General features: G+C 40.6%; 48 protein-coding genes (2 of these 48 cut by a window edge). All 48 read left to right on the forward strand.

Features of this window, described 5'->3' with window-relative positions:
* On the forward strand, positions 1–732 hold the 3' portion of the coding sequence (locus RBB56_RS12335) for an ATP-grasp domain-containing protein (protein WP_306719256.1). Its footprint begins 252 nt before the window's first position; only the last 732 of its 984 coding nucleotides appear in the window; its start codon lies beyond the left edge, outside the window; it ends in the stop codon at positions 730–732.
* 12 nt (positions 733–744) lie between these two features.
* The gene (locus RBB56_RS12340) at positions 745–1,836 is read left to right on the forward strand and encodes a glycosyltransferase family 4 protein (RefSeq protein WP_306719257.1); all 1,092 of its coding nucleotides are present in this window, start codon (positions 745–747) and stop codon (positions 1,834–1,836) included.
* Positions 1,837–1,915: 79 nt separating this feature from the next.
* The gene (locus RBB56_RS12345; RefSeq protein ID WP_306719258.1) at positions 1,916–3,232 is read left to right on the forward strand and encodes a nucleotide sugar dehydrogenase; all 1,317 of its coding nucleotides are present in this window, start codon (positions 1,916–1,918) and stop codon (positions 3,230–3,232) included.
* A complete protein-coding gene (locus RBB56_RS12350) occupies positions 3,232–4,608 on the forward strand; it encodes a hypothetical protein (RefSeq protein WP_306719259.1) in 1,377 nt (458 codons plus the stop codon). Before RBB56_RS12345 ends, RBB56_RS12350 begins: the two co-directional genes overlap by 1 nt.
* Positions 4,609–4,705: 97 nt before the next feature.
* Positions 4,706–5,683 (forward strand): SDR family oxidoreductase, encoded by a 978-nt coding sequence (locus tag RBB56_RS12355; RefSeq protein WP_306719260.1) that lies wholly within the window; start codon positions 4,706–4,708, stop codon positions 5,681–5,683.
* A gap of 93 nt (positions 5,684–5,776) precedes the next feature.
* Positions 5,777–6,697 carry a methionyl-tRNA formyltransferase gene (locus RBB56_RS12360; RefSeq protein ID WP_306719261.1) on the forward strand — a complete coding sequence of 307 codons (921 nt, stop codon included), beginning with the start codon at positions 5,777–5,779 and terminating at the stop codon, positions 6,695–6,697.
* A complete protein-coding gene (locus RBB56_RS12365) occupies positions 6,694–7,434 on the forward strand; it encodes a DUF2334 domain-containing protein (RefSeq protein WP_306719262.1) in 741 nt (246 codons plus the stop codon). The genes RBB56_RS12360 and RBB56_RS12365 overlap by 4 nt, the downstream gene beginning before the upstream one ends.
* A 49-nt stretch (positions 7,435–7,483) precedes the next feature.
* Positions 7,484–8,623 (forward strand): glycosyltransferase family 1 protein, encoded by a 1,140-nt coding sequence (locus tag RBB56_RS12370; RefSeq protein ID WP_306719263.1) that lies wholly within the window; start codon positions 7,484–7,486, stop codon positions 8,621–8,623.
* Between the two features lie 83 nt (positions 8,624–8,706).
* Positions 8,707–9,870: a glycosyltransferase gene (locus tag RBB56_RS12375; protein ID WP_306719265.1), complete on the forward strand. Its 1,164-nt coding sequence runs from the start codon at positions 8,707–8,709 to the stop codon at positions 9,868–9,870.
* A 136-nt stretch (positions 9,871–10,006) separates the two neighbouring features.
* Complete coding sequence (locus tag RBB56_RS12380; RefSeq protein ID WP_306719266.1) at positions 10,007–11,125, forward strand: glycosyltransferase; 1,119 nt, start codon at positions 10,007–10,009, stop codon at positions 11,123–11,125.
* Between the two features lie 45 nt (positions 11,126–11,170).
* Positions 11,171–11,923, forward strand: a complete 753-nt coding sequence (locus RBB56_RS12385) for a hypothetical protein (protein ID WP_306719267.1) — start codon at positions 11,171–11,173, stop codon at positions 11,921–11,923.
* A gap of 135 nt (positions 11,924–12,058) precedes the next feature.
* Entirely contained in the window at positions 12,059–13,981 is a 1,923-nt protein-coding gene (asnB, locus tag RBB56_RS12390) for an asparagine synthase (glutamine-hydrolyzing) (RefSeq protein WP_306719268.1), read from the forward strand.
* Between the two features lie 19 nt (positions 13,982–14,000).
* Entirely contained in the window at positions 14,001–15,137 is a 1,137-nt protein-coding gene (locus RBB56_RS12395; protein WP_306719269.1) for a glycosyltransferase, read from the forward strand.
* A 2-nt stretch (positions 15,138–15,139) separates the two neighbouring features.
* Positions 15,140–16,216: an SGNH/GDSL hydrolase family protein gene (locus RBB56_RS12400; protein WP_306719270.1), complete on the forward strand. Its 1,077-nt coding sequence runs from the start codon at positions 15,140–15,142 to the stop codon at positions 16,214–16,216.
* Complete coding sequence (asnB, locus tag RBB56_RS12405) at positions 16,182–18,125, forward strand: asparagine synthase (glutamine-hydrolyzing) (RefSeq protein ID WP_306719271.1); 1,944 nt, start codon at positions 16,182–16,184, stop codon at positions 18,123–18,125. Before RBB56_RS12400 ends, asnB (RBB56_RS12405) begins: the two co-directional genes overlap by 35 nt.
* A gap of 687 nt (positions 18,126–18,812) precedes the next feature.
* On the forward strand, positions 18,813–19,736 hold the full coding sequence (locus tag RBB56_RS12410; RefSeq protein ID WP_306719272.1) for an alpha-1,2-fucosyltransferase: 924 nt from the start codon (positions 18,813–18,815) through the stop codon (positions 19,734–19,736).
* Positions 19,699–20,724, forward strand: coding sequence for a glycosyltransferase (locus RBB56_RS12415; protein WP_306719273.1), 1,026 nt, complete (start codon positions 19,699–19,701; stop codon positions 20,722–20,724). Before RBB56_RS12410 ends, RBB56_RS12415 begins: the two co-directional genes overlap by 38 nt.
* Positions 20,725–20,742: 18 nt before the next feature.
* On the forward strand, positions 20,743–22,485 hold the full coding sequence (locus RBB56_RS12420) for an ABC transporter ATP-binding protein (protein ID WP_306719274.1): 1,743 nt from the start codon (positions 20,743–20,745) through the stop codon (positions 22,483–22,485).
* 24 nt (positions 22,486–22,509) lie between these two features.
* Positions 22,510–23,226: a DUF5672 family protein gene (locus tag RBB56_RS12425; RefSeq protein WP_306719275.1), complete on the forward strand. Its 717-nt coding sequence runs from the start codon at positions 22,510–22,512 to the stop codon at positions 23,224–23,226.
* A gap of 15 nt (positions 23,227–23,241) precedes the next feature.
* Positions 23,242–24,117 carry a glycosyl transferase GT17 family protein gene (locus RBB56_RS12430; RefSeq protein WP_306719276.1) on the forward strand — a complete coding sequence of 292 codons (876 nt, stop codon included), beginning with the start codon at positions 23,242–23,244 and terminating at the stop codon, positions 24,115–24,117.
* Positions 24,118–24,301: 184 nt separating this feature from the next.
* Entirely contained in the window at positions 24,302–25,162 is an 861-nt protein-coding gene (locus RBB56_RS12435; protein ID WP_306719277.1) for a DUF3431 domain-containing protein, read from the forward strand.
* A gap of 65 nt (positions 25,163–25,227) precedes the next feature.
* Entirely contained in the window at positions 25,228–26,250 is a 1,023-nt protein-coding gene (locus tag RBB56_RS12440) for a glycosyl transferase (RefSeq protein ID WP_306719278.1), read from the forward strand.
* Position 26,251: 1 nt separating this feature from the next.
* A complete protein-coding gene (locus RBB56_RS12445) occupies positions 26,252–27,952 on the forward strand; it encodes a hypothetical protein (protein ID WP_306719279.1) in 1,701 nt (566 codons plus the stop codon).
* On the forward strand, positions 27,924–29,420 hold the full coding sequence (locus RBB56_RS12450) for a DUF6056 family protein (RefSeq protein ID WP_306719280.1): 1,497 nt from the start codon (positions 27,924–27,926) through the stop codon (positions 29,418–29,420). The genes RBB56_RS12445 and RBB56_RS12450 overlap by 29 nt, the downstream gene beginning before the upstream one ends.
* Before the next feature lie 36 nt (positions 29,421–29,456).
* On the forward strand, positions 29,457–30,731 hold the full coding sequence (locus tag RBB56_RS12455; protein ID WP_306719281.1) for a hypothetical protein: 1,275 nt from the start codon (positions 29,457–29,459) through the stop codon (positions 30,729–30,731).
* A gap of 22 nt (positions 30,732–30,753) precedes the next feature.
* A complete protein-coding gene (locus RBB56_RS12460; RefSeq protein ID WP_306719282.1) occupies positions 30,754–31,608 on the forward strand; it encodes a glycosyltransferase family 2 protein in 855 nt (284 codons plus the stop codon).
* Positions 31,584–32,732 (forward strand): hypothetical protein, encoded by a 1,149-nt coding sequence (locus tag RBB56_RS12465; protein WP_306719283.1) that lies wholly within the window; start codon positions 31,584–31,586, stop codon positions 32,730–32,732. Before RBB56_RS12460 ends, RBB56_RS12465 begins: the two co-directional genes overlap by 25 nt.
* Positions 32,733–32,746: 14 nt before the next feature.
* Positions 32,747–33,760 carry an acyltransferase gene (locus RBB56_RS12470; protein ID WP_306719284.1) on the forward strand — a complete coding sequence of 338 codons (1,014 nt, stop codon included), beginning with the start codon at positions 32,747–32,749 and terminating at the stop codon, positions 33,758–33,760.
* Positions 33,761–33,830: 70 nt separating this feature from the next.
* On the forward strand, positions 33,831–35,243 hold the full coding sequence (locus RBB56_RS12475) for a sugar transferase (protein ID WP_306719285.1): 1,413 nt from the start codon (positions 33,831–33,833) through the stop codon (positions 35,241–35,243).
* Entirely contained in the window at positions 35,243–36,433 is a 1,191-nt protein-coding gene (locus tag RBB56_RS12480; protein ID WP_306719286.1) for a glycosyltransferase family 4 protein, read from the forward strand. Before RBB56_RS12475 ends, RBB56_RS12480 begins: the two co-directional genes overlap by 1 nt.
* Complete coding sequence (locus RBB56_RS12485; protein WP_306719287.1) at positions 36,430–37,584, forward strand: glycosyltransferase family 4 protein; 1,155 nt, start codon at positions 36,430–36,432, stop codon at positions 37,582–37,584. The genes RBB56_RS12480 and RBB56_RS12485 overlap by 4 nt, the downstream gene beginning before the upstream one ends.
* A gap of 21 nt (positions 37,585–37,605) precedes the next feature.
* Entirely contained in the window at positions 37,606–38,643 is a 1,038-nt protein-coding gene (locus RBB56_RS12490; RefSeq protein ID WP_306719288.1) for a glycosyltransferase family 2 protein, read from the forward strand.
* Positions 38,644–38,654: 11 nt separating this feature from the next.
* Positions 38,655–40,202 carry a lipopolysaccharide biosynthesis protein gene (locus RBB56_RS12495; protein WP_306719289.1) on the forward strand — a complete coding sequence of 516 codons (1,548 nt, stop codon included), beginning with the start codon at positions 38,655–38,657 and terminating at the stop codon, positions 40,200–40,202.
* Positions 40,203–40,236: 34 nt separating this feature from the next.
* The gene (locus tag RBB56_RS12500; protein ID WP_306719290.1) at positions 40,237–41,322 is read left to right on the forward strand and encodes a glycoside hydrolase family 88 protein; all 1,086 of its coding nucleotides are present in this window, start codon (positions 40,237–40,239) and stop codon (positions 41,320–41,322) included.
* Positions 41,319–42,218 carry an alpha-1,2-fucosyltransferase gene (locus RBB56_RS12505; protein WP_306719291.1) on the forward strand — a complete coding sequence of 300 codons (900 nt, stop codon included), beginning with the start codon at positions 41,319–41,321 and terminating at the stop codon, positions 42,216–42,218. Before RBB56_RS12500 ends, RBB56_RS12505 begins: the two co-directional genes overlap by 4 nt.
* 35 nt (positions 42,219–42,253) lie before the next feature.
* The gene (locus RBB56_RS12510; protein ID WP_306719292.1) at positions 42,254–43,807 is read left to right on the forward strand and encodes a hypothetical protein; all 1,554 of its coding nucleotides are present in this window, start codon (positions 42,254–42,256) and stop codon (positions 43,805–43,807) included.
* A gap of 12 nt (positions 43,808–43,819) precedes the next feature.
* Positions 43,820–44,962 carry a glycosyltransferase family 4 protein gene (locus RBB56_RS12515; RefSeq protein WP_306719293.1) on the forward strand — a complete coding sequence of 381 codons (1,143 nt, stop codon included), beginning with the start codon at positions 43,820–43,822 and terminating at the stop codon, positions 44,960–44,962.
* A 1-nt stretch (position 44,963) separates the two neighbouring features.
* Positions 44,964–46,169 carry a glycosyltransferase family 4 protein gene (locus tag RBB56_RS12520; RefSeq protein ID WP_306719294.1) on the forward strand — a complete coding sequence of 402 codons (1,206 nt, stop codon included), beginning with the start codon at positions 44,964–44,966 and terminating at the stop codon, positions 46,167–46,169.
* A 92-nt stretch (positions 46,170–46,261) separates the two neighbouring features.
* Positions 46,262–47,269, forward strand: a complete 1,008-nt coding sequence (locus tag RBB56_RS12525; RefSeq protein ID WP_306719295.1) for a radical SAM protein — start codon at positions 46,262–46,264, stop codon at positions 47,267–47,269.
* Between the two features lie 31 nt (positions 47,270–47,300).
* Positions 47,301–48,407 (forward strand): glycosyltransferase family 4 protein, encoded by a 1,107-nt coding sequence (locus RBB56_RS12530; protein WP_306719296.1) that lies wholly within the window; start codon positions 47,301–47,303, stop codon positions 48,405–48,407.
* A gap of 19 nt (positions 48,408–48,426) precedes the next feature.
* Complete coding sequence (locus RBB56_RS12535) at positions 48,427–49,473, forward strand: glycosyltransferase (RefSeq protein WP_306719297.1); 1,047 nt, start codon at positions 48,427–48,429, stop codon at positions 49,471–49,473.
* Between the two features lie 53 nt (positions 49,474–49,526).
* Entirely contained in the window at positions 49,527–50,648 is a 1,122-nt protein-coding gene (locus RBB56_RS12540; protein WP_306719298.1) for a glycosyltransferase family 4 protein, read from the forward strand.
* Positions 50,649–50,695: 47 nt separating this feature from the next.
* Complete coding sequence (locus RBB56_RS12545) at positions 50,696–51,568, forward strand: GT-D fold domain-containing glycosyltransferase (protein ID WP_306719299.1); 873 nt, start codon at positions 50,696–50,698, stop codon at positions 51,566–51,568.
* Between the two features lie 44 nt (positions 51,569–51,612).
* Complete coding sequence (locus RBB56_RS12550; protein WP_306719300.1) at positions 51,613–52,632, forward strand: O-fucosyltransferase family protein; 1,020 nt, start codon at positions 51,613–51,615, stop codon at positions 52,630–52,632.
* A 98-nt stretch (positions 52,633–52,730) separates the two neighbouring features.
* The gene (locus RBB56_RS12555) at positions 52,731–54,488 is read left to right on the forward strand and encodes an ABC transporter ATP-binding protein (RefSeq protein ID WP_306719301.1); all 1,758 of its coding nucleotides are present in this window, start codon (positions 52,731–52,733) and stop codon (positions 54,486–54,488) included.
* A gap of 37 nt (positions 54,489–54,525) precedes the next feature.
* Positions 54,526–55,929, forward strand: coding sequence for a hypothetical protein (locus RBB56_RS12560; RefSeq protein ID WP_306719302.1), 1,404 nt, complete (start codon positions 54,526–54,528; stop codon positions 55,927–55,929).
* A gap of 87 nt (positions 55,930–56,016) precedes the next feature.
* Positions 56,017–57,327 carry a UDP-glucose dehydrogenase family protein gene (locus RBB56_RS12565; RefSeq protein ID WP_306719303.1) on the forward strand — a complete coding sequence of 437 codons (1,311 nt, stop codon included), beginning with the start codon at positions 56,017–56,019 and terminating at the stop codon, positions 57,325–57,327.
* A 26-nt stretch (positions 57,328–57,353) separates the two neighbouring features.
* Positions 57,354–57,671, forward strand: the 5' end (the start) of a protein-coding gene (locus RBB56_RS12570; RefSeq protein ID WP_306719304.1) for an O-antigen ligase family protein. It continues 1,530 nt past the right edge of the window; only the first 318 of its 1,848 coding nucleotides appear in the window; it begins with the start codon at positions 57,354–57,356; its stop codon lies off the right edge, out of view.

Genomic DNA, 57,671 nt, shown 5'->3' on the forward strand with positions numbered 1-57,671 from the left:
GCAAAGGAAAGAGAGAAGTTTATAGAGGTGGGAACAACCCCCATTATTTCTCCCTACGATTTGGTGGAAATCTGTTTTGATAAATATAAGATGTACGAACTGCTTTGTGAAATGCATATACCCACAGGAAGATGTTATATGGATAAGGACGCTTTTCACCAGGCGAGGGCAAAGGGAGAGATATCCTATCCGGTCTTCGTGAAGCCGGTAAAAGGCAGCGCCAGTCTTCATATTAACAAGGTGTACGGGGCAGAAGAGCTAGATGTTCTTTTCGATTTGTATGATGATTTGATGATACAGGAATTCATGGACGGTACAGAATATGGAGCCGACGTCTATATCGATATGCTGACTGGAAAGTGTACTTCGATTTTTGTAAAGGAAAAGATTAAGATGCGTGCCGGAGAAACGGATAAGGCGGTGTCGTATAAGGATGAGGAGCTCTTCACCCTTATAGAAAAGTTTGTGGAAAGATGTGGGTTCTGTGGTATGATAGATATGGATATTTTCCGAATTGGAGATGTGTATTATATCTCGGAGGTCAACCCCAGATTCGGCGGTGGTTATCCTCATGCACATGAATGCGGTGTGAATATGCCGGAGCAAGTTATCCGCAATTTAAGCGGAGAAAGCAATCCGTATGCGGTAGGGAATTATCGGCCTGGCATCTGCATGATGAAATATAATGAAGTGATGATAAAGAACTTAAATGATACAGAGATGGGAGCATAGATGGGAGCATAGATGGGGACGATATTGATTTTGGCTAATTCCTCAGGAGGATTGTATGATTTTCGCAATGAATTGCTCGTCCGATTATTAGAGCATCATAGAGTGGTCATCAGTCTTCCTGATCAGACAAAAGTGAAGGAACTGCGAGAAGAAGGCTGTGAAATTATAGAGACTCCTATCAATCGCAGAGGAGTGAATCCTAAAGAAGATCTCAAACTTCTTATAGCTTACCGAAAGCTTATGAAAAGTATAAAGCCTGATATGGTCATTACTTATACGATAAAACCGAACATATATGGCGGCTTTGCCTGCAGAATGACGAAGGTGCCTTACATTACGACCATAACAGGGCTTGGAGGTGCTTTTGACAAAAAGGGATTGTTTCTTAAAATGATTGTCCATATGTACCGGGCAGGCCTGAAAAAAGCGGAGTGCATCTTCTTTCAAAATGATGAAAACAGGCGTATTTTTGAAGGATATCGGATAGCCGGCAAGAAAGAACGTAGAGTGAACGGCTCAGGAGTGAATCTACAGAGACATTATTTCGAAGCATATCCCGGGGAGGGTAAGACAACCTTTCTTTTTGTCGGGAGAGTGATGAAAGAGCGAGGTATTTTAGAATATTTAGAAGCTGCTGTACGGCTTCATCAGGAGGATGTGGAATTCGCAATCTTAGGCTATTGCGATGAAGATTATCAGGAAATGCTGGATGAATATGCACAAAAGGGCATTATCAGCCAATGGGGCTTCCACACAGAGGTGCATCCTTATCTTGCGAAAGCAAATGTGATTGTAGTGGCTTCCTTCCACGAAGGAATGTCAAATGCTCTGATTGAAGCCGCTGCTACCGGACGTCCGGTTATCGCATCGGATATTAGCGGGTGTAAGGAAGCCTTTGAAGAAGGTGTGACCGGCTTCGGGTTTACGCCGGGGAATGCCGATGATTTGATTCGTGCCATGGAGAAGTTCCTTGCGCTTTCGAAAGAAGAGCAGGCACATATGGGGAAAGCAGCCCGGGAAAAAATGGAATGTGAGTTTGACAGAAAATCTGTCATTGATGCTTATATCAGCGAGATTAATGAACAATTACTATACCACTCATAATGGAGGATACAAGCTTGAAACAAAAAGCGGTTTCAAATATTGAATTAATGTCTGCTAAAGCAGACAAGGAGGTATAAGGATGGATATGTATGAAAAAATTGTAAGCGGGGAAGAGAAAGTTTCCCTGGTTGGTCTTGGCTATGTGGGAATGCCGATAGCCGTTGCTTTTGCCAGAAAGATAAAAGTGTTGGGATTCGACCTGAATAAAGAAAAAGTTGAGCTATATCAATCGGGAGTAGACCCTACCAATGAGGTAGGAGATGAGGTTATTAAGAATACGACCGTAGAATTTACTGCGGATGCGAGCAGATTAAAAGAAGCGAAGTTCCATATCGTAGCTGTTCCCACACCGGTGAATGACGACCACACGCCTGACCTTACTCCGGTAGAGGGAGCGAGCCGTCTTCTCGGACAGAATCTGACCAAAGGCTCTGTCGTCGTGTTTGAATCCACTGTTTACCCGGGAGTGACTGAGGAAATCTGTGTTCCTATTCTGGAAAAGGAATCCGGCTTAACATGTGGTGTAGATTTTAAAATTGGTTATTCTCCGGAGAGAATTAATCCGGGTGATAAGGTGCACCGCTTAGAGACAATTGTGAAAATTGTGTCCGGCATGGATGAAGAAACCTTGGATCTGGTAGCGAAAGTTTATGAGCTCGTAGTGGAAGCCGGCGTATACCGTGCAGAATCCATTAAAGTGGCAGAGGCGGCCAAAGTAATTGAAAATAGCCAGAGAGACATCAATATCGCATTTATGAATGAGTTGTCGATTATCTTCCATAAGATGGGAATCGATACGAAAGCTGTATTGGAAGCGGCAGGAACGAAATGGAACTTCCTTAAGTTCTCCCCCGGACTTGTGGGAGGACATTGTATCGGTGTAGACCCTTATTATCTGACTTATAAAGCGGAGCAGCTCGGATACCATTCCCAAATTATTCTTGCGGGACGCCGCATTAACGATGATATGGGAAGATACGTAGCGGAAAGTCTTGTGAAGAACTTGATTAAAGTTAATATTCCAGTAAAAGCAGCGAAGGTGGCGATTCTGGGATTTACGTTCAAGGAGGACTGCCCGGATACGAGAAATACAAAAGTAATCGATATTTATAAGGAATTGGGGGAATATGGAATTACACCTATTGTAGTGGACCCGGCAGCGGATGCGCTGGAGGCGAAAAGGCTATATGGTATTGACTTCCAATCGATGGAAAGTATCAAAGATATGGATGCAGTTATCGTTGCAGTGGCTCATTCCTGTTTCCTTGAACTACCAAAAGAAGAAATCGACAGATTCTTCCATCCGGGACATGAACAGAAAATATTGATGGATATTAAAGGCTTGTTCGATAAGAAAGATTATCAGGAAAACGAATACTTATATTGGAGACTATAATGATAAAAAAGATAAGATCCGGTGGGATTCTTATAGCACTTCTTGCGCTGTTTCTTTCTATGTTCGCGGTATTCGGCCCGGGAGTATATAATGATTCGGATCAGTACCTTAAGATGCATATACACAGGGAACCTTTGTATCCCTTGTTCTTGGCGCTGCTTCGGATGGTGTTTGGAGAAGGCTGGTTAACAGCTATGGGAATCTTGCAGAATGTGCTGGCGGCGGTGAGTATCTGGCTGTTTGCAGATTATTTGGCTAAGTGGTTTTCCCTTCGGTTTTTTGAAGAAATGGTAGTGGTCGTTCTTGGACTGATGCCTCATATGATTACGAAATATTACTCTGCTCTCCATTTGTTCATGACGAACTCCGTGATGAGCGAGGCTATTTGCCTTCCTGTTTTTACTTTGTTTTTGCTGGCATGTTTTCAGGTGCTGACGGAAGAGGAAAAGGGGAAAAAGAATCGGGCAGCCCTTGTGTCATTGCTCCTTGCCTTTTTACTGTCTCTAACGAGAAGTCAAATGATGCTCACCTTTTTACTATGGGGAATCGTAGTCTGTGCCAGATTATTAGCAGATGGAAAAAAAGAGAGTAAAAAGCGCCGGTTATTTTGTCTGATGGCGGTAGTTTTCATTGTGGCAGCATCTTTTTTTGCACGAACGATAGTAGTAAAAAGCTATAATTATTTATTTAATGGGCGCTTTATCAATAATACCTATGGGACTGTCAATACGCTGACTAATATTCTTTATGCAGCGGACAGGGAGGACGGAGAGAGAATCAGAGATGAGGAAGCACGATCATTTTTCTACCGGATGTATGATCTCACTGAAGAACGCCAGGCAAATTATAGATATGCGGGCAATTCCTGGCATGAGAAAGTAGAACATATTGAGATGTGGCATGATACAGTCAAATATGAAATGATAGAGGACGTATTTTATCAGACATATGACAAAGAGGTGACCAGTGACTATATTACACAGAATTTGATGGCGGATGAGACCGCCGGAAAAATAATTGCTGGAATATGGCCAGGCTGCTTCCGGCAGTGGTTCATTAATTATCTGCTAATAGCCAGTTATGGGTTAATTCGCAGCATTGGAGTTGTTCACCCGTTGCTGAATCCGGTAACACTGCTGCTATATTTGTCGGCAATTGTCATGGGTATATGGAATATAAGAAGAAGCTATAAGGCGAATGAGAGGATTAGTAAAAGCGCCTGGCTGATGGGACTATCCCTACTTGCAGTTTTGGCCAACGTATTTGCGGTATCCATTACGATTATGGCGCTATCCAGATATATGATATATGGATTTTCTATCTTCTATACCGCATATTTTCTATTGCTGCGGGAGGAAGTGAATATTTATAGGTAAAATGTAACTATCCAGTGGTCTGTGCATTTACTGCGCTGACCGTAAGAATATATGGGAATGCAAATAAAATACTTGATTTTCCAAAGGAGCAAACATCATGGGATATAAAGAACTGAAATTTGACAAGGACAGCGTATTTTTGGTAACGGGAGGTGCGGGATTTATTGGGTCTAATCTTTGCGAGGCGTTGCTTACGATGGGATATACAGTGAGATGTCTCGATAATCTGTCTACTGGAAAATATGCAAATATAGAGCCGTTCTTATCGGAAGAACGCTTCACTTTTATCGAAGGTGATATTCGTGATCTGGATACTTGCTTAGAAGCCACCAGGGGTGTGGATTACTGCCTGAATCAGGCTGCTTGGGGAAGTGTTCCGAGAAGTATTGAGATGCCTCTTTTGTATGAAGAAATTAACATTAGGGGAACACTGAATATGATGGAAGCTTCCAGACAAAACGGAGTAAAGAAATTCGTCTATGCTTCCAGCTCTTCTGTATATGGAGATCACCCACAGCTTCCGAAGAAGGAAGGAGCAGAAGGAAAGGTATTATCGCCCTATGCTTTGACTAAGAAGGTGGATGAGGAGTATGGAAGATTATATAAGGAGCTATACGGACTGGACACTTATGGATTGCGTTACTTTAATGTGTTCGGAAGAAGACAGGATCCTGATGGTGTGTATGCAGCAGTTATTCCCAAGTTCATCCGTATGTTATTAAACGGCGAGGTGCCTACGATTAACGGCGATGGCAAACAATCCAGAGACTTCACCTATATCGACAATGTAATTGAGGCGAACCTGAGAGCTTGTCTTGCATCGGAAGAAGCCGGCGGAAATGCTTTCAATATCGGAGCCGGCGGAAGAGAGTTCCTGATCGATGTGTATTATAATTTATGCAAGGCCCTCGGTAAAGATGTGGAACCTAATTTCGGGCCGGATCGTGCGGGGGATATTAGAGATTCCAATGCAGATATTTCCAAGGCAAGGGAACTTCTGGGATATGATCCGGAGTATGATTTTGCAAAGGGAATTCAGTTGGCAATCGATTGGTACAAGGAAAATTTGAAGTGAAAAATCTAATATAAAGTTAGGTGGGAGCCAAAGTTGAAAAAACTTTTTCAACTATTGATTTTGAATCCGCCAAAGCGGACATGGGGTATAAGTATGAAATATCGTGTTGTGGTGTTTGGGGTAAAGGATACCTCGGAGAATATTGTAGAATTTATCCATAATAATATTTGTTCGGTAGATTTGGTAATTACCATTCACCCTGATGTTTTAAATAAAAATCAGGTGTCGGGATTTAAGGGGTTGTCGGTGTTAACGGAAAAGTATGGAATTCCGGTATTTGAGGCAGACAGCTATTTCCTGACAGACGATAAGACGAAGACCTTTATGGAAGAGAATGAATTCGAGATTGCTATTTCTATGGGATGGCAGCGTCTGATACCGGCCTATGTATTGGAGCGGTTTGCATACGGTGTGTATGGATTCCACGGGAATTGTGGTTATCTGCCTTTTGGAAGGGGACGCTCTCCCCTCAATTGGTCGATTATTAATGGAGATAGCAGATTCAACCTGAATTTATTCCGTTATGACGAGAAGGCGGACAGCCCCAATATATTTGATACGGAGATGTTCTCCATAACGCTTCATGATGATATTCGAACAGCTCAATATAAGAATATGATTTGTTCCAAGAACCTCATTAAGAAGCTGTTAAAGGCTTATGAGGAGAAGCGCATCGTGATACGAACGGAATCGAAAGATTTTGACTCTTGGTACAATAAGAGAACGGCGGAGGATGGAAAGATTGACTTCCATGACCGGACGAGAAATATTTACAACCTTATTCGAGGAGTAGCAGCCCCTTTCCCGGGAGCATTTGCCCTATGCGGAGAGACAAAGGTTACCGTATGGGAAGCCCATCCCTTTGATGAAATGATTGACTTTTCATCTTATGCTCCGGGAGAAGTGGTGGATGTGTTCGACGGTAAATTAGTGGTACGTACGGTGGACGGTTCTCTTTTAATCGATAGATATGAGTGCGAGAGGGAACTCATAACAGGAGATATATTAATATGAAGATTGCAGTGCGGATGGACGATATTACGCCGGATATGGATTGGGAGAAGTTCAGACGGTTGAAAGAGCTCCTGGACACTTATGGAATCGAGCCATTGATTGGAGTTGTGCCGGATAGCCGGGATGAAAATTTAAGAAAGCATCCTGCGGATAAAGAGAAAGAGACATACTTCTGGGATCAGGTGAAGGAATGGCAGAAGAAAGGATGGATCATCGCTCTTCATGGATATCAGCATGTATATACCCAAAAGAAAGGCGGCTGTTTTCCCTTAAATCATTTCTCAGAATTCGCCGGTCTAAGCTTTCAGAGGCAGAGGGAAATGCTGGAGGCGGGGAACGCAATTTTGGAGGCACATGGAATAGAGACTGATATTTTTATGGCACCGGCTCATTCTTATGATAGGAATACGCTTCGCGCCCTTGAGGAACTCGGCTATACGAAGATAACAGACGGTTTTGGGACCGTGCCTTATCGAAAAGGCGGAATTATTTTTTATCCTATTTCTTTTCGGTTAGACAGCAGCCTTAAGCGGAAAAAGGGGACTACCACCATGGTCCTTCATACCAATACGATGAATGATTCAGATTTCGAACGATGCCGCAGGCTGTTTGAGACGGAAGAAATGATCTCTTACGGAGAATACTTGGAATTACCGGCTGTGCGAAGGGGATTGTTCGGAACTGTGGCCGAATATATATTGGCTCATATGAAGCGTTTACTTGTGAAGTTGTTGTGATGTGACTGTGAATGTACTGAACAGTTACGATAATAGAAGGTGGTGTAGTATGAAGCAACCGATTCGTGTTCTGCATGTGCTCGGGGGATTGAGTCTGGGTGGTGCGGAAAGCCGTATTATGGACTTATATCGTTGTATGAACCGGGATGAGATACAATTTGACTTTCTTGTACATGCAGACGATGTGGATGTGCGAAATCCGGAATTCTATGACGAAGAGATTAAAGGGCTTGGCGGAAGGATTTTTATTCTTCCTAAGTTTAAAGTATATAATATAATTGCTTACCGAAGGGCAGTAAAGGAATTTTTTAAAGAAAACCACGAGTTTGCCGTGGTACAGGGACATATGACGAGTACGGCTTCCATTTATCTTCCTGTTGCGAAGAAAAGCGGAATTGCCACCGTGGCAGCCCATGCGAGAAGTGCAGGAGTGGATAAAGGACTAAAAGGCTTTATTACCAGGCTCCTTAGACGTCCTTTGTTGCATCAGGCGGACTATTGTTTTGCCTGTTCCAGAGAAGCCGGACTATCAGTTTTTGGAAAAGGATGGGAGAAGTCCGGGAAAGCATTTGTTCTTCCCAATGCGATTCTTTCAGAGAAATATAGATTTGATGAAAGAAAAAGAGAAGAAATCAGAAGACAGCTTGGAGTCGAAGCGTGTTATGTACTCGGCCATGTAGGACGGTTCCATTATGCGAAGAATCATGAATTCCTTTTGCGTGTATTCTCGGAGGTACATGCTCAGATGAGGAAAAGTGGAAAACGGGTGGTGCTCATGTTGCTAGGAGATGGGGGCGGAATGGATCGGGCCAGAGAACAAGCGGCAGAGCTTGGATTGAATTCGGATATTCTTTTTATGGGAAATCAAGGGGATGTGGAACATTATTATCAAGGGATGGATTATTTTGTATTTCCTTCCCGCTTCGAAGGGCTTCCGGGCACTGTGGTGGAGGCTCAGGCAGCTGGATTACGGTGTATTATTTCAGATCGGATTACACAGGAGGTTGGATTCAGTGAGTTGGTACATTACGAAAGTATCGACCGGAGCGTGAAGCTATGGTCGGAATATATCCTTTCTCATGCTGAATATGAGAGAGTGGATATGCACAGGATGGTAAAGGAGGCCGGTTTTGATGTGAGAGAACAGGCCGTGGCAATGACATGCTTTTACCAGACAGGGAATATGTAATGGCTAATGGCACATAACTATTCAGTAGGTCTGCGCATTTACTGCGTTGGCCGTAAGAAGGCATGTAGCAGTCGGAGGTAATCATGAAGAAAAAGATCATGTTGATTGTCCCTATGCTCCACCAGGGCGGGTTTGAACGAGTATGTGTCGCGACGGCACGATTGTTAGATCCATTTTTTGACGTATACATAGTGATGTTTGATTCAAAGGATATTGCTTATAATATTAAAGGGTTAAATGTCATCGATTTACATATGGGTGTGAAGCAGGAGCTAGTGGGCAAGTTGTTCAATGTGTTAAGACGAAGCTTTGCGGTAAGAAGATTGAAGAAAAAGCTGGAAATTGATATTTCCTATAGCTTCGGTCCTACGGCAAATGTGGTCAATGTCTTTTCCAGAAGGAAAGAGCAGGTCTGGTCGGGTATTCGAAGTTATATGGATATGGAGAATAAACGTAAGGTGAGCCTCTTATGTCGTTTATCTGATAAAATATTATGCTGTTCCAAGATGATAGAGGATGAACTTAGAAGTGAGTACCGTTGCCGGAAAGCTATGACTCTTTATAATCCATTGGATGTAGAGGAAATCAGAAAGAAAGCATTGGCGGAGCAGCCCAGGCTCCCTTGGGAAGAGGATGACTATGTCATTGTATCCATGGGGAGAGAGGATGACGTAAAGGGTTATTGGCATTTGATTAAAAGCTTTTCCCTCGTCAAAAAAGAAATGTCCAAGGCTAGGCTTATGATTATCGGTGATGGTAACTTTGAGGAGTATCGGAATCTTGCGAAAAAGTTAGGAATCGCAGATGACGTATATTTCCCGGGAATGAAGAAGAATCCCTTTCCCTACCTGAATGTAGGACGTATTTATGTATTATCCTCTCATTATGAGGGATTCCCGAACGCCCTTTTAGAAGCTATGACTCTTGGCATTCCGGTTATTTCTACGGACTGTATGACAGGGCCGAGAGAAATCCTGAAAAAGAAGTATAAGGATAATATGAAATGTTCTCAAGAGAATGGGAAAAGAAGGCTGGAAGCGGATTATGGTATATTGATTGCTAATATGAATCCGGAAAAGAATCTGGAACCTGAGATTGAGGAAGAAGAAGTCCTGCTGGCGGAAGAAATAAAACGGATGATGACGGATAAGGGCTATTATAAGCGCTATAAGGAAGCGGCGCTTGCAAGAACGAAGGATTTCTCCAATAGTGCATATGTGGAGATATTAAAGCAGCAAATTGGGTAACATCCCGGAAGAAGGAAGTGGGTATGGTAACGCGGTAGCGGAAACATATCCACTTTTATTTGCGATTAGTATATGAATGTGATAAAATTGGAAAGTATTATATATTGGGAATGATTTACTATAAAAGAGGTAGGAAATGACAGCCAAGAGGAAAATAGCGTTTCATTTGAACTGTCTGGAGCAAGGTGGCGCTGAGCGTGTTGTATCCAATCTGGCCAATCAGTTTGCGAAGGAAGGATATGAGGTACTCATTGCAACGCAGTGGTACGGGGAGAATGAATTCCAAATAGAGAAAGAAGTAAAGCGGGTTCATGTGGGATTGACCGAAGAGGATGAGAAGAAGTCTCGAATCTGGCAGTTTGTGGCAAGGATTCTTCATCTTAGAGCATTTATGAAAGAGGAAAGGCCGGATGTTCTCATCGCCTTCGCGCAGAGAGCCAACTATAGGGCATTGATGGCTTCTTTTGGAACGAAGGTACCTGTTATGATATCCATTCGGACGGACCCGGTGGGACATTATGATGCTATTTCGGACAAGATACAGATTCCGCTTCTTTTTCCAAGGGCAGCAGGGTGTGTCTTTCAGACGGAAGGACAGAGGGAGTTTTTTGCCCCATTTTTACAGAAGAAGTCGAGGATTATCTTGAACCCGCTGCATGATAAATATATAGGTACGAAGAAACCTAAGCAGCGCACGAAGGATGTGGTGCAGTCAGGACGTCTGGTGGACTTTAAGAACCAGCCCATGCTGCTTAAGGCTTTCATAGAGGTTCATAAAAAGCATCCGGATTATACATTGAAAATATATGGCGGTGATTCTCAGGATGGCACAAAAGAAATTCTCGAAGAAATCATCGAAAAAAACCATGCGGAAGATTATATTCAATTAATGGGAGCCAGTGATTCTTTGGAAGAGAAATTGGCAGATGCAGCAGTGTACGCCTTTTCCTCCGATTGGGAGGGTCTTCCGAATGCCTTGTTGGAAGCGATGGCACTGGGACTGCCAATTGTTGCTACGGATTGCCCTTGTGGAGGTCCGCGTACCATTATGAAGGATGGGGTGAGCGGGCTGTTGATTCCTATTAAGGACCAGAAGGCTTTGGAAGAGGGAATTAATAAACTGATTGAGAATCCGGAATATGCGCAGCAATTGGGAGATGAGGCTAGAAAGATTGGAGAAATCGCTAATTCTAAGGCTATTTTTGAACAGTGGCGCGATTATATTGAGGAAATTTGCAGTAAAGGTAAAAGATAAAGTATATTAAAATATAGAAGAGGAAGAAATATAGAGGAGAAGACAATGTTTTCATTTGAAGATTATAAAGAGATTATAAGAATTATCAAATCCACTGGCCTACAGGCGAGCTATGAGGAGGCGCTCCATAGAGACAAGTTTATTATTATGAGACATGATGTGGAGTATAGCGTAGAGCGCGCTTATGATTTGGCGAGGGTGGAATCCTCCATGGATTTTACATCTACTTTCTTTTTCCAGTGGACGAATAATTCTTATAACCTATTGTCCAGGAAAAATAGAGATATGATATGTGATATGTACGAAAGAGGACAGAATATCGGCCTTCATTTTGCGCTGAATGGGATGACGGATATGCAGGAAGTCAGAAAGCAGATTGTAAAGGAAATGCATATGCTAAGTGAGATGCTGGGCTTTGAAATATCCCAGTTTTCCGTACATCGTCCCTCTCCGGTTGTTCTGGCGGAGAATATAAAACTCCCGGGTATTATAAACGCATATCAGGATGAATTCTTTACCTTCGCTGAAAATGTGACAGAGGATTCCACTTTGGGAGTGAAGTATATGTCCGATGCGAACCATATATGGCGATATGGCTATCCGGATGAGAAAAATATTTTAGGACACGATAAGGTACAGATTTTGACACATCCCTTTGCCTGGACGAAGAGGGGATATGATAACTATGAAAATTATAAGACACTTGTAAAAGAAAAGTATGTGGAGTTAATTGAAAGCATTGATAGGGAATGTAAAGACTTTGCAGAATATAAAGATAGCTTTTTAGAGAATCAATAGTTAGACCGAGTAACTATTTAGCCATCAATATCGAAAGTTTAGCAAGCGCGAAATACTGCTACGCAGTATTTCTGTGCATAAATTGTTGCTAGGAAGCCGAAGGCTGCATAGTAACTAGATCGAGGAGGTATCCGAATGTGCGGGATATGCGGATTTGTGTCGAGGAAGGATGTTCGGCTGACACAGCTAAAAGAGATGAATGACACCATGTATCATAGAGGTCCAAACGACAGCGGTGAGGAAATTTATGAGTCGAGAAGCGGATATGCGATAGGATTTGCGCAGAGAAGGCTTTCTATACAGGATTTATCTATGTTGGGACATCAGCCGATGATTTCCGGCAATGGGCGTATCAGCATTGTGTTCAATGGTGAAATTTACAACTTTCATGAATTAAGAGAAGAATTATCCGATTATTCCTTTTGTTCGAGCTGTGATACGGAAGTTATTATTGCTGCATATCTGAAATGGGGTATTAAGTGTGTGGAACGCCTGAAAGGAATGTTTGCAATTGCCCTATTCGATAGGGAAAATGACGAATTGTATTTAATGAGGGATCCCATTGGGAAGAAGCCTCTTTATTATATGGACAACGGTAGGGAACTCATCTTTGCATCGGAGCTGAAGCCGATTATGCAATATCCGGGCTTTGAAAAGAAGATAAGGAAAGATGTGATTTCCCGTTATTTGTATCAGCAGTATATCAATGCGCCTGAGACCATTTTTGAACATGTATATAAATTAGAACCGGGAAGCATTCTCAAGCTTGGAATGAGAGAAAGCGGAAGTGACAGTCCGGATTTCGCAGGGATAAAGACGGAAGTGTGGAAGTATTGGGATATTAAGGATGTATACGCGAAGCAGAAAGCCAATATGGTTACGGATTATCGACAGGCCAAAGAAGAATTGAAGGATTTGTTAAAGAAGGCAACGGCTTCCCGAATGATATCAGATGTTCCTCTGGGTTCTTTTTTAAGCGGAGGTTATGATTCCTCCCTTATTACAGCGATTGCACAGGAACATTCCTCTTCTCCAGTGAAAACCTTCTCCATAGGTTTCAAGGAAGAGAAGTATAATGAGGCGAAATATGCGAAGGAAGTATCGGAATATCTCGGAACGAATCATACGGAAATGTATATTGATGAGAAGCAGATGTTTGATCTTGTGGAAAGCATCCCTCAGTATTATGATGAGCCTTTCGCGGATAGTTCCCAGATTCCGACTATGCTCGTATCAGCTCTTGCCAAAGAGCATGTGACAGTGGCTCTTTCTGGCGACGGCGGCGATGAATTTTTCTGCGGGTATAACATTTATGAGAATGTAGCTCAGGCACAAATGCTCGATTTGGCAGGGGCAGCGGTATATGGTGTTAGCCATTTTCCGCTTATAGAGCGCCTGAAATTGGCGGACAAGCTGCCTTTTAGGGTACGGGTTATTGCACAGAACCGGAATAAGGAGACGAAAACCCAGTTCGGAGCGAGCAATTACATCATACGTGCCAATGAAATGGTACAAAATAACGGGAATCAATTACCTTGCCATTATGAAATCGAGAGCAAATATGGGGAGGATAAGTGGCAGATTCGCCGCATGCTCTTGGATATGGACACTTATTTGCCAGGGGATATTCTCTGCAAGGTGGATAGGGCTTCCATGAAATATTCTCTGGAGACGAGATGCCCGATTCTCGACCGCGATGTGATGGAGTACTCTTACCGGATACCACATGAGTATAAGTATTACAAAGGGGATAAAAAACATATTTTAAAAGATATTGCGTATGATTATATTCCGAAAGAACTGCTGGATAGGCCTAAGGTAGGATTTGGCGTTCCTTTGGATCAATGGCTTAGAGGGCCTTTAAAGGAACAGCTTCTTGCCTACAGTGAGAAGGATTATCTGGAAAAGCAGGGAATCTTCTGTGCCGATTATGTATCCGGCATGATAAGAGAGTACTTAAGAACAGGGGATGGCGGTCCTGCTACAGGAGCGAATTATTCTAAGCTTTCTTGGTCCTTCTATATCTTTGAGCAGTGGTATAGGCATTATTTTGAATAAAATAAACGGGGATTTAACTATGGAAAAAAGGCATTTAGCCTTATTTATCAGTTCTTTGAATAAGGGTGGTTCTGAAAGAGTGTTGGTCAATCTTGCTGAATACTTTTTTGCGCAGGGGTATCGCATAACGATTGTGACGCAGTATCGTTCAGAGAGCGAATATACGGTCAGTGAAGGCATAGAAAGAGTGTTGTCCGATATTACAGAAAATGAGAAGAAGAAAAGTCGTGTGGTCAACTTCTATAGACGCTTTATGAAGCTTCGTGATATTTGGAAGAAAGAAAAACCGGATTTGATTCTCTCTTTTATTGGAAAAAATAACATTATGGCAATAGCGTCTTCTCGTTTTCTCCGTATTCCCGTTGTTGTATCGGTAAGAGGGGAACCGGAGTTGGAGTATTACTCCAGAGGGCTTCGCTTCGCGGCCAGAACAATGTTTTGCCTTGCAGACGGTGTCGTATTACAGACAAGCAGGTGTCTGGACTTCTTTCCTTTACCGGTGAGAAGGAAGGCAATTATCTTGAAAAATTCTCTTCATCCTGCATTTATCAGGGAAAGTTATGAGGGGGAACGGGAAAAGCGTATCGTGGCAGTGGGGCGTGTAGACGCGAATAAGAACCATGAAATGATTATTCGCGCCTTTGCTCAAATTGCACCTGAATATCCTGAGTATACGCTCACCATATACGGAGAAGGAGACTTAAGGCCAAAACTATTAAAACTAGTGGAGGAGATGGGGGTATCGGAACGAGTTGCTCTTCCGGGGGCTGTAATGAATGTGGCTGATTCTATTTACAAAGCCTCGGTGTTCGTACTCTCTTCCTTTTCTGAGGGAATGCCTAATACGCTGTTAGAAGCGATGGCCTTAGGACTTCCGGTAATATCCACGGATTGTCCCCCCGGAGGCCCCGGGGAATTAATTGATCATGGGAAGAATGGGTTACTCATTCAACCAGGCGATACAGAGGGATTGGCAGAAAACTTGCAGAAAATATTAAATAACAGCAGTTATATGGAAGAAATGGGTAAAAATGCTTCAAAAGTGAAAGAAGATTTCAATCCGGAAACGATTAATGGAACATGGCAAAATTACTTGGAAAAGATAATAAAAGAAAAGTCTCAAGATTTTAAATTCACAGGCGGATATGGGAGATAAAGATGACTTTAAAGCAAGCAGTCAAATCAATTATTTTCATCATTATTTTCATATATATCCTCATAAGTGTTACTTATATGATAAGAACAAATGGGGATGTAAAGGATAGGTTCACAGGATTTTATGCGGAGCCGGACAATACGATCGATATGGTAATGATAGGATCCAGTCCGGTATACCCTTATTATTCCACCCCTCAGCTATGGGGAGAGTATGGGATTACAGCCTATCCGATTTCTACTAATCTACAAAGACCGGTAGCAGCTCCTTATCTTGTAGAGGAAGTGAGAAAGACTCAGAATCCTTCATTGTATGTATTTGAAATGCGTATGTATACGGCAAGAGAAGGAGATCTTGTCAACAACATGGCGTATACGAGAGGGGTAACGGACAACATGAAATATTCATGGAACCGAATAAAGACTATTAATGCCATGGTGGAGGATAAGGCGGAAAGATATACTTATTATTTTGATATTTTCAAATACCATTCCAATTGGAAAACCATTGTCCTGCCAAAGCAGATGGCAAGCTTCCGATATGAGTTATTGGATGAGAGAAAGGGCTATGTACCGACGGACGAGGTTGGTCCATGTGAAGCATACGATACGTCTATGATTGAGGACAAACTTTCGATGCCAGCGGAGCAGGAGGAGCATCTATATGAGCTTCTCGATTACTTGAAAAAAGAAAGATTACAAGCGTTATTTATTCTTTCTCCGACTGTTATGGAGGAGGAAAAGCAGATGATGTATAATTATATGGAAGATATCATTGAAAGCTACGGATATGAATTCTTAAATATGAATAATTACTACGAAGAAATTGGAATTGACTTCGCCACTGATTTCAGCGATTATGGCGGACATACCAATGCCCTTGGAGCGGAGAAGTGCACTGTATTTCTTGCGGATTATATTCAAGCAAATTACTCCTTGGCAGACCGAAGAGGGAATAAAGGCTATGAAACATGGGATGCAGCCTATGAACAGTGGAAAGAGGAAGCGATAAAAGCGAAAGAAGTGATTGTCCGCAGGATAGAGAATGGTGATTTTGCAGAAGTCGCTGCGGAAGAATAAGGGGAACAATAAGGAGATTAATGGTATGTGCGGTATTGTGGGATTGTGCAACTTAAAAGGCGATTGGCAAGGGAATATAGGCAGGATGAATGCGCGTATGCTTCATCGGGGCCCGGATGCAGAAGGTGTATGGATGAGTGAGGATAGGGATGTAGTATTAGGGCATCAACGTCTTTCCATTGTGGACCTTACTCCTACCGGGGCGCAGCCGATGGAATCCCATAGTGGGCGTTATGTCATTGTATTCAATGGAGAAATTTATAACTATAGAAAGATTGCCGAAAGGCTCATCGAGGAAAAAAAGGTTACCCGCTTCCGGGGAACTAGTGACACAGAAGTGCTCTTAGAGGCTATGGAGGCTTACGGAGTAGAAAGAGCAATTTCTATGTGCAAAGGAATGTTCGCTATCGCCTTATACGACAAAAAAGAACAAGTGTTATTTTTGGCGCGGGACAGAGTGGGAGAAAAACCACTCTATTATAGTGCGATGGAAAACGGAACTTTTGCTTTTGCATCTGAGATAGGCTGTATCGCTGCCTTAGATGGCTTTGAAAAGGAAATTAATACAGCAGTGTTGGATATTTATTTTACCCATGGATATATTCCGGCACCCTATTCTATCTATAAAAATGTATATAAATTAGAAGCAGGCAGCATCTTAAAGATAAAGGCTCCTTATCGTAGCGAAGATATCTCGATATCACAATTTTGGTCGATGACCGAAGCGGCGAAGAAAGGACAGGCCAACCTTTTTACAGGGAGCAGGGAAGAGGCTTCTCTCGAATTGGAACGTTTATTGAAGGAGTCTATTCGAAATCAAATGGTAGCAGATGTTCCGGTAGGTGCTTTCTTGTCGGCAGGTATTGATAGCAGCACAATCGTGGCGTTAATGCAGTCACTAGGTAGTAGTAAGGTAAGAAGTTTTACGATCGGTATGAGTGAAGAAGGCTACAATGAAGCAGATGCTGCGAAAGAGATTGCGAAGCATTTGGGAACAGATCATACAGAACTATATATTACGAAGCAGGATGCCATCGATGTGATTCCTAAGTTAGCTTATATATTTGGAGAGCCATTTGCAGATTCTTCTCAGATTCCTACCTACTTGGTAAGTAAGATGACGAGAGAACATGTGACAGTGTCCTTAAGCGGGGATGCGGGAGATGAACTCTTCTGTGGTTATACTTCTTATGAGTCGGTAAGCCGCATATGGGGGAAAATGAAAAATGTTCCTTATTTCTTAAGAAAGCCTTGCAGCGAATTACTGCTTCACAGTCCTCTTGCAAAGAATCATATGTATCGTACAAAGGCTGCCTTATTAGGTGCAAAGGATTCGGGAAGGCTATATGAAATTTCTTACGAGACGGATCCCATTACGAAAAGAATCAGCAAAACTCATGAAAAGTGTCCATATAAATACAATCAGTTTACGAATGAGCTAGAGGAAGTAAATCATAATATCATGCTAATGGATATGTTGATGTATCATCCCGATGATATCCTCGTGAAGGTAGATCGATCGGCAATGGCAGTTTCCTTGGAGACTAGAGTTCCTATGCTAGACAAGGATGTAGTCGAATTCGCATGGACGCTTCCGATAGAGTATAAACGACAGGGCAAAGTAGGAAAACAGGTGCTCCGGGATGTGTTATACCGATATGTACCAAAGGAAATGATGGAGCGCCCTAAAAAGGGATTCAGCATTCCTATCGATAAATGGCTATTAGAGCCTGCACTAAGAGGATGGGCAGAGTCGCTTATCGACAGAAAAGTGCTGGAGAAACAAGGAGTACTCGACCCTGATGTGGTGTGGGAAATCTGGGAAGACTATACGAAACGCGGTGTGTGGCGCATTCAGATATGGTTTATCTTGATGTTTCAAGAGTGGATGTTGCTTAGTAATTTTTGAATGTGGTGAGTGTATTGTATTGAGGGCTCACTTTCGTCCATAGTGGTTGGGGCTCCGTGCGCATGTGGCTGTATTTTCTAAATGGAGCCGTAACGTGATTGGTAGCGGTCGGGTCGGCAGCAAGGTACATCCTTGTACCGTTCTGCCTAAATAGCGCATCCGTGCGCTATTTGCCCTGCATTCCATAGACTCCATTAAGAAAATGCAAGCCACACGCTAAAAGGAATCTCCAACCACTATGGATGAAAGTAAGCCATTCACTATGCTATTAGTTGAAGGAGAACTTCTCTAAAGCTTGGAGGTTGTCGCAGTTCCGGGGTATGTTGCTTTATCCTATGGGAGAGATTTGTTATTACAGTATTATTTTAGTATTATAAAGTGTATGTGTAGAAAGTAAAACTAGAGTGACTATATATTCTTTCATAATTTTTATAATTCCCTGCGCACCTTTAGATTACTGAGATGGCTTGGATTCACTGCTATTAATTTTGCGGCCGTTAAGCAGGCGGCATTTAGGCAGAACGGTACAAGGAGGTACCTTTCTGCCGCCCCGGACGTTGCAATTATGTAATAGTTCCATTTAGAAAATACAGCCGATTGCGCCAGACCGCAAAACTAATAGCAGTAAATCCAAGCAGATAGTTACCTAATAAAATATCTCAGCCCATGAAAGGAGGACTGCATCCGATGAATATTATTAGGATGTCCGGCGGAATCGGAAACCAAATGTTCCAATATGCTCTGTATTTGAAACTAACTTCGCTCGGCAGGGAAGTGAAGTTCGACGATGTGACGGAGTATGCGCTGGATAATGCAAGACCGATCATGCTTTCTGTTTTCGGTATCGATTATCCGAGGGCGACGAGTGAAGAAATAATAGAGATAACAGATGGTTCTCTTCATTTTGCGGATAGGGTAAGGCGGAAGCTGTTTGGACGAAGAAGCAGGCAATATACGGAAAAAACACTTGGATACGACGAGGAAGTGATGGGAAAAGAATCCGCTTATCTGTGCGGTTGTTTCCAAAGTGAAAAGTATTTCAAGGATATCGAAGGGAAGGTGCGGGAAGCCTTTCGTTTCCGGCAGGTACAAATACCAGGAGATATAGCGAGGCAGATTAGAGACTATGAAGAGCAAATTGAGAAGGATACTTCCATAAGTCTTCATATCAGACGGGGAGATTACTTGCAGGTATCGGAGGTGTACGGTGGTATTTGTACAGAAGCTTATTATGAAAAGGCAATAGAATATATGACGGAGAAATATCCGGAATCCCACTTTTTCGTGTTTACCAACGATACTCCTTGGGCGGATGCATGGTGTGAGGAGAAAAAGGCGGCGAATAAAAAGTTGAATTTCACGGTGATTAAGGGGACGAAGGAGGATACGGGTTATATTGATTTGATGTTGATGAGTAAATGCAAACATCATATTATTGCAAACAGTAGCTTTAGTTGGTGGGGCGCCTGGTTGAATGCTTCCCTGGATAAATGTGTAATTGCCCCTGTAAAATGGCTGAATACATGCGAGGTGCATGATATTTTCACGCCGGATATGGTTAGGATTGATGCATATGGAAAAATTGATTTCGGTCATCGTACCGGTTTATAATATAGAAGATTACTTGCCAAGATGTGTGGATTCCCTTTTGGCACAGACCTATCAGAATCTGGAGATTATCCTGGTGGATGACGGCTCTGTCGATACATCCGGCGTCATCTGTGACGGCTATGCAAAAAAGGATGCCCGGATCAAAGTGGTACATAAGAAAAATGGCGGTCTGTCCGATGCGAGAAATGCGGGAATGGATGTGGCTACAGGGAAATATATCGGTTTTGTGGACGGTGATGATTGGATCGATCAAGATATGTACCGGTCGATGTATGAAGCGTGTGAGAAAGAACAGGCGCAGATTGCAGTATGCCGCTACAAGCAGATACGGACTTCGTCAGGAGAGACCTTCGTACCTGAGATTGACGCATCTACGGGTAATAGTGTATTATTATCAAAAACCCGTGCCCTGGAGGCTTATCTGTGTGAGGATGAACAGTATGTCATCTATAACTCTGTTTGGAGTAAGCTCTTTTTGGCGGAGATGGTAAAGGATATGCGTTTTCCGGTAGGGAAGAACTCTGAAGATATTATGTTTACCACAAAAGCATTTTGTAAGATGGAACGCCTGGCCTATCTGAATGCACCTTATTATAATTATGTGCTTGACAGAGAGGGCAGCATCATGAATGAGAAGGTAGGGCAACGCAGGCTCAGGGATGAGATTCCATTTTGGCAGGAACAGATTTCTCATCTTGCAAAGGAAGGTATGACAGAACTTTCGGATAAGGCAGCGTATCGCTTCTATCGTCGATTGCTTTTTTACTATATTGACTTTATGGAGAATAAGGATACGAGAGGCTTTGCGGGAGAAATCATAAAAGAGTTGAAAAAAGAGAAAGAAAATATTGTAAGAATATATAAGAAAGATTATGTGGCCACGGGGGATAAGGTACGCATGAAGTTAGTGCTTGCGTTTCCGTTCGCATATTATTGTGCTGTAAAAGGGTATGATAAGTATGTGATTCCGCTTCGGGCCAAGGCATAACAGGAGACGGATATCGATATGGATTTATTGAAACGAGTATCAAAAATTTTAACGAATAGACAAAGAAAATTGCTGTTGCTTCTGCTTTTCATGATGCTGATCGGTGCGGGACTCGAAACGGTAGGAACCTCTTTGCTCATTCCCTTTATTACGGTGGCGATGGATCCAAATAGTATTGTGGAAAATGATTACCTGAAGTACTTTTATGATTTATTCCATCTAAACGATGCGAACGGTTTTCTCATTATGCTGGCCATCGTACTCATCATTGTCTTTTTTATAAAAAATATCTATTTGTATTTTATGTATTATGCGCAGTACCGTTTTATTTATAACGGACAGTTCAACACATCCAGAAACCTATTTAAGGATTACGTAAGGCGTCCCTATGAATTTTATTTAGATGCCAGTACGCCGGTACTTATGCGCCATATTATGAGCGATGTAAATGGTTCTTATAATCTTTTGCTTACCTTTTTGCAGTTATTCACGGAATTATTTATTTTTACAGCCCTGCTGATTCTGGCACTGGCAATCAGCCCGGCTATGACGATTATCATATGTGGAGTTCTGGGTATCATTTTATTGTTGAATAAAAAGGTATTGGGCCCCGTCCTTCGGAGATTCGGGCATGAGGTACAGACCAATAGTGCTCTTACTACGAAGTGGATCATGCAGGCAGTAAATGGTATGAAGGAAACGAAGGTACTGAATAAGGAGCGCTATTTTGTGGAGCAGTATGAGAAAAGTGCCTCCAGACTTAATACGATTCAGAAACGGCAAAATTCCATGCAGAATATTCCGAGGCTTACGATAGAAACGGTATGTATGGCAGGAATTCTTGCAATTGTAGCTGTTTTTCTGGCAGTGGGAAATAATATCAGCGAGATGATCAAGCAGGTGGGTATGCTGGCGGCAGTTGCTATTAAGCTTATGCCTAGTGCGAACAAACTTTCTACTTATATAAATAACATCGCTTATTACGAACCTTCTTTAAAGGCAGTGGAGGATATCATTATCCGCAGCCATGAGAAAGATGTGAATACAGATGTCCTTTTCCTAAAAGAGGAAGAAATTGTTCCGATGGGCTTTACGAAGGAAGTGAAGCTGGAGGATATTACTTACGCGTATCCGAATACGGAACTGAATATTTTGGAAAATGCAGGTGTTACCATTCCTATCGGGAAATCGGTGGGATTTATTGGTCCTTCCGGTGCCGGAAAGTCTACTACAGTGGATATTCTCCTGGGATTGTTACAACCGCAGAAGGGACAAGTTACCGTAGACGGCGTGGATATCAGAACGAATTATCCCGGCTGGTATGCGAAAATAGGCTATGTTCCCCAGATGATCTTCATGCTGGATGATACGATAAGAAATAATGTGGCATATGGTGTGGATACGGAAGATATCGATGAAGAACAAGTGTGGTACGCATTGAAAGAGGCGCAGATGGATGAATTCGTAAGAGGACTTCCGGAAGGCCTCGATACAAGCATTGGCGAGCGAGGAGTACGTATATCCGGAGGACAAAGACAGCGCCTTGGCATTGCCAGAGCTTTATATACGTCACCTGAGATTATGATCTTCGATGAAGCGACTTCGGCACTCGATAACGATACAGAGCAGGCGATCATGGAGGCGATCGAACGGCTGCATGGCAAGAAGACACTTGTGATTATCGCACATCGTCTCACGACGATTGAGAAATGTGACTCCGTATACCGGGTGGAGAACCAGATATTCAAAAAGGAGCGATGATGCAGGGGAGGAAAACGAAGTAAGATGAGTGAATATAGCGATAAAAATAGCAATAGCGATAGCAATAGCAATAACAACGGTAGATTACAGTTGCCGAATGTGACATTAGCGGCGATGACAAGCGTTAAAGTGAAGGAAACGGTAAAGGCACTTGCCTATAGTATGAAGGATATCGATTTCGGTGAAGTGGTGCTGATTAGTCATAGAAAGCCCTTTTTCTTACCGAAGGGAATTACTTACAAGCATATCGACAAGTTAAAGACCATCGATCACTTCAATTACAATATGATTTATAAGATTCATGAATACATCGATACTGAATTTATGCTTCTCGTGCATTATGATGGCTTCGTGGTGAATCCGGATATGTGGCGGGATGAATTCCTGGATTACGATTATATCGGTTCACCGTTCCCTCTTCCGAAGGATGATTTTTCTTACAGGGACGTGAACGGTAGTATTTGCCGGGTAGGGAACAGCGTATCCATCAGGAGTAAAAGGCTGTTGGAGTTTCCTGAAAAGACGAATATCCCATTTGAAGCAGATCATGGTTTCTTTAACGAGGATGGATTCATTTGCTGTAAGAATAAGCACTTGTTCGAGGCAGCAGGGATGAAATATGCGCCCTTGGAAGTTGCTAGATATTTCGGACACGAATCCATGATACCTGAAGTTGCGGGAATCCGCCCTTTCGTTTTCCACAAGTGGGCAGGGACGAATGCGGAATATCCAAGGTTTTAAAAAGGAGAAGAATTTATGGTTTATGATAGTTTTCAGTTTTTTAACGAATTGGATATTTTACTGCTTCGTATGCATATTCTGAATGATGTGGTGGATAAGTTCGTTATCAGTGAATCCACAGTTACCTTTTCTGGGGACAAAAAGCCTTTGTTTTATGAAGAAAATAAGGAAATGTTCAAGGCGTTTGAACACAAGATTATTCATAATGTAGTCGATGATACACCTATGGACTGCGATGCATTTACGCGCGATCATCATCAAAAGTGTGCGGTAGCGAGGGGATTAGCGGGATGTAAGCCCGATGATATCGTTATTTTCAGCGATGTGGATGAGATTCCCAATCCTGAGACATTGAAAACGCTTATTCCGAAGGTGGAAAATGGGAAAATCTATATGCTGGCGCAGCGCCTCTTCTACTGTTATCTGGATATGGAAGAGGTGTCAGGCCGGCTTCTTTCTGTAACGGGAGAATTCGAAGGCGTGGAGAAGCCGATGTGGCTCGGTACCAAAGTGTGTCGTTATGAAATGCTCAGCCACTATACGACGGAAGAACTGCGTAATAAAGAACAGAAAGCGATTGGAGTCAGGGTCCCTGATGGCGGTTGGCATTTCAGTTATATGGGCGGCGGTAAGAATCAATCGGTAGAAGAGCGGGTGAAATATAAAATAAAAAGTGCGGCACATCAAGAGTACAATAACCGCTCTACCTTATCCAAAGTGAGAAAAAATATTAAAAACCGCCAGGATATTTTCGGCAGAGACGCACAGATAGTAAAGGTGAAAATCGATGAGACTTTCCCGGCGTACTTGCGGGAAAATATCGATAAATATCAGTATTTACTTTATAAAGAACCTAAGTGGTATGATAACCTGACTATAAAGAAAAGGTAACTATCCAGCAGGTCTGCGCATTTACTGCGCTGACCGTAAGAAAATGTGGAACAGCAAGTGAAAATCCCATCACCGAAGGTGATTTTAATGGATTTTCGCATGTAGCTGCGAAGGTACTGAGTAGTTACATGAAAAGGTAACCATCCAGCAGGTCTGCGCATTTACAAGAAAGGTATGATTCTGAATGAAAAAAACGGATAATTTTTTCCTCATTCATAACTTTAATACGGTTCCGGAGACGCTTCTATCGTATTGTGAAGATTATCTCATCGTGGATGCTTCGACGGATGAAGGCATAAAGAGACAACTAAAGGAAATGGGATATTCTCGAGGGGGCTCCTATATTCATGTGGATAACACCGGGCATAATATTACGACCTACTTCGAGTATTTCGCAGAACATTATGAACAGTTGCCGGAGGTCATTTGTCTTTGCAAAGGAAACATGCTGGGACGCCATCTTTCGGAGGAATATTTCCGCAGAGTTTATGATAATAAATATTTCACCTACCTGTATGAAGACAAGGATAGCAGAGAAAAGTTTTCTAAAGTGCCAGATGGAGAAAATAAAAAAGCCGGGATAAGCAGTATATCCAGTCTTGTAACGGAGAGCCAATATATCGAAGAGAATACTTCCTGGTATGTGGATTCCCCTAACCATCCCCATAGATACTTCGATAATTTTGACGATTTATTAAGCTTTATTTATAAAGATCCTGTGATTCCCAGATATTGTTTATTTTCACCGGGGGCTTGTTATATCGTAAGGCGGGAGCAGATAAAGAAACATAGCCCGTCTTTTTATCGTAATTTGAATAAAATTATGAATTATGGGTTGAATCCTAATTTTCCATCCGAAGCCCATATGGTGGAGCGTATGCTTCCCGTTATCTTTGAGGCGGCCTATGAGGAAAATAAATGGATAAATGATGAAGCTGCTTTCGATAAGAAATTATTGGAGCGCTTGGAAATCATAAAGAAAAAGGATGAGTGGAACAGCAAACGTTTTAAAAGATTGCGGAAGCTCATTGGCCGGCAATCATAAACTAAGAACGCTCAGAAAAGGAAATAAGGGTAGAATCATAGAGTAGGGATAGAAGGTAATAGCGCATGATTGGAACAGAATTTTTGAAAGGACAGGGGCTCGGTAATCAGCTATTTTGTTATATATCAGCCAGATGTATTGCCAAAGACTTGGGCTGTGAATTCGGAACAGCAGGGCAGGAACAGCTTGCAGTAAATATCCACAGCAAAAAGGGCATGTATTTTATGGATATGGATTTGGGAAGTCCTATTGTGAATGTGGATGATTTCCACATTTATAAAGAGGCTGAAGAGCGTCTATATCTGAAGAATTGTGTCCACGATATGGTATATGGATGTTATGTGGCAGGATCAGACGAGAAGCTGTATCATATAAAAGATAATACTCTTATCTATGGCAACCTTCAGGCACAGCGGTATTTTCTTGCTCACAAGGAGGATATTAAGCAATGGCTGCGAGTGAAGGAGGAATACGATTCCTACGAGTTCACCAGGGACAACCTGTGCATAATGAATGTGCGCGGCGGCGAATATGTGGATAACCGCTCTCTTTTTTTAAGAAGAAGCTATTGGTTGAATGCCATGAAACATATGAAAAGCATTCGAAGCGATATGGAATTCATGATCGTCACGGATGATTTAGAAGCGGCGGGAAGGCTCCTGCCGGGTATACCTGCGTATCATTTTGATTTGGCAGGGGATTATGTAACGATTAAAAATGCTAAATATCTAGTTTTGTCCAACTCTACCTTTGCTTTCTTTCCTGCTTTCACGAGTGAGACTGCGATGAAAATTATAGCTCCTAAATATTGGGCGAGGCATAATGTGTCGGACGGCTATTGGGCCAGCGAGCAGAATATCTACGAGGAGTTTATGTATTTGGATCGAAAAGGAAAGCTTTTTACGGCGGAAGAATGCCGCGAGGAGCTGGAGGAATATAAACGCCGGAGGTGGACTCTGATGCGGACTGTGAAGTATGAGGATTCAGCGGTCAGACGACAGGCCGGGAAAGATAAATTCCTTTATTGGTGGGATAAGGTAAGGAATAAAATATACAGAATTCATAAAGCAGAAATAGCGAAGGATTAGTGTGAAAGACATGGCCATTACTATGAAAGAACGACTGCAACAATTAGCAGGAATATGCAGAAGAAACAGATTAGTGCTTGCGATAGCGCTGCTTTCTGTTTTCCTTATATATTCCCCGCACTTGCAGAAAGGAATTCTCACAGGCTCTGATGCGCCCTTTCATCTTTCCAGAATGGAGAGTTTGGCGGCAGAATTAGAAAATGGAACTTTTCCGGTAAAGGTACATTCAATGCTTAGCTATGGTTATGGATATGGAGTAGGTTTTTTTTATCAGAACCATTTGCTGTATATTCCTGCATTCTTACAGTTTTTGGGGCTTTCGTTAGAAGTTTCCTTTAAGATATTCGCTGCAATGATGATAGCGGCTACATATGGATTGACGTTTTATGGAGCGTTGCGCATAACAGAGGATCGCTATTGCGCCACGCTGGCGGCGGTCGCGTTCTTGTTTTCCGGTCAGTTGTTAAGCAGTTATTACCAGGCTTTTACTCTCGGTAGTTCTCTTGGTATGATTTTTATTCCCCTTGCCATTGCAGGAATGATAGAATTTTTGATGAAAGATAAACCGCCGGTAATGCTGGCGATCGGCTTTTTAGGTTTGGCATGTACCCATTTAATTTCGGCATACATGACATTTTTTGTATGTGCAGTTCTGCTTTTAGCATATGGTAAGAAGATGGTTCAAACTCCAAAAAAGCTACTGCAGCTACTGCTGGCGGTCAGCATCGTTTTAGGGCTTTCCCTTTCTTTTTGGCTACCCATGTGGGAACAGTTCAGGCAGCAGATATATAAAGTGTCAACTCCTTGGACGACACCGGAAGAGCATATAGTGACATTTTGGGGACTTTTTGGTTATGATAGCTTCGGATGGCTATTTATGATATATCTATTTGTTTCAGGAGTATTGATCTTTTCTAGAAGAAAGACGATTACAAATGCTAAACTGCTCATTACTTTATTTTTTATCGCGATAGGAATTATAGCTACTCAACTTATCAAAAGCTTTTGGATTATAGCTAAGCCGGTAGCAGGAATGCTTCAATTTCCAAGACGGCTCGTTGCTGTGGGAGTAGTGGTTGTTATTTTCATGGCGGTTTTACTTATAAGTCAATGGAAAATTGAAGGGCAGCAAAAGAAAATCTTCCTGATTATAAATGTCAGTATCGTTATGTTATATGCGGGCTTAAGTTCCATAGGGAATCTGAGGACGGAGAGGGAAGACTTTACAGACAGAGTTCTATATAATGAAATTGCAGGAATTGGAGCAGGGGAAGAATGGCTTCCCATAGAGACCACAAGGGAAATGATGAATGCCCCTAATACGGCAACGGCGAACGATGGAACAATTGTTAATGGAAAGAAAGTAAGTGGTAAATTTACTTTTAAGGCAGATTTATCAAAGGAGTACTATGATATACCTTTTATATGGTACCGCGGATACAAAGCGGTCAGCAATAAGGGGGATGTATTTGAGATAGATAAGAATCCAGAAACCTCAATGGTGAGGGTATACGTAGAAGAAAGCAATTATTCTGGAGAGGAAGAGGTCACTGTGTGGTATAATGGCACAAAAATACAGAAACTTGCTTATGTTTCCAATATCATGGCGATATTTGGTCTGATTAGTGTGATTCTATTACGACCTTGGATGAGTAAGAAATGGAGGGAGAAAAGTGAAAAAAGTCATAGGTTGGTTGGATAATAAAAAAATAGCTGTATTATCAATTATCTTTTTTACTATAAGTACCATACCCGTTTTGTATTTAGCTAAATATGCGCGTCCGAGCGGTGACGATTATGGCTACAGTGTTCTGACCCGTGCAGCATGGGTGGAGACTCATTCTTTGATAGAGGTAATAAAGGCTGCGTGTAAGACTGTGCAGCAGATGTATATCGGATGGAATGGGGATTGGTTCACTACTTTTTTATTTTCTTTGATGCCGGAAGTTTTTGTTACTTATAGCTTTGTAATCGTGCCTTATATTATGGTAGGCGCTTTGATTCTGGGAACCAGTGTATTTCTTTATGATGCTCTGGTTAAGATTGTTGGAATCGGTTGGGAGTATGCGGCGATTTTTGCTTCACTTCTATTGTTTGCTTCTATACAGTTCATTCCCAGTACGGCTATCGGAATGTATTGGTATGTGGGAGCCACGCATTATATTATTCCTCATATGCTGGCACTTTTCGCTCTCGCTTTCGGCTTTCGGTTTTATCGGACAGACAGAAAAAGAGAGATTGCTTATGCAACTCTTTGCATGTTTGCAGTAGGAGGCAGCAGTTTCTTTTCTTCGCTTTTGGTGTTTATGATTTATGGAGTTTTGATGATACTATTTTTCCGCAAAAAAAAGAATATTTTGCTTTTAATCCTTCCTTTTGCGGTAGGTGTGATTGGCTTTATTATTCAGTGTATCGCTCCGGGTAATAAGGTCCGTGCAGGAGAAAGCTTTGGTTTTCATATATCGGATGCTTTTCTGACGGTATGGAATTCATTGTATAGCGGATGGACGACGATATGGAGCTATTTGGAAGAAAAGACGTTTATTTTTGTCTTGCTGTTCCTGTGTGCAGTATTCGGCTGGCAGGCGCTCTTAGAGAGGAAGAGCAGTTTTCGTTTCCGATATCCGTTATTATTCGTCATTTTCATGTATGGTATTTACAGCGCAATGTGGGCACCGGCCATATATTCGGCGGTGGATGTTTCTTTAGGTCCGGCAACGATTGTATACTTCACATTCCTTCTGACTTCGCTTTTTTCAATATTATATGTGGAGGGATGGCTGATAGAATTGCTCAGGGAGAAAGGGAAGAATGCAAGGATAGGGCGGATATTCTTAGAAGAAAGCGAGTACCGGAATAAGGTGGCAGTTCCTCTTATCGTAATAGGGATACTCATTACAGTAGTAAACTTGAATTGGTTTGGAAATAGTACGGATAAAAGAGTATATGACTATGTGAGTAGTGGTCAGGCGGAGGACTTTAAGAGACAAATAGAGTCTCATATGGAAATCCTATTGGACGATTCCATCAAGGAAGCTTATTTGACACCAATTAATGATAACCAGGGTCCCCTGATGCATATGCCGGTCACGGAGGACCCGGAGGAATTTACAAATCGTGTGGTAAGGGATTTTTATCGCAAGGATAAAGTGGTTATGGTGGTACCGTAGGGTTGATACTTACAAAAGAGAAGGGGATAAAGGTTCATGCGGAATAAAGCAACAGGAGAAATATTGGTAAAGATTGTACTATGTCTGCTTTTAAGTTCGATAGCAGGGCTTGCATTGCTGGTTTTAGTATATTTGCTTCCGGTAAAAGGGATGGAATCTCATGTTTTGGAGTCTATAGAAATTTTCTATACGGAAGGGGTTTATCCGCAGGTCGTTTCCGGATATAAAGGAAGTCAATTAGATAATGAAACAGATGCGATTATGATTTTAAAGGCTATTTATCCCGGGAAGGAAGAAGGAGTGTTTGAGAAGGCATTATCGATTCCCAGTGTGGCAATTACAGGGGAATTTTCCGGATGCAGAAGCCTGGTCGCCTACCTGTGGGAGGGAGTACAGACGGATGGAGTGTCTGAGTATGGACGGTATTGGCATGGCTATCTCGTTATTTTAAAGCCATTATTGATTCTGTTCAACTATGCAGATATCAGGTACTTGAATATGTTTGCCCAATTTTTCCTGCTAGCTTATGTTCTCGTTCTTATGATAGAAAGAGGTATGAAAAAGTATCTGATATCTTTACTGACCGCGATAATGATAGTTAATCCGGTGGCAACGGCAATGTCCATGCAGTTTTCCTCAGTTTATTATGTATCCTTGCTCTCTTGCATTTTCTTACTAAAGAAAAAGGCATGGTTGGAGAAAGACGATAAGAGATATTATTACTTTTTCTTTATTATTGGGATTGCTACGTCCTATTTTGATTTTCTTACCTATCCTACAGCTTCGTTGACTATGCCGTTGGTATTGGTATTACTGATGGAACGGCTGAATTTAAAGGAGGCCGTGAAACGAGTGATTATACTCAGTTTATTCTGGGGAACAGGTTATATAGGAATGTGGATGATGAAATGGGTTATTTATTATATTGTGTTACATTATAATATTTTTGCTGAGATATCAGCAAGAGTTCAGGTACATACCGGAGAAGTAGTGGTTTCCGGCGAGGAATTAAATACATTTGAGGTAGCAATAAAGAACCTGAAAGTCTTTGCGAGAAGCCCTTATTTGATGCTGGGTACTGCAATCGTTGTATATTTTCTTGTAAAGGAAAGAAAGAATATAAAAAAAGCATGTAAAAATGTGCTTTATCTGATTCCCTTCTTTATGATAGCTGTCATTCCGATTATTTGGTTGATGCTTACTAAGAATCATGCAGGATGGCTCTATTGGTATACAAGCAGAGGATTGATGGGGATGGTATTTTCTTTGATAAGTTCTGTTATTTATATAACAGAATATGGTAAGGAATAGACCAGGAAGGAGTTGATGCGTTATGGCAAAGGTTTCGATTTGTATTCCGGCCTACAATAACGTAGAAGGCATAGAACGATTGCTTGGAAGCATTGCTAAGCAGGATTATACGGACTATGAAATTATTATTACCGATGATTCTACGGATGATAAAGTATACGAACTCGTGAAAGGCAGGCCGGAGCTGCAATATTATCGGAATGAGAGAAGGCTTGGATCTACGGCGAATTGGAATGAGGCCATGAACAAATGCAGTGGTGAATATGTAAAAATTATGCACCACGATGATTGGTTCACGGAAAGGGAAAGTCTTGGGAAATTTGTCCGCCTTTTGGCAGAGTGCCCGGAAGCAGATTTCGCCTTTTGCGGAACGAGACAGGTGGAAGCCGAGAGAAGCTATGACAGACATATTTCCGATGCGGATGTTTCTTTGATAAAAGAGAATTATAGGAATTTATATCTTGGAAATACCATAGGAGCTCCCAGTGCAACGATATACAAAAGGTCGGCGGGTGCTTATGATGAAAGTTTGGTATGGCTTGTAGATATGGAATTCTATATGCGAATATTGAAGAATAATCCACAGTTTGCTTATACGAAGGAGCCTCTTATTTCCATAGGGGTAAGCAGTACGCAGCTTACCGAAAAGTGTATTGGTGATGAAAAGGTAAATATTCAAGAATATGGTTATATTTATAAGAAATATCGATTGGATGAAGTGAAGGAATATAGAGCTAAGCTATTTCAGGTTTTTATGGATAATAACGCTTCTTATGAAATTGTCAGGAGCTTTGGGATATCGCACCTTACCTATAGCAGGGGAAGGCTGGCGAAGTGGATGGGGAAAGTAAAATGGAAATTGGGAATACGAAAATAAACAGGGAAAAAGTTGCGAATGTCATTTTTTATATGATGCTTTTATTGGAGATTATAATCGTTGTTGTGGATAAGAGCGACTATATCAATCCGCTGGAAGGACAATTGTTCCGTATTACATTTGTGCTTGCGGTGACGAAAATTATTCTGACCCAATATTCTATGAAGGAATGGATATGGATTTTTCTGTTTGGCGTGCTAGGGTTCATTTCCTATAAAATAACGGGGAGAAATGAAATATTACGAATTGTAGCATTTGTGGCATCGTGTAAGAATGTAGAACTGCATAAAATGATACGTTTTGTCTTTTATACGACGTTAGCAGGCTGCCTTTTGCTTATGTCTCTGTCGCTGGCAGGAATTTACGGCAATCTGGGGATTACGACAGATTTTGGCAGAGGGGTTGTGGAAACGAGATATTGCATAGGACTGGGGCATCCCAATGCGTTGCATTGTATGTTCTTTATGCTGGCCATTTTATATTTCTATCTTTATGAGAGTAAAATGAGGTGGTACCACTTTGCCGCAGTATTGCTGTTAAATATGGGGCTTTTTATGCTTACGGATTCCAGAACAGGAATGCTTATAACGACAGCCACAATCTTGCTTGCGGCATTTTTTCACTATTTTCCTAAAGCTAGAAAGAATAAGTGGGTTTATATTGCGGGAATCTTAGTGTTCTTAGGCTGCCTGCTTTTATCGATAGCAGCCTCCAAATATGGATTGACGAATCCGCTTTTGGCAAAGCTGGATGGATTTTTGAACGGGCGGATTCTGGATTTGTATTGGGGATCGGTAAATCATGAAGGAACGATGGCGCATTGGAGTCTCTTTTCAGATGCCGGCAATAATTACTACTTCGATATGGGATTTGTAAGGGTATTCTATTGGTATGGTATCATTCCGGCAATTGTATATTTTACACTGAATATCATGCTGATATGGGAATGTTATAAGAAAAGAGATGCTATGGGATTTGTTATGATGGTAGTGCTTGCAATTTATACTATTGTCGAAGCGCATATTATTTCTGTTTATATCGGCCGAAATTATATTCTGATGTTGCTCGCTGCTTATTGGGGGGACATGCTGATTCCGGAAAGGCGCAAGGGCGATGGTGTATGAGGAAGGCACTGCATTTGGAAATTATAAGATTTTTGGCAATCTGTCTGGTGGTTTTTAATCATACGGATGGGTATTTTATCCATTTTGCGACGACAGACAACTCGCTGACTTATTGTATTTCTATGGCTGTTTCTGTTATTTGCAGGATAAATGTACCTTTGTTTTTCATGGTATCAGGGGCGCTTTTGCTTAGGAAAGAAGAGGATTTATCTACCTTATACAAGAAAAGGATTGTGAGAATTGCGGCAGTAATTATAATTTTCTCTGCTATTCAGTATACAGCGAATCAGATAGCTGGCAAATTGACAGGAGAGTGGAGCGTTATAAGTTTTTTGAAAAGTTTGTATACGGCCGATGTGACGGAATCTTATTGGTTTTTATATTCCTACATGGCAATATTACTGATGCTGCCTTTTCTGCGCAAGATGGCAAGAGGAATGACAGAACAGGAATTTCGATATCTGTTTCTTTTGAAGATTATATTTGATGTCGTATTACGGGTAATAGCTACTTACTCCGGTATTTCCGTCGGACTTTCCTTATGGATACTGACAGATAATGTATTTTATGTGATGTTTGGATATTATATGGAACATATTTTGACGAAGAGGCGGTATGAAATGTTCCATATGGGTAAGATAACGGCACTTTTCCTTGTCTTTGTTCTTCTATCGATGGGAGCAGTGGTTGCAGAGTATTTGGTAAAAGGAGAATATTCTCAAAGCTATTTAGGGATTTTCACTCCGGTATTAGCCATAATGGTATATTATATGGTAAAATCAATCTGTATGAAATATACATTGCCGGAGATAGGCTATAAGACAGCGGTTTATCTGGGTGGATCGGCATTTGGTATTTATCTGATAGAAAAGCTGGTAAGGCGTCAGCTTCTGCCGTTGTATCTTTATCTTTGCCAGGTAACGGTAGGACCGTTGGCCAATACGGTATATGTGCTTGGAACGATAGGGCTTGCCCTTATCTATGTAAGTATAATGAAAAAAGTTCCGGGAATTAGGCAACTGATTTAAACTATTTACGCAGAAACATATTGATTTAGGGTCCGCTGAGGCGGATATAGCGAATAAAGGTGAGAAGACGATGAAACAGAAAAATAAGATTATAGAAGTATATGGACTATGGTTTGCAGACCTCATATGTATTGTGATTTCTTTTGTTGTTGCGACCTATATCCGTTTCGGCAATTTCAAAGATATGGGAGATCAAAGCATACATTTTCTCGTATGCCTATGTCTGATGCTCTTTGGAACCGTCTATAATTTCTTCATCGACTGGAACCGCAATTTCCTAAGAAGAAGCATATGGAAGGAAGCTTACCGCGTGTTGCAATATAACGCTATCATGATTCTTGTGGTAACATTTCTTATGGTGCTCGTAAAATGGGCGGATGTATTTTCCCGTTTGGTACTCGGTTATTTCTTCCTGTTAAACTTCTTCCTTTGTCTGGCAGTGCATACGGTGATTAAGAAGTTTCTTCATACGTATTATTCTTCGGAGCAGAACTCTGTTAAGGTAATGGTGGTAACGGAGAGCAGCCAGATTGATTTTACACTTGATCGCCTGGAAAAAGAATTGGATATTTATTATCAGGTAGTAGCCCTGGTCTGCATGAATGAGGATCTTCGGGGAAAAGAAATAAGAGGAATTCCTGTGGTTGCCGACAAAGGGGACTTAATCGAGGTCGCTACCCAGATGGCTTTGGACGAAGTATTCTTGAGCCTGCCGGATATTTCCCAGAATAAGCTGGAAGAGATTATCCGGGGGTTTGGCGATATGGGTGTGAACTGTCACTATAGTTTGGAGCTTCCGGGCATGGAAGCCAATAGAAGTAAAGTGGACAGCTTCGGAAATTATACGGTGATTACTTATACGCGTTTCCAGAGCAGCTATAAGAGGATGATGATAAAGCGCTGGATGGACATAGCCGGAGGGCTTGTGGGGATGCTGATTACCCTTATTTGTCTGCCCTTTGTAGCAGTTGCTATTAAGCTCGATTCCAAAGGACCGATATTTTTCTCACAGGTAAGAATCGGCCGTAATGGAAGGCGGTTTAAGATATATAAGTTCCGCTCCATGTATCTGGATGCGGAGGAGAGAAAGAAGGAACTGGAAGCCAAAAATGAAATGCAAGGGCTTATGTTCAAGATGGAAAATGATCCGCGAATTACGAAAGTGGGGGCCTTTCTCCGTAAAACGAGTATTGATGAGCTTCCACAGTTCTATAATGTATTCAAAGGCGACATGAGTCTTGTTGGGACGAGGCCCCCCACACAGGATGAATTCGAGAAATATAATCAATATTACCGACGCCGTATCAGCATGACTCCCGGACTTACCGGCATGTGGCAGGTAAGCGGGCGGAGCAATATCGAGGACTTCGATGATGTAGTAAAATATGATCTCGAGTATATCGATAATTGGTCTTTGAGTCTGGATATTAAAATATTATTTCAGACGGTAGTTGTTGTTTTATTTGGAAAAGGAGCGAAATAATGAATCTTGTGATTGATTGTTTTAAGCTTGTGAAAGGTGCAGGAAAAAGCATCGGTATTTATAATCTTGCCCAAAGTGTTGTTTCGCACTTGGGTGAGCGAGCAGAATGCGAAACAGAAGGGAAGCAGGGAAACTCGATTATTGTACTCGGCAATTCCTATAACAAAAAGGACTTTGACGTGCCGGGAGTGACTTTCGTGGAGATGAAGGGCGACCCTTTAAATAAAATATACTGCATCTTCTGGGAACTGTTTTTGGTACCCGGATATGCGAAGAAATATAGAGCGGATAGGATTCTGTTTCCTCGTGGATTCGCCCCCCTCGGGATTGCGAAGACTTTGACCGGAGGAGCGAAAGGGAAAATGAAGGATACGATTATCATTCATGACTTGATTCCCTTCTTTTATGATAAATATTATCCGGGCGTATTTAATCGTCTGGAAAATGCCTACATTATGAATCGTTTGAAAGCCTCTATCCGACAGGCTGACCGAGTGATTACTATCTCGGAGCACTCACGGGAAGATATTCTCGATAAGGTGCCGGGGGGCGGGAAGAAGATAACGATCATTCACAATGGATTAAATGATGTTTCTTATAAAAATGTCACTGATAAAGCAGAAACGCAGACATATCATGAGCAAGAGGGAAGCGGGAAAGAATATATCGTAGCTATGACCTCCGGTCTTCCGCATAAGAATGCTGCCGGAATTTTACGATCTTATGAAGCTTATTATCAATTAGTCAAGGCAGATAACAGAGAACCCTTAGAGCTTGCGGTTATCGGTATTGGAGATGCCTCAGCGTATGAAGGGATGTCAGAGGAAGCGAAAGCCCACGTAAGGTGTTATAAATTCTTCGAAGACTTTGCGGATATGTGTAAGATGATTGCAGGAGGAAAGGCTTACTTGTTTCTTTCCTATGCGGAAGGCTTTGGATTCCCCCCTTTAGAAGCGATGCAGATGGGACTTCCTGTCGTATGCTCTAACCGGAGTTCACTGCCCGAGGTAGTAGGAAATGCAGGGCTTCTTGTGGATCCCGATGAAACGGATGCGGTGGCAAAGGCTCTCGATCAAATTGTGACAGACACAGCTTTACGCGAGGATTTAGTGAAGAAGGGCTATGAGAATATCAAACGTTTTTCCTGGGAGACGCGAACGGACTTATATTGGAAGGAATTATTGCAGTGAGCAGATTACTTATATATGATACCTCTAATTTCATAGATTTCCCAATTGGCGGACAATTGACGAGTATCGGCAACTTCTTGCGCTTTCTTTGCGAGGAACATCCGCAGCGGACGAAGGATATTCTTCTGATAGGAGTCACTTTGGAACCCGATCAAGTAGGGAAAATGAAAAAAATAAAGCTGCATGGAAGAGAATTCGATTTTCTTCCTGTAGCTATAGCACAACGGGACTTGGGCAATACCTCCAAGTCCCTGCGTCTGCAATATATGAAGGGGCTGCTAAGATATAGAAAGCTATTGAAAATCACCAAAAAGGACTGTAACTATATTCACACACCGGAGGCATATGGTGTTGTGAAGTTTTTTTCTATAAATTCCAAATATATTATTTTTTCTCATGGAAGCTACTTTAACATGGAGCGGGGGTTCCGTTTTTTTCAGAAAAATATATTGGTTAAAAAAGGGTTTGTAGCTTATCTGAAATGGATTCTTAGGAATGCTGATATGATTTTTTTATTGGATAAAGATAGCTTAAGAGATTATTCTCGCTACAACGATAATTTGGTAGAGGTTTTAAACTCCATTATCCGCCCGGATATTCCGGAAGGTAAGAAACGTCTGAAAGATGGGAAACTTCGAGAGATTTTATTCGTTGGACGGCTTTCTAAAGATAAGCAGGTAGAGCCGATTATCCGGGCGGTTATCGATGATAATCCCTTCGAAGGAATGGAAGACTTACACCTTACGGTTGTGGGAGATGGAGAAGAATACCATAATTTGATAAACTATGAAAGTGATAAGGTTCATTTCACCGGTGCAGTGCCCCCTGAGAAAGTAAAAGACTATATGGAAAAAGCGGATATTCTCGTTATGAACTCAGCTTTTGAAGGAATACCGATGACAATATTGGAGGGAATCAGCCAGGCTCTTCCGGTCGTTAGTACGAATGTGGGAGGAATTGGACAGGCGCTTCATTTCGGTCAGGACTCAGAGGAAACCGATGCGACGGCAGAGAGCATACAAAGGGCAATAAAGAAAATTCTTGCTCATTATGAATGCTATTCTGAAAATGCATATGCCAATTCAGAGACTTTTGATTATAGGATAGTCAATAAAAAGGTATATGAACGGCTGAATACTTATTGGAAATAAAGAATGTAGCAAGGAGCGTATATGGAGAAAAAGGTAAGTATTATAGTTCCGGTATATAATGCAGAAAAGTATGTTGAACGTTGCCTGAATAGCTTGCTGGCGCAGACATATACGAATATAGAAATTATAGTAATAGATGATGGATCAAAGGATGGCAGTTCACGTATATGTGATAACTATGCTGGGAAATATGAGCGGATAAAAGTGGTTCATACCTCCAATGGGGGAGTGTCGGCTGCGCGAAATCGTGGTATTGAGGAAGCACAAGGGGAATATTTGACTTTTGTGGATTCGGATGATTGCCTTAACCATGATATGATAGAGTATCTTGTTTTCTGTCTGGAGAAAACGGAAAGCGATGTGGCAGGCTGTGACTTTTATCCGTATTCTGGTGTAAGGGACGCGGAGGGCGGAGAAGGAAGCGGGACTATCGGGGAAAGAGCGGCGATCCTAAGACAAGAAAGCAAAAAAGAAGAGTGGGAGATTTATGGTGAGCTGGAATTGTCAGACGGAGAAACCTTTATAAAAGGCGGGATCTTAAATGGAGATACCAGGTGCTGGAGTAAAGTTTATCGGAAAACAGCGGTCGGAAGTATTCGCTATGAAGAAGGGATCTCCATAGGAGAGGACATGTTGTTTCTTCTCGCTCTCGCAGAGAGGGGAGTAAGGTTTTGCCGGAGCCGCTACAGAGGCTATGCGTATTTTTCCAATGAAGCTGGAGCGATGAATCGCAAGTTCAAAAGCAGTTATATGGATCAGATAACCTGCTGGAGAATGGCCATGGAGCAAATTGGCAGAATAGTCCCTCCTCTACAGGTTAAGGCAGCCTCTATACTGATGATTTCCACGATGCTCGTTGTAGGTAAGCTGGCAGTCTTGGAAGGCGCAGAGAGGAAGGAATATGAGGAATATGTGATAGCCTGCCGGAAGCAATTGGAAGAATGCAGGAAGGTAAAAGGTGCATTTAGGATGCTTTCTTTTGGATATCGGGTAAAAGTAACTGTTTATGAGATATGCCCTCGCCTGTATCTGTGGGGATATCATTTACTGAAAGCGTAGAACACAAGAATATGGGAAGAGTAAAATATGCAACAAAAAATATTGCCTTCGGCTGGATGGGAAACATAGCTACGCTTCTGCTGGGAGCAATATTAAGGCAAGTCTTTATCGGGCGGCTGGGCGATACTTTGCTCGGTGTAAACGATTATTATACAAGCATACTTACCGTATTGTCTCTGGCGGAGCTCGGAGTCGGTACGGCATTTAATTACAGCCTTTACGGACCGGTAGCGAGGAACGATTATGAAAAAATAAAGTCTTATATGCAGCTTTATAGGAAGGCTTATATGGTTATCGCTTGTGTAATTGCGGTAATCGGTCTGGCATTGGCTCCATTTTTAAAATATCTTATAAAGAGTCCGGGAAACAATTCATGGGAAGATTTGACGGTATATTATTTTATTTTTCTGTTCAATACGGTCAGTACCTATTTCGTTGCCTACAAATACAGCCTTGTCAATGCGCAGCAAAAGAATTATATCCAGACTAATGTGATTACAATTACCAAGGTGGTTACAGTAACCTTGCAGATTATTGGGTTGTTTATTCTTCCCAACTTTTATCTCTATCTGTTCACATTGGCGGTGATAGAGCTGTTACAGAAGATTTTCGTAAGCTATTATTTGAATAAAATGTATCCGTACCTGTTGGAAAAAGGGGTGAAAAAGCTTTCGAAAGAGGAAGTAGGAGAAATCATCCGACAGACGAAAGCGCTTGTGCTTCATAGAATTGGGGATATGGCAAGACTTCAGACAGATACGGCAATTATTGGAGCATTTATCGATGTTACGACCGTAGGTTTCGTAGGAACTTATAACTATGTAATTTCCTCCGTCTCCAATTTCGTAAATATTATTTTTAATTCAGTACTGTCAAGCTTTGGAAACTTAATTGCGACAGAAAGCAAAGAGAAGCAATATCTGATGTTTCGTATATATCGCTTTTTCGCTTGTTGGATCTATGGATTTTCAGCGATTGGTTTCTATCTTCTTCTAACGCCCCTCATTACTCTTTGGGTGGGAGAAGCACGTATTCTCAGTGACTTAGTCATTGGCTGTATTATGATTGATTATTATTTTAAAGGAGAGCGTATTGTACTCTCCAATTATAAGACAGCGGCAGGTGTATTTGAGCAGGATAAATATTTACCATTAATTCAAGGTGTGGTGAATCTTGTGATTTCTATTGTACTTGTGAACAAAATGGGGCTTGTAGGAATCTATATCGGTACGATTATTTCAGGGATTCTTGCAAATTTGATTAGGCCGTTTATTATTTATAGAGTATGTTTCGATAAAAGTACCGTTGCCTATTTTGGGGATTCTTTTAAATATATCGGAACGAACATTGCAGCACTTTTGCTTTTGTTGATGATAAAGAACGCTGTAATGACCGAAGTATCTATTATACTCTTTTTAGCGATGGCAGTTATTATTACCATTGTATTTAATAGTTTGTTTTTACTTATCTTCGGCAGATGTGAAGAATTTAAATATATATGCAATCTTATGATTGGAAAGAAAAGAAAGTTATTGAACAGGGGAAAACCTTCTGATTGATATGCGTGCTGGAGCATGCAGATGGGAGCCGGGAATGACGGAACAAATTAAGAGAATGGAAAAAGAGGCGAGGCAGCAGTTGCTTCACTATCATGAAAAAGGCATTCCTCAGACAGTGAAAAACCTCATAAAAAAGACGGCGGGACGTTATGTGCCGCCGAATGACCTGATTTTCTGGCCGACAGGACTGCTCGCTAACGTGCTTATGGAAAGTTATGAGATGTGGGAAGATAAGGAAGCGGTTCTTATGGCGCTGACTACTTATTTTGACCGATGGATCGATAAGGGAATGCCTATTTATTATATGGATGATATATTATGCGGTGTCGGACTTATCGATATATATAAAATGACTGGGAAAGAAATATACCGGATGGCGGCACATAAGATGGCAGAATTTCTGTATCAAATGGAAGAGAAGGACGCGGACCGGGCAGGAAATCTTCCTTACCGCCCGACTCAAAAGAATTATCATATCTATGTGGACGGAATAGGAATGATCTGTCCGTTTCTTTGTAAATACGGGGTGGAGTTTGGAGAAGAGAGAGCGATACATCTCGCTATGAAGCAGATAAAGAATATGCTGTCTTATGGAATGGATGAAAAACTCGGATTACCATATCACGGTTATATGTATGAAAGTAAGGTGAAATATGGTATTATCGGATGGGGACGTGCAGTGGGCTGGCTTCTTCTCGGAATGGCCGGTACCCTTAAATTCCTGCCTGCGGGATATGGAGGCAGTGAAGAAATTGTAAATGCGTTCAGAAAGTTGATATATAGTACATCGTCTTATCAGAAAGAAAACGGAGCTTTTGCATGGCAGCTGCAGGCGATGGAAGGACCGGAAGACAGTTCTGCTACAGCGATGATCGCACAAGCCATTTTGACAGGGATACAATGTGGTATTATGGATAATGACAGTATGTGCCGGGAATTGACAAGAAAAGCCGGAGAATATCTTTCAAAATGCGAGAAGGATGGTCAAGTATATCATTGTTCCGGCGAATGTTTGGGATTTTCACAGTATCCACAAGTTTACGGAGCTTATCCGTGGTCGTTGGGACCGGGACTCGCTGTATTGTTAGGAACGAAAATGGAGGACTATAATCAGTTATGATTATTATACAGGTAGCCGGCGGGCTTGGCAATCAGATGCAGCAATACGCTTTATATCGGAAGTTCTTAAACCTTGGAATAGAAGCGAAGCTGGATATTTCCTGGTTTACGGAAGAAAAAAGACAAAGCGGTGTATTGGCGAAACGAGAGTTGGAACTGAATTATTTCGAAGGACTTGCATATGAAGTATGCACGGAAGAAGAAAAACAAATACTAATTGGAAGAGGAAGATTTTTTGAGAAGGTAAAAGGAAAATTGTTTCCTCAGACGAAGAAAGTTTTCTATGAGACGGATATGTACCATCAGGAAATTTTCAGTTTCCGGGATAAATATTTGTGCGGTTACTGGGCGTGCGAAAAGTATTATGCAGATATCGTGAGCCTTCTAAGGGAAGAAATAAGATTTCCGACAAGCGGTGATTTCAGAAATTTAGAGATGGCCGATCGAATGGCAAAAGAGGAGTCCGTCAGTATTCATATCCGTAGAGGGGACTATCTCGATGCGGAGAATGAAGCGATGTTCGGCAATATATGCACGGAGGCTTATTATGAGGGAGCGATAAAAGAAATGAAGCGTCTCTATCCGAAGGCTCATTTCTATCTATTTTCGGATGATATAGAATACGTAAAAAGGGCCTATAGAGGGGAAGAATATACAGTTCTGGATATTAACAAAGGCAAAGACAGCTTTTATGATATATGGTTGATGAGCCGATGCAAACACAATATATGTGCCAATTCCACCTTCAGCTTATGGGGTGCCAGACTGAACGATAATTCGGAGAAGGTGGTGATAAGGCCTTCTATCCATAAGAATTCGCAGAAATTTGACCCGCAGCTTATGCATGAACTGTGGAAGGGATGGATGCTCTTAGATAATGAAGGAAGAGTCGTATAGACGATAGTGGAGGCAGGTTAAGGAGGAAATAAGTTTTGGAGAATTTAAAGCTAAAAATCACAGTACAGGAAATTTGCTATTACTTATTTTTTTCATTACTGTTTTTTGCAAAAGGAGCCGGATTATATGATGGACAGAATATTTTTAAAATATGTTTAATTCTGGGTGGAATTTGTCTGGCAGCAAAGCTTTTGTTTACGGAATATAAAGTGAAGGAATTAGTAATTATAGCAGTATTGTGCCTTGTAAGCATGCTTAGCTATTACCAAACCAGGGAAAAGGGAATTCTTTTTTCCCTTATGATGGTAATAGGATTAAAGAATATTCCATTAAAACGTCTGTTTAAAGTAGCACTTTTTGTATGGAGCATATCATTTATTCCTATGGTAATCATGACTACACTCGGTTTGGTTTCAAGTCCATTCCGTGTACATGTGCGCCCCTTAGTAGGATTTGTTATCCGTTGGGGACTGGGAAGTGCACATCCTAATGTGGGTCATATGTCATATCTAATACTCGTTATATTGATTGTATATATTTTGGATAAAAAGGTATCATGGAAGTCCTGTGCACTCTTATTTATGGGAAACTGTTTTGTCTTTTTATATACGGTGAGTCAGACCGGATTTATCATGACGACATTTTATTTAATGGTCATTATGTATCTTTCGTATAGAAAGCAGCCTTCAAAATGGGAGTATGGGATGGTGGAATGCGTGCTTCCGGGATGTATTCTGGCATCCTTAGTACTTCCGATTCTCCTTACAGGAAAAGCTTTTGATATCTTGAATAAATTGATGAATACAAGGGTTATGCAGTCAAAGCGCTATCTGACAGAAGAAAGGATTACCTTATTCGGCTCCAGGCTCGGACTAAATGATGCGGTTAATACAATGGATAATTCTTATTTATTTGCATTTATGACATATGGAGTAATTACATTTATTATTTTAATGGCAGCCTATTTTTTTGTTATCAGAAGATATATAAAGGAACGGAAAAATAAGGAATTAGCTATCATAGTAACGCTGCTGATTGCGGGGCTTTCAGAACCTTTCTTGTTTAATACTTCATTTAAAAACCTATCACTTTTATTTTGGGGTGGTCTGATTTTCACGCCTATGAAACAGAATAGTTCATTATGGGGCAGGACTGTCTGTATTCTAAAAGGTGGGGATAGAGAAATGGAAATAGCGTTAGAGAAGGCCGTGAACGTATGCAGTAATATAAAAAAGTGTATTTCTGATTATAAGAAAGTTTTAGTAATTGGAGCAGTTATTTTCGCTTTACTTTGGCCTGGATCTTATATGATCACGGCGGTGAAACATACGGAAATCATCGTACCGAGAAACTTGTGCGACTCGACTGATTTGCCATCTGTCTATGTCGAGGATGGGATAGCCGCGGGGGGTGGACTAATTCTTGGATACAAGGATAAAGAAACACCGATGGTAGCATTTGAAGGTACGCTTCCCTCCGTTGAGTATATAAGAGGCATTATATGCAGGGCCGCTTATGGAGGGATGTTAGGTTTTATAGTTGTGTTAGGTGAACGTTATATGATAAAATATAGAGATTCAAGGAAATAAGGAGTTTTATCCATGAGCAACCGAAAGAAGCACAAAAAAATAGCAATGATAGGTCATAAACGGATACCTTCAAGGGAAGGAGGCGTTGAAATCGTAGTGGACGAGTTATCCACTAGATTGGTAGAACGCAGCTTCTTTGTAGATGCATATAATCGTTCAGGTTATCATGTGTCAGGAAAGGAATTTGATGAGAAAAGAGGAAAGGTTTATAATGGTGTTAATCTGATTACCATTCCTACCTTTAAGAATAGTAAGTTAAATGCTATTGTTTATTCTTTTTTGGCGACAATCAGAGCTTTATTTGGAGGCTATAACGCAATACACTATCATGCGGAAGGCCCTTGTGCCATGATTTTTATTCCTAAGTTATTCGGAATCCGAGTAGTAGCTACTATTCATGGATTAGATTGGCAAAGGGCAAAATGGGGAAACTTTGCTTCCAAGGTACTTAAGTTCGGGGAGGCCATGGCTGCGAAGTATGCGGATGAGGTGATTGTTCTTTCCAAGAATGTACAAGACTATTTCAAAGATACTTATCAAAGAGAGACGGCGTATATTCCAAACGGAATTAGCAGACCGGAGATAAAAGAGCCTAAGCTTATAAAAGAAAAACTTGGTCTGGAGAAGGACGGATATATTTTATTCTTGGCCAGATTGGTACCCGAAAAAGGTATTCATTATCTTATCAGAGCCTTTAAGAAGATAGATACAGATAAGAAATTGGTGATTGCAGGCGGCAATAGCCATGCGGTGGAATATGTGGAAAAGATAAGAAAAATGGCTGAGAAGGATGAACGTATTATATTCACAGGCTTTGTACAGGGCAGGGAACTGGAAGAATTATATTCCAATGCATATGTCTTCGTACTTCCCAGCGATATCGAAGGGATGGCGATTAGCCTTTTGGAAGCGATGAGTTATAGTAACTGCTGTCTGGTAAGCGATATTCGAGAGAATATGGAAGTTGTAGAGGATAAAGCAGCTTCTTTTAGACAAGGAAGCGTGGAAAGCTTACGCAAGGAATTGGAAAGACTGATACGGGAAGAAGCTGTGACGGCTCATTATAAAGCTGTGAGCGGTGACTTCATTTGTAATAAATATAGTTGGGATGATGTTGTGGATAAGACAATAAAGTTATATTTGGGGAATAAATAGTATGAAGATACTGATGGTTAATAAGTTTCTTTATCCAAATGGAGGTTCTGAGACTTATATTTTTAAATTAGGACAACAATTGGAACAAATGGGACATCAGGTACAGTTTTTTGGAATGGAGCATGAAGGGCGTATTGTAGGTAATCAGATGGAATGTTATACATCTGGTATGGATTTTCACAGCAGTAAACTGCAAAAGTTTCTTTATCCATTTAAAATTTTATATTCAACAGAAGCGAAGAAGAAAATAATAAGGGTGCTTGAGGGCTTTAAGCCTCAAGTTGTTCATTTAAATAATTTCAACTTCCAATTGACACCGTCCATTTTATATGGAATTAGGGACTACGAGAGAAGAAGCGGAGAAAAAATCAAAGTGATTTTCACTGCTCATGATAGTCAGTTAGTATGCCCGAATCATTTGATGCAAAGATATGATACCGGTGAGAAATGTCAAGATTGTCTTAGGGGAAGTGCTTTTAACTGTACGAAGAACAGATGCGTACACGGTTCTTTGGTGAAAAGCTTTTTGGGAAGTATAGAAGGGTATTTATATAGAAAAATAAAGACATATCGTTTTATAGATCAGGTGATAAGTCCCAGCTATTTTATGAAGGAAGTGCTTTCTACCAGCGCTGTGCTTAAGGATAAGATAATGGTAATGCATAACTTCGTGGATAAGCCCGTAACAATGGACGAGGAAGATAAAGGAAAAAAGGATTATGTTTTATATTTCGGGAGATATTCTGAGGAGAAAGGAATACGAACCCTTTTAAAGGTTTGTGAGGAGCTTCCGGATATCCCTTTTGTATTTATCGGCAGCGGCCCTTTGGAAGAGAAGGTAAATCGGCTTCCGAATGTGGAAAACAGAGGATTTCTCATAGGTGAAGAATTGTATGAGGGAATTCGCCGGGCGAAGTTCAGCGTATTTACTTCGGAATGCTATGAGAATTGCCCTTTTGCCGTTATGGAAGCTCAAATGTATGGAACTCCGGTGATAGGAGCTAATATCGGAGGAGTGCCGGAATTGATTGCTGAGGGTCAAACAGGGGAACTGTTTGAAAGCGGCAATGCGTCGGAACTTAGAGATAAAATAAAGTCCTTATGGGAGAACGAAGAGAAGATCAACAGATACACAAAAGCTTGTCAGGAAGTGGAATTCGACAGTTTGAAGACTTATTGTGATAAGCTTCTTCAAGTTTATTCATAGGCAACTGATAAATATGAAAATTATGAGCGGGGTACAGCATATCGCAGCCTACGGCTGCAATCTAATAAATTTGAAAATAGAGGATATACATTATGGCTAAAAGAACATTATACGGTACGGTAATAGTAACATATAGATGTAACGCACGATGCAATATGTGTGATTGTTTCAAGGACCCAACCAAACCCAGCGAGGAAATAACGCTTGAGGATATCAAGAAGTTACCGGAAATGGCATTCACTAATATTACCGGAGGAGAACCATTTATCCGGCAGGATATACCGGATATCGTGCGTGAGCTCTATAAGAAGAGTGATCGAATCGTAATATCTACGAACGGATACTTTACGGATCGGATTATTGCCTTATGCAAAGAATTTCCGAAGGTCGGTATTCGAATAAGCATCGAAGGCCTTCAGGCGACAAACGATGCAATAAGGGGAATCCCAGATGGCTTTAATAGAGGCTATAATACCTTGAAAACGTTAGTGGAAATGAAACATCCCGATGTGGGATTCGGCATGACGGTTCAGGATATGAACTGTGAGGACTTGGTTCCTCTTTATAAGATATCCGATGAGCTAGGAATGGAATTTGCCACAGCAACGTTACACAATTCCTTTTATTTCAGGAAAACGGACAATAAAATCGATCATAAGTTGAAAGTATCCGAGAATTTTGAGAAGTTGATTAACGAACTATTGAAAAGCAAATCGCCAAAGAAATGGTTCCGAGCTTACTTCAATCACGGTTTGATCAATTATATTTATGGAAATAAAAGGCTGCTTCCCTGTGATATGTCTAAAAATGCATTTTTTATTGATCCGTTCTGCGATGTGTTGCCTTGTAACGGAATGGAGCAGAAAGCAGTTATGGGTAATTTGAGAGAACAGTCATGGGAAGAGTTATGGACTTCCAAGCAAGCGGACGAGGTTCGGGTATGTGCCAAGAATTGCGGAAGAAATTGCTGGATGATAGGCAGTGCGTCTCCTGCCATGCATAAGTATATATGGGTACCTGGGTGGTGGGTTATTAAGCATAAAATATTTAAAGGCGGAAAATACAGCCTGAAGGAAAATAAATTTATCTCTTTTGATTGATTGTGTAACAGTAGATTGGTAAAGTGTGAAAATGAAAGTATTAATGCTTGTGAATTGGAAAGTAGAACATGGTGTCGAGAGACCTTCGGACAGGCAGCCTCCTGATTATTATATAAAAGGTGAGATGTATTGGTTCTATCGGTATTTCAAACAATCGGTGGAAGTCGATGTGATAGATATCAGTTCCTTTCCGTGGCTAGAGCATTTCGAGAAAGAAAAACTCCGCTTTTATGTAGTGCAGGCATTGCGAGCGATACCGAAGCTATGGCATTATGACCTCGTTGTATCTCATGGGATGCAAAGTGCTGTAGTTTTGAGTTTGTTTCGTAGGCTATTTCCTATGAAAACGAAACATGTTGTATTTGAAATCGGTTCCTTCAATAGTGCTGCGGAGAGCGGAGCGGCTTTGAAGCTCATGCAGTTTGCGAGTAAGTCTATCGATGGATTCATTTATCATACGAGCGGGCAAAAAGAATATTATAAAAGGTTCTTTCCGTGGATTGTAGGGAAATCACGTTTTATTCCGTTCGGAACGGATGCGGATTTTTTCTCAGGAACAGAGAATGAGGATGTACAGAAGTCTGTAGTCTGTGAAAGCAGAAGGACAATAATCTGCGTGGGATACGCGAAGCGGGATTGGGACACTCTGTACCAGGCCTTTTGTGGTTTGCAAAAAGATGAGAGAATAGAAGCGGAAGAAAGAGAATGTCTACGTTTGAAATTAATAGGGAATCCTTCTTTCCAGTATGAAAATGATAAAGTGGAGGTTATGCCTTACATCCCGATAAAGCGATTGATAGAGGAAATTGAAAACGCTCATTTTTGTGTAGTACCTTTAAAGGAATTAAATTATTCTTTTGGCCAGATGACCTTGCTTCAACAGATGGCTCTCGGGAAAGCTGTTATCGCATCGAAAGTATCCAGTCTGAAGGATTATATAAAAGATAGGGAGACAGCTTTATTTTACGAACCTGAATCTGCAGAAGAGCTGGAGGACAGGATGAAAGAACTTCTTTTGAATGCTGTATTGAGAGATACTTTAGGGCGGAATGCCAGAATATCAGTAAAAGATCGATTTAATGAAGAAAGAATGGCAGAGGATATAGAAGAATACTTTCATATGCTATGTAAAAGCTGAAGAATAAGGGCGATTGATTATGAAAAAAGTAATATTTGTCATTGTCAGCATGGCTGGCGGAGGAGCAGAAAGAGTCATTTCCATATTGGCGAATCAATTTGCGAGACAGAATATTGAAGTGACAATACTGATGACGGCAGGGGATACAGTATCGTATCATTTGGATGAGAAGATTCGACTGATATCTGCAGGCGGAGTCTCTGGCGGCAGCTTGAAATTAAGGTGGAAACGAATTTGTAAGATGCGGGAAGTATTTAGAGCAAATAGAGATGCGACAATTATATCCTTTGGGCCGGGAACTAGTTTTTTTGCAGTGATTGCAGATTTATTTCTTGGAAATAGGATGATTATCTCCGAGCGCAATGATCCGGCGGTGTGTCCCTATCCGCATCTGAGAAACTTGATATATCATAGAGGACATAAGTTGGTGTTCCAAACGGAGGATGCCAAAGCATGCTTTCCAAAGTATTTGCGTAATAAGGGAGTGGTGATTCCTAATCCGATAGAAGAAGGACTTCCAAGCCCTTACCGGGGAGAGCGTAAGAAAACGGTAGTGTCAGTAGGCAGGCTGGAACCACAGAAAAATCATATGCTTTTATTGGAAGCATTCGCAGAGTTTCACGAACATCTTCCGGAATATACTCTTCACTTATATGGCGACGGAAGTTTGAAAAAAGATTTGGAAGAGCATGCCGAATTGTTGGGAATTCAGAGTGTTGTCGTATTCGAAGGTTTTACGAAGAATGTAACGAATAAAATAAAAGATGCGGGTATGTATGTCCTTTCCTCCGATTATGAAGGTATATCCAATTCCCTCTTGGAAGCGATGGCGACAGGGATACCATCAATTTCTACAGATTGTCCGATTGGGGGCTCCAGGCTCTGTATAGAATCTTATGAGAACGGTATTCTGGTAAAGATCGGAGACCGAGAAGGACTTATGAAAGCTATGTATGATATTGCATCGAGCGAAGTGCTCGCAGTAAAGTTAAGTGAGAACGGAGCTAAGTTAAAAGAGAAGTATTCAGAGCGAAGTATAGCAGAAATATGGCAGGAGATTATTTAGAATTGATTCAAAGATTATGAGAAAGGTATGATTTGGAAGAAACTATGAAGGTTATGTATATTGCACCACGTTATCATACAAATCAGACGGCAATTATGAAGGGCTTTGTGGAAAATGGACACAAGGTTCGTTTTTTGAGTCATTATAGAGGGAAAATAGAGGATTATACTTATACGGAACCGGTGATTGTAGGATATTCTCCGGTTTTTCATCTGTTTGAAAAAATATATATAAGCCTGCATAGGAAAAATCCCCAGGCAGCAGATATCAAGTTAAAGACAGGATTTCCTTCTATATGGAAGTTAAATAATTATATGAAAGACTTTAAGCCAGATATCGTTATTTTAAGAGAACGGTCGGTTTATTCTATTGTTGCCTATTTGATCTGCTGCATAAGAAAATATCCCTCTATTCTATACAATCAAAGCCCATTATGGGAAAAGGAGATAAAGAATGATTTTCTCCATAAGCTTGTGAGACTTTTTTCTCCAAAGGTGAGGATTACGCCGGTTTATGGAGATGAGAAAAAGAATCATGCAAAAGAGTATAATGCATATTTTGTACCTTTTGTTATGGAATCTAAGTTATCTCCGGAGGAAAGAACTTATTTTAGGAGAGAGAAGATTAATGTTCTTGCAATAGGCAAATATGAGGAACGGAAAAATCATAAGATGCTCATTGATATATTTGCAAAGTTATCTGAACGTTATGACCTTACGCTCACTCTGATAGGAGAATGCTCCACGGTATATCATGAAGAATATTATGCTGAATTAGAGAAAATCATACTGGATAAAAAGCTTGAGGATAAGGTGCGAACCCTTAAGAACTTATCGAGAGAACAGGTTGAATCAGAATATCAGAACGCAGACTTATTTATAATCCCGAGTACAAGGGAGCCGGCTTCTATTTCCCAGTTGGAGGCGATGGCATTTTCTCTTCCTGTGATATGCAGCGATACAAATGGCACTGCATGCTATGTAGAAGATGGAATAAATGGATATCACTTTCAAGATAACAATGCTGCTGATTTGGAAGAGAAGATAGAAGCAATTATATCCGATAAGAAGAAATTACAGTATATGGGACGGGGGAGTTATCGGATGATAAAGGAAAAGTATGGATTCCATAGGTATTATAGGAGCATTGTAGAGATAATGGAGAAAGAATTATAAACAACTTGATTTTACTAGCGGAGGATAAGACTGAAAGGGGCATGGTTATGAAAATGAAGGAAAAATTAAGGTGTACCTTGTTTCATATGGTTTATATGCTATATCGCAGAGATATAATTCATAACGACTTGCAAGTATTATCGATTGATGAAACGATTAGTGAATTAATTCATTCAGATAAAAGCCTTGTAAGATATGGCGATGCTGAAATAAGCATGATAGAGGGAATCTCTGTTGAGTATCAGGAATATGATCAGGAACTATCGAAGAAGATGAAAGAGATACTGCAATTTGAGAACGAGAATCTACTGGTGGCAATCCCTGATATCTTTGGAACTTTAGAACACTACACAAAAAGGAGCCAGAGATTTTGGAAGGAGCATCTCTTCTTCTTTAGAAAGAGGTATTATAAGAACTGCAACATATCAAAGACCTACTATAATGCTTTTGTATCACGTTGTTATTACATGATTCAAGATAAAAGTCAATGTGAAAATTGGTTTCATAATATAGGGAAAATATGGGAAAATAAAGATATCATTATTGTAGAAGGCGATGCTTCACACAATGGTGTGGGTAATGACTTGTTTGTGAAAGCAAAAAGTGTAGAACGTATTATTTGCCCGGGAAAAGACGCCTATCGAGTCTACGATAAGATTCTGAATGCTTGCCTTACTTATCCGAAAGACAGGCTGTTTCTTACAGCAGTAGGGAATACGGCGAAAATCCTGACAGCACGTCTTGTGGAAGAGCGGTATCGAGTGATTGATATTGGGAATTTGGATATGGAGTACGAATGGTATTTGAAAGGGGCCGAACTAAAAGAAGCTCTGGAAAAACATAACTATCTAACGGTAGAAGAAAATCTTCAAGCAGGCTATACTGAGTATATCAACGAGATTAGCCATAGAATAAGTTAAAAGAAAATAGTCCGATACATGTCACGAAAGGGTGAAACAAGAAAATGGATTTGAGAGAACAGCTGAAGTTCTTAAGCTATTGTATCAAGAAGAGAAATGATACGAGGTTTATTAAAAATGTATATAAGCTTGGAAATGAATATAATATGGTGGCTTTAGAAAAGGGTGAACAGATGCCGGCGGATAAAGTAGTATACCATATCGTCATGGAGCCCTCCTATTCAGGTTTTTTTGCAGACCATAACAAGTTGCTTAGCTTATTGTATTTTGCAGATTACTATGGAATGATTCCGGTAGTTGAATATGGAAAAGAATATTCTTATGCAGAAGATCATCCAGTTAATGGAACAGAGAATCCTTTTGAATATTACTTTATGCAGCCGGGAGGTCTTACTCCTGAGGATGCAAGGAAATATAGTGTTAGAGTTTGCAGCAGAAAAGAAAATTCAGCACTCGCCGGTCGTTTTAATGAGAAAAGCGGAGGCTACGGAATGTCTGAGGAGTATATTGTTCATCTTGGAAGGATATCAGAAAAATATATTTCTTTGAATGAACAAACGAAAGATAAGGTGCTTACAGATATTAAAGAGTTATTAGAGGGAAAGAAAAGTATTGGTGTTCATGTAAGAGGGACGGATTTTAAGCAGAATTATAATGGACATCCTATACAAATATCAACACAAGAATATTTGGAGGAAACGAAGCGGTTATTAGAAAAAGGGATTTATGAATTGGTATTTCTTGCGACAGATGATGTGGAGGCAATTGCATTATTCCAGAAAGAACTAGGAGATAAGGTGCGTTTCTATGAAGATGTAACGAGAAGTAATGGAAAAGAAACGGTAATGAAGAGTGAATCCGGACGGGAAAATCACCATTATTTGTTAGGACTTGAGGTATTAAGAGATATGTATACTTTGGCAGCTTGTGATGGGCTGATAGCCGGCCTTTCGCAAGTAAGTTATGCAGCACGTATACAAAAGGCAGCGCAAAAGGAAGAATATTCCGATATGGTAATTATTAATAAGGGAATTAATAGGCATAGGGAGAATTGTCCGACATAAAAGATGATAGATTAACCTTTTGTGAGAAAATAGTATATGCTATAATACAACAGTGTACGTAAGTATGATGAAAGTTCATAAAGGAGTAGAAGTATAAAATGATAAAAAAGCTAGGGTATATTTTTAACAAACAAGATAAGATAAAAATGGTCGGACTGCTGTTCTTAGTAGTGATAGGAAGCTTTTTGGAATTGTTAGGAGTTACCATTTTCATGCCGTTTATTGAAATTATAATGGACTCCTCTAAAATTAACGAAAACGAGATTCTGAAGTTTTTATATACAGAAGGGAATTTTCAAGCGGTGGAAAGCTTTCTCGCTTTTATAGCAGCAGTAATTATAGCAGTATATATTGTTAAAAATATTTTTCTATGGGTGGAGCAGGACTGTATTTTGAAGTTTTCCTATAATACGCAAAGAAAGCTATCCACTAAGCTTTTGACAACCTACTTGAATGAACCGTATACGTTTCATTTGAGAAAAAATGTGGCAGAATTGCAAAGAAGTACACAGGAAGATACCGGATTATTTACGCAGGCATTAATGCATGCATTACAGTTAATCGCAGAATTGGCAGTATGTATGGTTCTTGGCATTTACTTATTTGTTGTCAGTCAATCGATTACTATGGTTATCTTAGTCTTATTGGTCGCGTGTGTAGCTGTCTTTACATATACCACCAAGAAATTTGCAAAAACGTTGGGCAAAGAAGCACAAGTCTATAAAGCTAAGCTGTATCAATGGGTGAATCAGTCTATCGGTGGTGTAAAAGAGGTGAAGGTTCTTAATCGTGAAAGCTTCTTTGTAGATTCCTATCAAAAGTATTATAAGCTCTATATAAGAGGTTTACGAATTAATAGATTGCTTGGAATGACACCGAAGTATATTGTAGAAGCGGTATGTATGACCGGCCTTTTGTGTGCAGTTATTGTCAAACTGTTTTTTGGCAGGAGGGATATTGAGAGTTTTATTCCACAGTTAGCAGTCTTTGCCGTGGCGGCATTCCGACTGTTACCTGCAGTTGGCCGTATCAATGAACATGTAAATAATATATTATATGCTTCTCCTTCTGTGGATTTAATTTATCATGATCTGAGGGAGATAGAAAACTATCAGGAACAAATTGGCGAAGAGGAGAATAAAATCTGGAGCTTCGAACGAGGAATCGCGGTAAAAAGTATAACGTATTCTTATCCGGAGTCAGAAAATCCTGTATTGAACCAAGTGAGCTGCTTTATTCCAAAAGGGAAGACGGTAGCCTTTATTGGAAGTTCGGGAGCAGGAAAGACAACTATGGTAGATATTATCCTTGGCTTACTTCCGCCGCAATTCGGAAAGATAAGAGTGGATGATATGAATGTCTATAAGAACCTATCCACATGGCATAAACATCTGGGATATATTCCGCAGGCAATTTATCTTTCTGACGATACGATTCGTAATAATGTAGCGTTTGGGATTCTACAAGAAGAAATTGATGATGTGGCAATTATGGAGGCACTGAAGAAGGCTCAGTTATGGGAATTCATCGATAATCTTCCGGAAGGGCTGGATACTTTTGTAGGAGATAGAGGTGTTCGTTTGTCGGGAGGACAGCGTCAGCGAATTGGAATTGCAAGAGCGTTATATCATGATCCGGAGATTCTCGTGTTAGATGAGGCGACTTCCGCCCTTGATAGTGAAACAGAGACGGCAGTTATGGAGGCGATTGAAAGCCTGCAAGGTATGAAAACAATCATCATTATTGCACACCGCCTCACAACGATACGTAATGCGGATGTTATTTATGAAGTAGTGGATGGGAATGTAATTGAACGTGAAAAAAGTTATGTTTTTAAAGAAGAAATGGAAAAATAATAGATATATGGAACGCTGAATATGGAGATCTTCATTGATGAACGACAAGATAAGAAGAATAAGTAAAATAAATTATAAATACGAATGGCTTACTACGTTCTCTATCGGTCTGCTATCATTTTTTGTTTTTACTTATATAGATAATGTTTCCATGACGGTTTGGAGTTTAAATATTTTGGATTGTTTATGGAACGGAAATATCTTAGACTTTTACAATTACACAGCTTTAAACTTACACGATGTGCATCATCAATATTGTGGAAGCATGTATCTGGGATTCATTCCTCATGCGATATGGAATATACCGATATGGATTGCCCATTACTTTGGAGGGGTAGAAATAACGAAGTCAGTAATTTGCATGTTATGGGCAAAGTTATATTATGTAGTTATCTTAATTATTCTTATTCGCTATTCTATGAAATGTATAGGTGAGAACAGCAGTGAAAAGGACAAGTCATTATTGGCATTACTAATCAGTTCTTCTGTCTATGTATTAATTGCGATAGGTTATGCAGGGCAAAATGATATTCTGTGGGTAACATTAGGTCTCATATCGTTCCATTACTATTTAAATAATGATGTGAAAAAATTTATTATCTTTGCTGCCTTGTCTATGTTAGTAAAACCTTATTTCTTAATCCCATGCATAGGTTTGATTTTGCTTTCGGAAAAATGTGTCATAAAGATTGTAGTAAAAAGTACTCTTATTGTTAGTGCGACCGTTGTATTTCAGTGTATATTTTTCTTTATTCCGGGTTATCGAATGTCTACGAGTGCTAACAATATACAAAGTAGTATGTTGGATAATTATCTTAGTGACACCTTATCTATTTCCTATGGATCCATTAGTAAGATTATTTTTATTTTGTTAATGATATATATAGGGTGTTATATTTTTAATACGACGGATCAAGGGAAATGGAAAGAATATTCGATATACTATATGCTCGTCATTAACTTCATTTGGCTAGTTTTTAGCTATGAACATTTTTATAGAATAATCATGGTATTACCATACTTATATATAACAATAATTAGTAGAAAAAAACTGTTTGAAATCAATATGTGGTTAGATAATATCATAAGTGGCAGCTTCATTGCTGTTTATATAGGAAGTGCAAGTACATTTTTAACACCAAGGTGGTCAGTGAAGCCTTCGGTTATAAGAGATATCGATTATGAGAATATCTTATCTGTCTTTGACTTACTGAATAAAATTTATTCAGAACATACGTTGAATTCTATATTTGTACTAATGAGAACGGTGTGGATAGGAGCTGTAACTGCTTTATTACTTTTTAATAGTCCTAAAATAAGTGAATATATGGAAAGAAACCAGTGCTCTAATAGGTATGTAAGTAGAGGTCTGATTTGGATTCATATTTTGATTTTTATTTCATTTATTATGCTATGTAGTTTTTTGGCATATCGAGGATAGATGCATCGGAATAATAAAATTTTTTGATGTTTAAAAAAAATTTAAGGAAAAAAGAAGTAAAAAGTAAAAGGTTGGAGGTTTATAGGGATGAAATTAGTAGTGGCAGGAACTGGTTATGTAGGTTTGGTGGCAGGAGTATGTTTTGCAGAAGTAGGCCATGATGTAACCTGTGTGGATGTGGATGAGAAGAAAGTAAAGTTAATGGAGTCTGGTATTTCTCCGATTTATGAAGAAGGGCTGGAGGAGTTGATGCAGAGAAATTATGCAGCAGGAAGACTTCATTATACGGTAGATTACCAAAATGCTTATCGAGATGCGGATGCCATTTTTATTGGAGTGGGCACGCCGGAACAGCCGGATGGTTCGGCAAACTTAAGCTATATTGCAACGGTATCCAGACAGATTGCTGAATCGGTGGAAAGAGATTGTCTTGTAGTGGTGAAGTCTACGGTTCCGGTTGGGACGAACGATAAGGTGGAACAGTTTATTCGAGACTTCCTCATTAGAGATGTTAAGGTAGAGGTGGCTTCTAATCCGGAATTTCTCGCACAGGGTTCTGCTGTTCATGATACCCTTCATGCAGCTCGTATTATTATCGGCACGGAAACCAAAGAGGCAGAAGGACTGCTGATGAAGATTTATGAGCCGTTCCAAATACCGATTGTATCGGTTAGTAGACGAAGTGCGGAGATGACAAAATATGCTGCTAATGATTTTCTTGCACTTAAAATATCTTATATGAATGATATCGCGAATCTATGTGAATTAGTGGGAGCCAATATTGAGGATGTAGCGAAAGGAATGAGTTATGATGAAAGAATAGGTTCGAACTTCTTGAAGGCAGGTATCGGATATGGTGGAAGCTGCTTTCCCAAGGACACGAAGGCCTTAAAGTTTCTGGCTATTAATGCAGGATATCATCTGGAGACGGTAGAGGCGGCAGTGGAAGTTAATGTAAGGCAGAAAACAAGACTATTTAAGAAGGCAAGTAATCGAATGATTACTTTTGAGGGATTGAAAGTAGCGGTATTAGGGCTTGCTTTCAAACCAGGAACAGATGATTTAAGAGAAGCTCCGTCAATCGATAATGTAGAACTTCTGCTAGCCCATGGAGCAGAAATCTATGCGTATGATCCAGTAGCGGTGGAAAATTTTAAAAGAAAATATCCAGAAGGTACGAATGGAAGAGGAAGAATTACATATGTAGATAATCCGGAAGAGGCTTTAAAGGGAGCGAATCTTTGCTTTATCTTCACAGAGTGGAAGGATATAAAGGAGATTTCTGAAGATACCTTTAAAAAGCTTATGCAGACACCGCTTGTGTACGATGGACGAAATGTTTATAACGTAGAATCTATGAAAGAACAAGGTGTGGAATATTATAGTATTGGTAGATAATGATAGAAGGATAGGATGGATATTTCATGACGAAGAACAATTTAAAGGAGTTTTCCTATTACCTGTTTTTCGGGTTAATGATTTTTGCAAAAGGAATAGGGCTGGATAGCGGAGATAAAATATATTACCTTTTAAGCGCGGTGGCATGTGTTTGTGTGGCCTTAAAACTTGTATTGACCCAATATAATAAAAAGCAAGTCGTGGCTATGATACTTTTATGTCTCATAGCCTTTGTTGCATATAGGAATTCGGGGAGAATGGGAATTGTACTAACTACACTTACCGTTGTTGGAATGAAGGATATGAAGGTGCATAAGTTGTTTCACTTAGGGGCAGTCATTTAT

Origin of the sequence: Kineothrix sp. MB12-C1, from assembly GCF_030863805.1 — a bacterium.
Lineage (GTDB): Bacteria > Bacillota > Clostridia > Lachnospirales > Lachnospiraceae > Kineothrix.

Coding starts and splice junctions, on each gene's coding strand:
- RBB56_RS12340 (WP_306719257.1), top strand. CDS start 745: ATGGGGACGATATTGATTTTGGCTAATTCCTCAGGAGGATTGTATGAT.
- RBB56_RS12345 (WP_306719258.1), top strand. CDS start 1,916: ATGGATATGTATGAAAAAATTGTAAGCGGGGAAGAGAAAGTTTCCCTG.
- RBB56_RS12350 (WP_306719259.1), top strand. CDS start 3,232: ATGATAAAAAAGATAAGATCCGGTGGGATTCTTATAGCACTTCTTGCG.
- RBB56_RS12355 (WP_306719260.1), top strand. CDS start 4,706: ATGGGATATAAAGAACTGAAATTTGACAAGGACAGCGTATTTTTGGTA.
- RBB56_RS12360 (WP_306719261.1), top strand. CDS start 5,777: ATGAAATATCGTGTTGTGGTGTTTGGGGTAAAGGATACCTCGGAGAAT.
- RBB56_RS12365 (WP_306719262.1), top strand. CDS start 6,694: ATGAAGATTGCAGTGCGGATGGACGATATTACGCCGGATATGGATTGG.
- RBB56_RS12370 (WP_306719263.1), top strand. CDS start 7,484: ATGAAGCAACCGATTCGTGTTCTGCATGTGCTCGGGGGATTGAGTCTG.
- RBB56_RS12375 (WP_306719265.1), top strand. CDS start 8,707: ATGAAGAAAAAGATCATGTTGATTGTCCCTATGCTCCACCAGGGCGGG.
- RBB56_RS12380 (WP_306719266.1), top strand. CDS start 10,007: ATGACAGCCAAGAGGAAAATAGCGTTTCATTTGAACTGTCTGGAGCAA.
- RBB56_RS12385 (WP_306719267.1), top strand. CDS start 11,171: ATGTTTTCATTTGAAGATTATAAAGAGATTATAAGAATTATCAAATCC.
- asnB (WP_306719268.1), top strand. CDS start 12,059: ATGTGCGGGATATGCGGATTTGTGTCGAGGAAGGATGTTCGGCTGACA.
- RBB56_RS12395 (WP_306719269.1), top strand. CDS start 14,001: ATGGAAAAAAGGCATTTAGCCTTATTTATCAGTTCTTTGAATAAGGGT.
- RBB56_RS12400 (WP_306719270.1), top strand. CDS start 15,140: ATGACTTTAAAGCAAGCAGTCAAATCAATTATTTTCATCATTATTTTC.
- asnB (WP_306719271.1), top strand. CDS start 16,182: ATGGTGATTTTGCAGAAGTCGCTGCGGAAGAATAAGGGGAACAATAAG.
- RBB56_RS12410 (WP_306719272.1), top strand. CDS start 18,813: ATGAATATTATTAGGATGTCCGGCGGAATCGGAAACCAAATGTTCCAA.
- RBB56_RS12415 (WP_306719273.1), top strand. CDS start 19,699: ATGGAAAAATTGATTTCGGTCATCGTACCGGTTTATAATATAGAAGAT.
- RBB56_RS12420 (WP_306719274.1), top strand. CDS start 20,743: ATGGATTTATTGAAACGAGTATCAAAAATTTTAACGAATAGACAAAGA.
- RBB56_RS12425 (WP_306719275.1), top strand. CDS start 22,510: ATGAGTGAATATAGCGATAAAAATAGCAATAGCGATAGCAATAGCAAT.
- RBB56_RS12430 (WP_306719276.1), top strand. CDS start 23,242: ATGGTTTATGATAGTTTTCAGTTTTTTAACGAATTGGATATTTTACTG.
- RBB56_RS12435 (WP_306719277.1), top strand. CDS start 24,302: ATGAAAAAAACGGATAATTTTTTCCTCATTCATAACTTTAATACGGTT.
- RBB56_RS12440 (WP_306719278.1), top strand. CDS start 25,228: ATGATTGGAACAGAATTTTTGAAAGGACAGGGGCTCGGTAATCAGCTA.
- RBB56_RS12455 (WP_306719281.1), top strand. CDS start 29,457: ATGCGGAATAAAGCAACAGGAGAAATATTGGTAAAGATTGTACTATGT.
- RBB56_RS12460 (WP_306719282.1), top strand. CDS start 30,754: ATGGCAAAGGTTTCGATTTGTATTCCGGCCTACAATAACGTAGAAGGC.
- RBB56_RS12465 (WP_306719283.1), top strand. CDS start 31,584: ATGGAAATTGGGAATACGAAAATAAACAGGGAAAAAGTTGCGAATGTC.
- RBB56_RS12475 (WP_306719285.1), top strand. CDS start 33,831: ATGAAACAGAAAAATAAGATTATAGAAGTATATGGACTATGGTTTGCA.
- RBB56_RS12480 (WP_306719286.1), top strand. CDS start 35,243: ATGAATCTTGTGATTGATTGTTTTAAGCTTGTGAAAGGTGCAGGAAAA.
- RBB56_RS12490 (WP_306719288.1), top strand. CDS start 37,606: ATGGAGAAAAAGGTAAGTATTATAGTTCCGGTATATAATGCAGAAAAG.
- RBB56_RS12495 (WP_306719289.1), top strand. CDS start 38,655: ATGGGAAGAGTAAAATATGCAACAAAAAATATTGCCTTCGGCTGGATG.
- RBB56_RS12500 (WP_306719290.1), top strand. CDS start 40,237: ATGACGGAACAAATTAAGAGAATGGAAAAAGAGGCGAGGCAGCAGTTG.
- RBB56_RS12505 (WP_306719291.1), top strand. CDS start 41,319: ATGATTATTATACAGGTAGCCGGCGGGCTTGGCAATCAGATGCAGCAA.
- RBB56_RS12515 (WP_306719293.1), top strand. CDS start 43,820: ATGAGCAACCGAAAGAAGCACAAAAAAATAGCAATGATAGGTCATAAA.
- RBB56_RS12520 (WP_306719294.1), top strand. CDS start 44,964: ATGAAGATACTGATGGTTAATAAGTTTCTTTATCCAAATGGAGGTTCT.
- RBB56_RS12525 (WP_306719295.1), top strand. CDS start 46,262: ATGGCTAAAAGAACATTATACGGTACGGTAATAGTAACATATAGATGT.
- RBB56_RS12530 (WP_306719296.1), top strand. CDS start 47,301: ATGAAAGTATTAATGCTTGTGAATTGGAAAGTAGAACATGGTGTCGAG.
- RBB56_RS12535 (WP_306719297.1), top strand. CDS start 48,427: ATGAAAAAAGTAATATTTGTCATTGTCAGCATGGCTGGCGGAGGAGCA.
- RBB56_RS12540 (WP_306719298.1), top strand. CDS start 49,527: ATGTATATTGCACCACGTTATCATACAAATCAGACGGCAATTATGAAG.
- RBB56_RS12545 (WP_306719299.1), top strand. CDS start 50,696: ATGAAAATGAAGGAAAAATTAAGGTGTACCTTGTTTCATATGGTTTAT.
- RBB56_RS12550 (WP_306719300.1), top strand. CDS start 51,613: ATGGATTTGAGAGAACAGCTGAAGTTCTTAAGCTATTGTATCAAGAAG.
- RBB56_RS12555 (WP_306719301.1), top strand. CDS start 52,731: ATGATAAAAAAGCTAGGGTATATTTTTAACAAACAAGATAAGATAAAA.
- RBB56_RS12560 (WP_306719302.1), top strand. CDS start 54,526: ATGAACGACAAGATAAGAAGAATAAGTAAAATAAATTATAAATACGAA.
- RBB56_RS12565 (WP_306719303.1), top strand. CDS start 56,017: ATGAAATTAGTAGTGGCAGGAACTGGTTATGTAGGTTTGGTGGCAGGA.